The 57671-nt window shown below is 71.4% G+C and carries 41 protein-coding genes and 1 pseudogene (1 of these 42 running past the window's edge); 12 read left to right on the forward strand and 30 right to left on the reverse strand.

The window, feature by feature from the left end; all coding sequences use genetic code 11:
* On the reverse strand, positions 1 to 903 hold a 903-nt coding region (locus KVS71_RS00005; protein WP_254635337.1), incomplete at its 3' end, for a S8 family serine peptidase.
* A gap of 156 nt (positions 904 to 1059) precedes the next feature.
* Between KVS71_RS00005 and eccD the strand changes: the two genes are divergently transcribed.
* Genes eccD through KVS71_RS00020 form a run of 3 tightly spaced genes read left to right on the forward strand, consistent with a single transcriptional unit; the run spans position 1060 to position 5063 of the window.
* On the forward strand, positions 1060 to 2394 hold the full coding sequence (gene eccD, locus KVS71_RS00010; protein ID WP_217582741.1) for a type VII secretion integral membrane protein EccD: 1335 nt from the start codon (positions 1060 to 1062) through the stop codon (positions 2392 to 2394).
* A gap of 3 nt (positions 2395 to 2397) precedes the next feature.
* A complete protein-coding gene (eccB, locus tag KVS71_RS00015; RefSeq protein WP_060923225.1) occupies positions 2398 to 3753 on the forward strand; it encodes a type VII secretion protein EccB in 1356 nt (451 codons plus the stop codon).
* Positions 3753 to 5063, forward strand: a complete 1311-nt coding sequence (locus KVS71_RS00020; RefSeq protein ID WP_060923224.1) for a S8 family serine peptidase — start codon at positions 3753 to 3755, stop codon at positions 5061 to 5063. Before eccB ends, KVS71_RS00020 begins: the two co-directional genes overlap by 1 nt.
* A gap of 280 nt (positions 5064 to 5343) precedes the next feature.
* On the opposite strand, the gene KVS71_RS00025 is transcribed toward KVS71_RS00020, so the two are convergent.
* From KVS71_RS00025 to recQ, 16 genes and pseudogenes are all read right to left on the reverse strand, one after another.
* A complete protein-coding gene (locus tag KVS71_RS00025) occupies positions 5344 to 5757 on the reverse strand; it encodes a hypothetical protein (protein ID WP_144881419.1) in 414 nt (137 codons plus the stop codon).
* Entirely contained in the window at positions 5757 to 6452 is a 696-nt protein-coding gene (locus tag KVS71_RS00030) for a hypothetical protein (RefSeq protein WP_217582742.1), read from the reverse strand. Before KVS71_RS00030 ends, KVS71_RS00025 begins: the two co-directional genes overlap by 1 nt.
* A 20-nt stretch (positions 6453 to 6472) precedes the next feature.
* On the reverse strand, positions 6473 to 6790 hold the full coding sequence (locus KVS71_RS00035) for a hypothetical protein (RefSeq protein ID WP_060923221.1): 318 nt from the start codon (positions 6788 to 6790) through the stop codon (positions 6473 to 6475).
* Position 6791: 1 nt separating this feature from the next.
* Positions 6792 to 7541, reverse strand: coding sequence for a hypothetical protein (locus KVS71_RS00040; protein ID WP_105949199.1), 750 nt, complete (start codon positions 7539 to 7541; stop codon positions 6792 to 6794).
* Between the two features lie 66 nt (positions 7542 to 7607).
* Positions 7608 to 8279, reverse strand: a complete 672-nt coding sequence (locus tag KVS71_RS00045) for a hypothetical protein (protein ID WP_217582743.1) — start codon at positions 8277 to 8279, stop codon at positions 7608 to 7610.
* Positions 8276 to 9103: a PP2C family serine/threonine-protein phosphatase gene (locus KVS71_RS00050; RefSeq protein WP_060923218.1), complete on the reverse strand. Its 828-nt coding sequence runs from the start codon at positions 9101 to 9103 to the stop codon at positions 8276 to 8278. The genes KVS71_RS00045 and KVS71_RS00050 overlap by 4 nt, the downstream gene beginning before the upstream one ends.
* Complete coding sequence (locus KVS71_RS20195) at positions 9100 to 10659, reverse strand: DUF5684 domain-containing protein (protein ID WP_105949197.1); 1560 nt, start codon at positions 10657 to 10659, stop codon at positions 9100 to 9102. Before KVS71_RS20195 ends, KVS71_RS00050 begins: the two co-directional genes overlap by 4 nt.
* A complete protein-coding gene (locus tag KVS71_RS00060; protein WP_217582744.1) occupies positions 10656 to 13205 on the reverse strand; it encodes a transglutaminase domain-containing protein in 2550 nt (849 codons plus the stop codon). Before KVS71_RS00060 ends, KVS71_RS20195 begins: the two co-directional genes overlap by 4 nt.
* A complete protein-coding gene (locus KVS71_RS00065) occupies positions 13202 to 14572 on the reverse strand; it encodes a DUF58 domain-containing protein (protein WP_217582746.1) in 1371 nt (456 codons plus the stop codon). Before KVS71_RS00065 ends, KVS71_RS00060 begins: the two co-directional genes overlap by 4 nt.
* Positions 14569 to 15558 carry a MoxR family ATPase gene (locus tag KVS71_RS00070; RefSeq protein WP_060922371.1) on the reverse strand — a complete coding sequence of 330 codons (990 nt, stop codon included), beginning with the start codon at positions 15556 to 15558 and terminating at the stop codon, positions 14569 to 14571. The genes KVS71_RS00065 and KVS71_RS00070 overlap by 4 nt, the downstream gene beginning before the upstream one ends.
* Positions 15559 to 15592: 34 nt before the next feature.
* Positions 15593 to 21511: an Ig-like domain-containing protein gene (locus KVS71_RS00075; RefSeq protein ID WP_217582748.1), complete on the reverse strand. Its 5919-nt coding sequence runs from the start codon at positions 21509 to 21511 to the stop codon at positions 15593 to 15595.
* On the reverse strand, positions 21511 to 22644 hold the full coding sequence (locus tag KVS71_RS00080; protein WP_308208583.1) for a serine/threonine-protein kinase: 1134 nt from the start codon (positions 22642 to 22644) through the stop codon (positions 21511 to 21513). The genes KVS71_RS00075 and KVS71_RS00080 overlap by 1 nt, the downstream gene beginning before the upstream one ends.
* Positions 22645 to 22773: 129 nt before the next feature.
* Positions 22774 to 23343, reverse strand: coding sequence for a DNA-3-methyladenine glycosylase I (locus KVS71_RS00085; protein ID WP_217582749.1), 570 nt, complete (start codon positions 23341 to 23343; stop codon positions 22774 to 22776).
* A gap of 614 nt (positions 23344 to 23957) precedes the next feature.
* Positions 23958 to 25004: an NAD(P)-dependent alcohol dehydrogenase gene (locus KVS71_RS00090; protein WP_217582750.1), complete on the reverse strand. Its 1047-nt coding sequence runs from the start codon at positions 25002 to 25004 to the stop codon at positions 23958 to 23960.
* A 98-nt stretch (positions 25005 to 25102) separates the two neighbouring features.
* On the reverse strand, positions 25103 to 27166 hold the full coding sequence (locus tag KVS71_RS00095; protein ID WP_060922376.1) for an acyl-CoA dehydrogenase: 2064 nt from the start codon (positions 27164 to 27166) through the stop codon (positions 25103 to 25105).
* A 248-nt stretch (positions 27167 to 27414) separates the two neighbouring features.
* Positions 27415 to 29439 (reverse strand): annotated as a pseudogene (gene recQ, locus KVS71_RS00100) (DNA helicase RecQ); the annotation flags it as partial.
* 105 nt (positions 29440 to 29544) lie between these two features.
* Between recQ and KVS71_RS00105 the strand changes: the two are divergent.
* Together KVS71_RS00105 and KVS71_RS00110 are read left to right on the forward strand one after the other, a co-directional pair.
* The gene (locus KVS71_RS00105) at positions 29545 to 29913 is read left to right on the forward strand and encodes a GNAT family N-acetyltransferase (protein ID WP_060922378.1); all 369 of its coding nucleotides are present in this window, start codon (positions 29545 to 29547) and stop codon (positions 29911 to 29913) included.
* On the forward strand, positions 29910 to 30827 hold the full coding sequence (locus KVS71_RS00110; protein WP_060922379.1) for a pirin family protein: 918 nt from the start codon (positions 29910 to 29912) through the stop codon (positions 30825 to 30827). The genes KVS71_RS00105 and KVS71_RS00110 overlap by 4 nt, the downstream gene beginning before the upstream one ends.
* Before the next feature lie 578 nt (positions 30828 to 31405).
* Here the strand turns inward: KVS71_RS00110 and KVS71_RS00115 are convergent.
* From KVS71_RS00115 to KVS71_RS00145, 7 genes are all read right to left on the reverse strand, one after another.
* Positions 31406 to 32863 (reverse strand): cation acetate symporter, encoded by a 1458-nt coding sequence (locus tag KVS71_RS00115; RefSeq protein WP_217582751.1) that lies wholly within the window; start codon positions 32861 to 32863, stop codon positions 31406 to 31408.
* A complete protein-coding gene (locus KVS71_RS00120) occupies positions 32860 to 33234 on the reverse strand; it encodes a heavy metal transporter (RefSeq protein WP_217582752.1) in 375 nt (124 codons plus the stop codon). Before KVS71_RS00120 ends, KVS71_RS00115 begins: the two co-directional genes overlap by 4 nt.
* Entirely contained in the window at positions 33231 to 33950 is a 720-nt protein-coding gene (locus tag KVS71_RS00125) for a LytTR family DNA-binding domain-containing protein (protein ID WP_144881427.1), read from the reverse strand. Before KVS71_RS00125 ends, KVS71_RS00120 begins: the two co-directional genes overlap by 4 nt.
* 8 nt (positions 33951 to 33958) lie before the next feature.
* Positions 33959 to 35140 carry a histidine kinase gene (locus KVS71_RS00130; protein ID WP_217582755.1) on the reverse strand — a complete coding sequence of 394 codons (1182 nt, stop codon included), beginning with the start codon at positions 35138 to 35140 and terminating at the stop codon, positions 33959 to 33961.
* Positions 35141 to 35309: 169 nt separating this feature from the next.
* Entirely contained in the window at positions 35310 to 35555 is a 246-nt protein-coding gene (locus KVS71_RS00135; RefSeq protein ID WP_081811614.1) for a YbdD/YjiX family protein, read from the reverse strand.
* 1 nt (position 35556) lies between these two features.
* Positions 35557 to 37842: a carbon starvation CstA family protein gene (locus tag KVS71_RS00140; protein WP_060923062.1), complete on the reverse strand. Its 2286-nt coding sequence runs from the start codon at positions 37840 to 37842 to the stop codon at positions 35557 to 35559.
* Between the two features lie 191 nt (positions 37843 to 38033).
* Positions 38034 to 41219 carry a S8 family peptidase gene (locus tag KVS71_RS00145; RefSeq protein ID WP_217582756.1) on the reverse strand — a complete coding sequence of 1062 codons (3186 nt, stop codon included), beginning with the start codon at positions 41217 to 41219 and terminating at the stop codon, positions 38034 to 38036.
* A 175-nt stretch (positions 41220 to 41394) separates the two neighbouring features.
* Between KVS71_RS00145 and KVS71_RS00150 the strand changes: the two genes are divergently transcribed.
* The 4 genes from KVS71_RS00150 to KVS71_RS00165 all read left to right on the forward strand — a co-directional run bounded on the left by KVS71_RS00150 (position 41395) and on the right by KVS71_RS00165 (position 45389).
* The gene (locus tag KVS71_RS00150) at positions 41395 to 41940 is read left to right on the forward strand and encodes an ECF transporter S component (protein ID WP_060923064.1); all 546 of its coding nucleotides are present in this window, start codon (positions 41395 to 41397) and stop codon (positions 41938 to 41940) included.
* 79 nt (positions 41941 to 42019) lie between these two features.
* Positions 42020 to 43687 carry an ABC transporter ATP-binding protein gene (locus tag KVS71_RS00155; RefSeq protein WP_217582759.1) on the forward strand — a complete coding sequence of 556 codons (1668 nt, stop codon included), beginning with the start codon at positions 42020 to 42022 and terminating at the stop codon, positions 43685 to 43687.
* A complete protein-coding gene (locus KVS71_RS00160; protein ID WP_217582760.1) occupies positions 43684 to 44502 on the forward strand; it encodes an energy-coupling factor transporter transmembrane component T in 819 nt (272 codons plus the stop codon). Before KVS71_RS00155 ends, KVS71_RS00160 begins: the two co-directional genes overlap by 4 nt.
* 11 nt (positions 44503 to 44513) lie before the next feature.
* Entirely contained in the window at positions 44514 to 45389 is an 876-nt protein-coding gene (locus tag KVS71_RS00165; RefSeq protein ID WP_217582762.1) for a siderophore-interacting protein, read from the forward strand.
* A gap of 97 nt (positions 45390 to 45486) precedes the next feature.
* Here the strand turns inward: KVS71_RS00165 and KVS71_RS00170 are convergent, their stop codons facing one another.
* Positions 45487 to 46650, reverse strand: a complete 1164-nt coding sequence (locus tag KVS71_RS00170; RefSeq protein ID WP_060923068.1) for an acyl-CoA dehydrogenase family protein — start codon at positions 46648 to 46650, stop codon at positions 45487 to 45489.
* Positions 46651 to 46814: 164 nt separating this feature from the next.
* Entirely contained in the window at positions 46815 to 47744 is a 930-nt protein-coding gene (locus tag KVS71_RS00175; RefSeq protein ID WP_105949181.1) for a M15 family metallopeptidase, read from the reverse strand.
* Positions 47745 to 47818: 74 nt separating this feature from the next.
* Here KVS71_RS00175 and KVS71_RS00180 point away from each other — a divergent pair, with 74 nt between their 5' ends.
* Together KVS71_RS00180 and KVS71_RS00185 are read left to right on the forward strand one after the other, a co-directional pair.
* Complete coding sequence (locus KVS71_RS00180) at positions 47819 to 48910, forward strand: Rv2578c family radical SAM protein (RefSeq protein WP_217582764.1); 1092 nt, start codon at positions 47819 to 47821, stop codon at positions 48908 to 48910.
* Positions 48911 to 48953: 43 nt separating this feature from the next.
* The gene (locus KVS71_RS00185) at positions 48954 to 49493 is read left to right on the forward strand and encodes a YaeQ family protein (protein ID WP_060923581.1); all 540 of its coding nucleotides are present in this window, start codon (positions 48954 to 48956) and stop codon (positions 49491 to 49493) included.
* Positions 49494 to 49560: 67 nt separating this feature from the next.
* Here KVS71_RS00185 and KVS71_RS00190 read toward each other — a convergent pair whose 3' ends face one another.
* Positions 49561 to 51669 (reverse strand): DEAD/DEAH box helicase, encoded by a 2109-nt coding sequence (locus tag KVS71_RS00190; RefSeq protein WP_217582766.1) that lies wholly within the window; start codon positions 51667 to 51669, stop codon positions 49561 to 49563.
* A 273-nt stretch (positions 51670 to 51942) separates the two neighbouring features.
* On the opposite strand from KVS71_RS00190, the gene KVS71_RS00195 reads away from it, so the two are divergent.
* Positions 51943 to 52839, forward strand: coding sequence for an aldose 1-epimerase family protein (locus KVS71_RS00195; protein WP_217582767.1), 897 nt, complete (start codon positions 51943 to 51945; stop codon positions 52837 to 52839).
* 96 nt (positions 52840 to 52935) lie between these two features.
* On the opposite strand, the gene KVS71_RS00200 is transcribed toward KVS71_RS00195, so the two are convergent.
* From KVS71_RS00200 to KVS71_RS00210, 3 genes are all read right to left on the reverse strand, one after another.
* On the reverse strand, positions 52936 to 56076 hold the full coding sequence (locus KVS71_RS00200) for an efflux RND transporter permease subunit (protein WP_217582769.1): 3141 nt from the start codon (positions 56074 to 56076) through the stop codon (positions 52936 to 52938).
* 16 nt (positions 56077 to 56092) lie between these two features.
* Positions 56093 to 56680 carry a TetR family transcriptional regulator gene (locus KVS71_RS00205; RefSeq protein WP_217582771.1) on the reverse strand — a complete coding sequence of 196 codons (588 nt, stop codon included), beginning with the start codon at positions 56678 to 56680 and terminating at the stop codon, positions 56093 to 56095.
* 163 nt (positions 56681 to 56843) lie between these two features.
* Positions 56844 to 57671: the 3' portion of a Gfo/Idh/MocA family protein gene (locus tag KVS71_RS00210; protein ID WP_217582772.1), read on the reverse strand. 369 nt of this gene lie beyond the right edge of the window; 828 of the gene's 1197 nt are visible here — the last part of the coding sequence; the start codon falls outside the window, past its right edge — the gene reads right to left on this strand; the stop codon is at positions 56844 to 56846.

The following is a 57671-nucleotide window of genomic DNA, read 5'->3' on the forward strand; positions in this document are numbered from 1 at the left end:
CGGCGTCGCATACGACGTGCCGGTGAGGAGGACCTGCTCGTCCCAGGAGTTCTCGCTGCCCTGCCCGAGCACACCCATCCCCGGCGCAGCGACGATCACGTCGTCGCTCTGATTCGGCGAAGGCTCGCCCACGCCCTCGATGGTGGTGGAGCTCTGGATCTTCCCATCGGCACCGAACGACTGCACTGCGACGACGCCGTTGCCCGACGCAGGCTGCGAGGCCACCCCGGAGTTGTTCGGAAGAGCCGCCACCACGATCACGCCGGCGGCCTCCGCCTTGGCGAGGGCGTCGGTCAGATCGAAGCCCCCGAGGGAGATGGAGATGATGTCGGCGCCATCCTCTACCGCATCCTCGATCGCACGCGACACCCCGGTCGTCCCATCAGCCATGACCGTGCTGCCGTCTTCGAGCAGACACTGCTCGTCGAACTTCTCCCCCATCGCGGTGTCGAACACCCCATCGGTGACGATCGCCGGGTAGTAGAGGATCTTCGCACCAGGCGCGGCCCCGGTGACGGGAACGCCGCCTGCCGGGGCATCTCCGGTCCCCGCGATCATCGAGACGACGTGCGTCCCGTGCGATGCCGCCACATAATCGGTCGACGTTGCCGGCACCGGGTCTCCCGCGGCGTCGCGACAGTAGGAGTCCTTCACCTCGAGATCCGCGCCGCGGAGACCGACGATGTCGGGATTGATCTGACCGTCGATGACCGCGACGGTGACACCCGTCCCGTCGAAGCCCGCATCGTGCGCTGCCTGCACCTTGCCGCGATCGAACCACCACAGACCTGACTCCAGCGTCGCTGCGTGAGCTGCCGCGGGCGCGACCAATGCCATCACCGTTCCCAGCGTTCCCATCCACACGAGCAGCCGCCGCACGCCGCGGACACGTCCAACCTGCATGATCCCCTCCGTTACCCTCCGCCGCGCGAGACCGTCGCCCCTGCCCGCGCGTGCGCAACAGATAGTATCTGGCCTGTCAACTAGAGTGAGTCCGGGCCGGACCCCCGCAATGCCTGCGGCGGGAGAGCATCACACACGTGGGGGGACACCACCGATATGAGCCAGAGCGGCACCGTGGCAGGAACCGTGCTGCGGATCTCCGTGGTCAGCGACGACCGCAGGCTCGACGTGGGGGTGCCGTCGCAGGTCCCCCTGGTCGAGATCATCCCCGGCTTCGCCCGCAGTCTCGGCGTGCTGGACCCGACCCTCACGCACGGCGGATACGCGCTGCAGCGGGCGGACGGCACGCCCCTCGACCCCGCTCGTGGCGCCGCGGCCCAGGGCGTGCACGACGGCGAGCTGCTGACCCTGGTGCGCGGCGGACTCATGCGCGAGCCGCGCATCTACGACGACGTCGTGGAAGCCGTGATCGACGCGACCGCGGAGCAGCACAACTCCTGGACCCCCGCGGACAGCTCCCGCACCGCCCTCTTCGTCAGCCTCACCTTCCTCGCCCTCTGCGCCGTGCTCCTCGTCGCGACGCCGCCGACGTCTCTGCTCCCGGCGATCATCGCGGGATCGGGCGCGGTCGTGCTCAGCGTGGCCGCCGCCGTGCTGATGCGGCTGCGGCAGCCCGAGGCCGGTCATGCGCTCGGACTCACCGCCGCAGCGTACGGCGGGCTCGCGGGCTACCTCGCGGTCCCCGCGCAGAGCATCTGGGGCTGGCCGCTCGCGGCTCTCGGGCTCGGACTCGTCGTCGTCGGGGGCCTCAGCCTGGCCGTCACCCAGGACAAGCCCGAGATCCACCTCGTGCCCGTCGCCCTCGGCGCCTCGATCGGGATCACGGCCACGGCGGCCGCGGTCTTCGGCGACCCGCTCGCCTCCTACGCGCTGATGCTCGCGACCACGGCGCTGCTCGCGAACGGCATCCCCTGGCTGGCTCTGAGCTCCACCCGCATCCGGGTGATCTCGCCGCAGAGCGACGCGGACATGTTCTCCGCGCCGCAGCCCATCGACGCCGAGGAGGTGAAGCGTCGCGCCGCCGCCGGCACCCGCACGCTCATCGCGCTCCGTGCCGCGCTCGGCCTCGCCGCCCTCATCGCGACCCCGCTCGTCGCCGCCAGCGGCGTCACGGGCGCTGTGCTGTGCGTGCTCGCCTTCGTCGGCATGATGTTCCAGTCGCGGCAGATGCACGCCCGCCTCGGGGTGCTCGTGCTGATGGCGATCGGGGCGATCGGCCTCGCCGCGACCGGTGTGACCGTCGCGCTCGCCCTCCCCGACGTGCGCACCTGGATGCTGCTCATCCTCGTGGTCGCCACCGTGGTGCTCATCGGACTCACGCTGCTCACGCCAAAGGCCCGCCTCCGCCTCACGCGGCTCGGCGACACGGTCGAGGTCGTCGCGCTCGCCCTCCTGCTCCCGCTCGGGGTCATCACGGCGGGGCTCGTCTGACCGATGGCGACCAAGAAGGACCTGATCGAGGCCCAGGGCTTCAGCCGACGACGTCTCCTCTCCGCCTTCACCGGCGGCGCCCCCGGCGGCAAGGAGCTCGAACCGGCCAAGCCGCTGCGCGCCGTCATCGCGGGCATCGCCCTCACCGTCGGCGTGATCCTCGTCGGCGTGTTCTGGGGCATCATGCAGCCGGGCCTCCCCGGCGACTGGCAGAACAACCGCCTCATCGTCGCCACCGACACGGGCGCCCGTTACGTCTCGGTCGAGGGGACGCTGTACCCCGTCATCAACACCGCGAGCGCCCGCCTGCTCATCCCCGCCGGCGAGTTCAAGGTCGTGCGCACGGATCAGGCAGCCCTCGACGGCATCCCGGTCGGCGGTTCGATCGGCATCCTCGGCGCCCCTGACGACCTGCCCACCCCGAGCGCCCTCATCAACACGGCATGGACCGCGTGCATCGACGACTCCGCCGGGACCGCCGTCTCGCTGTCAGGGGCGCCGATCGCGGAGCCGTCGGCGGGTACCGGCGCCGTGGTGCAGCGCGGTGACGAGCTCTTCGTGATCGCCGACGGCCTCCGCTACGCCGTCCCCGCCGACGACGCCAACGCGGTGCTGCGCGCGGTCGGCCTCGGCACCAGCGACGTCATCGAGGTCGACGGACGCTGGCTCAACCTCTTCGAGAGCGGCGCCGACCTCGAGCCGATCCGTCTGAACGCCGTCGGCGCCCGGGTGCCGGGGACCGACCTGACGGCGGGCACGATCGTGCACGTGCAGGGCAGCCCCGCGGACGAGCGCTACGTGGCGCTCGCGACCGGGGAGCTCGCGCGCCTCAGCCCGCTCGCGTACCAGCTCTACCTGCTCGGCAGCGCGCAGGAGGCCGGCGCGGATGAGGAAGAGGTGTCTCCGGCGGAGGTGGCCGACGTTCCCACCGTTCCGAACGCCGGTGGCGACGACTGGCCCACGCTTCCGCTGACGCCGCTCGCCTCCGGCGAGACCCCGTGCGCGGTCCTGGGCGACGACGCCCGCACCGTCCTCGGGTCCACGAGCACCGAGCTGCCGGAGGACCGCGACCGTGTCGCCGTCACCGTCGGCGGTGGGGCCCTCGTGCAGACGAGCGGCCCGTCGGACGAGGCGGTGGGCATGGCCGTGCTCGTCGACGAGTCCGGTACCGCGTACGCCATCCCGGGCGCCGTGCCGGACGAGTCGGCGGAAGACGCCGCCAGCGGACCGCTCGCCCAGCTCGGTTACACCCCCGGCGACGTCGGGCGGGTGCCGAGCGCGTGGATCGACTTCTTCGCCGCCGGGCCGGCGCTGACCACAGAGGCCGCGAGAGAGTCGCCCGGCTCCGAGGACGAGTGATGCGCCGCCGCGCCGCTCTCGCCACCCTCGTGGTGGGTGCTGCCGTATGGGGGACGCCGGCCGCCGCGGTGGCCGCGCCGACCGCCCCCACGACGATCGTGTCGATGGCGACCGGCGCCTGCGAGCCCGGCACCGTGGTGTTCGCTCCCGAGGCGCCGTCGGCACTCGCGGCCCTCGGGGCGGAGGATGCGAACCGTCTCGCCACCGGGAAGGGCGTGGTCGTGGCGGTCGTCGACTCCGGGATCGACGCCGGCAACCCGCACCTCGCCGGCGTCGTCGTCGGGGGCGTGAACCTCGTCGGCGACGGCGAACGCGGCGACGGCCTGAGCGATCTGACCGGGCACGGCACCGCCATCGCCGGGCAGATCGCGGCGCAGCCCGTCTCCGGCTCCGGCGTGGTGGGGCTCGCCCCCGATGCGCGCCTGCTGTCGGTGCGCGCGTTCCGCAGCGACTCGCCGCAGGACATCGACAAGGGGTGGGGACCGAGCGCCCAGCGCCTCGCCGACGGCATCAACTGGGCGGCGGACAACGGCGCGGACATCATCAACGTCTCGTCGTCGCAGGAGACGGACTCGCCTGCGCTGCGCGCGGCGGTGGAGCACGCGGCCGCCGTCGGAGCGCTCGTCGTCGCCAGCGGCGGCAACAGGATCTCCGACCCCGAGGCGGAGGACGGAGCCCGGTATCCCGCCGCCTACGAACAGGCGCTCGGCGTCAGCGCGGCCGACGCGACGGGGCTCGCGACCGACAGCTCGATCCACGGTCCGCAGGTCGGGGTCACGGCCCCCGGCGCGAACGTGCTCACCGCGGCGACGGGCGGCGGGGACTGCCTGTTCGCCTCCGATGCCCCGGCATCGAGCTACGCGACGGGCTATGTGAGCGCGGCGGCGGCTCTGGTCGCCCAGGCGCACCCGGACGATCCCCCGGCGGGGTGGGCGTATCGGCTGACGGCCACGGCGCTCCGTGCGGATGCCGACAACCGCGATGACGTGAACGGCTGGGGCTTCATCCGGCCCTCCGCCGCTATTCAGCTCCTCCCCGACCCCACCACCCGCGGACCCGTCAGCCCCTTCTTCGACACGGCCGAGAGCGCCGTGCGGCCCCCGGCGGTGAGCGTCGAGCCCGACCACGGCGTGCCGCCGTTCGTCCTCACCCGCGAGGTGGCGTTGATCGCCGCGATCGCCGGCGCGAGCCTGCTCGGAGTCCTCGGCATCCTCATCGTCCTCCGGCGACGCCGGGAGACCCCCGCCGACGCGGCGGTCGAGGTCGAGCGACAGGGCGGCCTCCTCGACCGCCCCGAGCCCGAGGCGTGAGAACCGGAGACAGAAGATGACCCCCATGGCTTCGCCGTGGCCGCCATACGATCGTTCGGCCTCGCTCGTCGCGGCGGGCAGACGGAGCGGAGCGCAGCCACCGATCGGCTCCTCGCTCTCGCCGGTCTGCTCGTCGTCTTCGCCATGGTGTTCTCGGCGCTGACCGCCGCGGGTGCCGGATCATCGCCCGGAGGCTGCCGCCTGCCGCGCCCGGACGACGGCGCCCACGAGGGCCGCACCGGTGACCATGACATCTCCCGCCAACGGCAGCAGGGGCAACCTAATCCTGGCGAGACACCCGCACCAGTCGGAAGCCGACGATCGTCTCGATGAACGAGAGCACCAGGACGATGACCGCCACAGCCATCCCGTTCTGGCTTCCGCTCGCCGCGCTGAGCACGAAGACTCCCATGCTCCCGATCACGCCGACGACGGCCGTGAGGAGGGCGAGAAGGGTCAACGGTCCCGCCGCGGGCAGCTTCGCGGCAGCCGATCGTCCGAGCTGGAAGCCGTATCCGGCGAGCAGAAAGCTGAGGACGGCCACCACGGCTGCGACCAGGCCACCGCCGAGCAGAGCCCCTTCCGCCGAGGCGTTGGCGAGTGCCAGGAGCGCAGCGATTGTCGCGAACGCGCCGACGACAACGGAGACGATGGCGGGCACACGCGGGCGCGCCGTCCGGACTGCCCCGCTCATCAGGCGGTCGCGATCGACGGCCAGGTGGTGATGCCGGCCGACGTCGACGTCATGGTCGAACGCGCCTGCCCCGCCGACACGTACAGGATGGTGACGCCGGCACCGGCAGCGACGAGGAAGGTCGCGATGCCGAGACCGACGAGCACCGGAGCCGCCGGCAAGCCGATGATGGTTCCCGTCGCCACGGCCGCGCCGGCAAGAGCGCCGAGGAGCGTGAGGATGGCGACGGCGATGGCACCCCAGAAGGCGGCGATCGCCACCGCCAGCCCGCTCATGGCGTTGCCGATGTTCTCCGCGTAGTCGGACATGATCGATGTGTTGGCCCGGCGCTGCGGCTCGAGCGACTGCTGGTACTGGTCCGCGGCGCGCCCTGTCCACCGGTCGTCCACCGACAGGTTGGCGTCGACGATCGTGTCATTGATCCGCGACACCTGACCACCTACCCGCTTCCAGCCGTCGGCCGCGCCGTTGAGCACGAAGGGGTTGCCAAGATAGCTCAGCTTGTCCGCCAGCCAATCCCACATCTCCTGGATCTTGGTCAGCGTGGTGTCCCACGCGTCCTTGACCCGGTCGGCGACCCAGCTCAGGTACGCGGGGATGGTGCGGAGCGCCGCGTTGATCAGGCGCACGATCTCGTCGAGCTTCTGCTTGACCTTCGCCAGCAGTTCGAGCACTCGGTCAATGACGGGGTTCATCGTTGTCGTCTCGCCTTCGGTCAGACTGCCGGTTGCCAGATCCGATAGAGCTCGGACTGGGTGATGTCTTCGTAGCGCTCGAACTGATCGCGGACGGCGCGCAGCGCAGCCGCGCCCTCGCTCGTCCTGGTCGCACCGTCGGTGAGCAGTTGCTGCACGCGGGAATGCAGCTCCGCATAGAGGTCGGCCAGGTCGATCGCCGCGAACGAGAAAGCGCCGCGGTTCACCTCGATCCCCGCGATCTCCCCAGCGCTGGACTGCAGGGTTGCGGACGCCTCGTCCCACAGCGTGGCGTCTTTCGTCAGCGCTTCGAAACTGAGCGCGATCTCCGGATCCATCTCATTCCTTCCCACTGACGAACGCCACGAAAGCGTCCGGATCATCGACGAAACGGCCGTACTTCTCGAGCGGGCTGCCATCGAGCGCCCCCGCGTCCCGGGTCGCCCGGGTCTTCTCGAAAGCCTCGCGGAGTGTGTCGTTCAGCTCGCGCGAGATCTGGGCGCCGGAAGACCGCTCGGCCCAGTTCGGTGAGAGCGAGACCGCGACGAGGTGCCCGCCCGCGGACAGCTCCACGGTGAGGTGCCGGGAGAGCGGTGCGACCTCCTCGGTCTGTCGTCCCCGGCTGAGAGCGCCCGCGAAAGTCGCGTCGATGTTGGCGGAGACGTCGTCGAGGAAGGCGAGCATGTTCTCGAGAGCCCTCTCCACCGCGGGCGTGGTCTCCGGCTCCGCGAGGAGCGCCTCCTGCAGCCTCGCCGCCACCGAGTCGTGCGTCGAGGGGATCGGCGAGGGGCGATGATCCTGTTCGGCCGCGTCGCCGATGTTGGCCGCCCACGCCTCGACCCTGGCGGCGCTCAAGCCTTGGAAGGCGGCGACGATGCGGTCGCCGAGAGCCGACGGTTCGATGCCGTCACGCCAGCGGTCGGCGATCTCGACGGAGAGCACTCCGTCTTCGTCGATCTGCGCCGTCACCAGGCCTGCCTCATCGGTGAAGGAGGCGGGAACAGCCCGCGCGGACGCATCGGCGAACATCTTCGCCTGACTGTCCACCTCGTCGCGCAACTCGAAGAACCGTTCCGCATCGTCGCTCATCGACTATCCCCCCTCAAGGCGTTTCCTCGTCCACCATACAGAGCCTCCCGGCCGGCGTGGAGATCCTCAGCCGAAGACGACGAAGCCGAGCGCGACGAGCCCGACGACCGACACGACGCTCGCCCCGACGGTCGCAGCAAGGGTGATGATGCTCCACCGCTGCGCCTGCTTGGCGACGGACGGCAGCCCGGGCTCCACCACGCGCGTGGGAGCGGCCGCCCCGACGACGACGGGCGGAGCGACGGGATTGCGCGGTGCCGGCCGGGGCTTGTAGATCGCAGGAGCCGGTGCGCCATCCGGGGCGGCGAAGGAGTCGACGTGGAACCGCGGTTCGGCGGCCTGGGGTGCGGTGCCGTCGCCCTCTGCGGCGGCGCCCTTCTTCCGCCGCAGGCGTCGAGCCGGACGCGCGACCGCCACGGTGGCGTCCTCGGGGACGTCGGCCGCCGGAGGGGTGGAGCGATCGACGACCACGGTCGCGTCGTCGATGGCCTCGCCCGCGGCGTCCTCGGGCCCGGCATCGTCCGGCTCATCGGTGATGGCGCCCTCGGACGCGTCCTCCGCGGCATCGTCGGTTCGGTCGGGAGCCGGAGCCGTCTTCGCGCGATCCACCACGATGGTGGCCTCATCGACGGCGGCCGATGTGTCATCGGCCGCCGGGGGAACCGGGTCCGCCGCTCCGGCCCGCCGGCGGTCTCGGCGGGTCAGGATGACGGTCTCCTCGACCTCGTCGTCGCTCATCGCGCGCGCACCGGGACCGTCGTGCCCTCGAGCATCGAATCGGTGACGGCGGACACGGCGGCCCGTCCACCCGTCGCGTCGTCGGGACGCGTGCGTGCGCCGCCGGAGACGACGTCGATCACCAGGACGGAGACGTTGTCGCGCCCTCCGCTCTGCAGCGCGCGGCGGACGAGGGCCGCCGCCGCGGTCTCCGGGCGACCGTTCATGGTCAGCGTCGCGCGGATGGCCTCATCGCTCACCTCGCCGGTCAGCCCGTCGGAGCACAGCAGGAGCCGCTCGCCGTCGACGACGGGGAGCAGCCAGCTGTCCGCCGTGCTGTCCGGGGCCCCGACCGCGCGCGTGATGACGTTGCGGCGCGAGAACGAGGCCAGGTCTTCGGGGCGGAGCTCACCGGCATCGACGAGCTCCTGTCCGAGGGAGTGGTCGATCGTGAGCTGCGCCAGCTCGGTGCCGTGGTGCCGATACACCCGGGAGTCCCCGACGTTGAAGACGAGCCAGTGCGGCGCCCCCTCGTGCTCCACGAGGGCCACACCCGTCACGGTGCTGCCCGCCCCGCGCTTGTGCGCGGCGGCGATGTCCTCGACCACGGCTGCGGCTCGGCTCAGGGCGTCGCTGATGTCGCCGACATCGACCGGCAGTCCGCGCAGCGGCTCGAAGGCGGCGACGACAGCCGCGCTGGCGCGATCACCGGCGTCGTGCCCACCCATGCCGTCGGCGACCAGGAAGACCGGACGCGCGTCGAGCACCGCGTCCTCGTTGGCCGTCCGCGTGAGCCCGGTGTCGGTCAGCGCGGCGACCCGGAGGACGACGGATTCCACGGTCACGAATCGCGCTCCGCGACGACGTGCATGCCCACTTCGCCCAGGATGAACCGGCCGGTGCCGACCACGCTCTCCCCGGCGTCCAGGAGCGTCTCCGAGCCGTCGTCGGCCACCACGACGACGCCGTTGGTGGCGTGCAGGTCGGTCAGGCGCCACTCGTCCTCCTGCACCACCAGGCGGGCGTGGGTCTTCGAGAGCGTACGGGTGGTGTCCGGGATGGCCAGCCGCTGCTCGCCCGGTTCCCCGGTGGGGTTCCGGCCGATCACGACGCTCGCGCCGGACAGCGAGAACCGACGACCGTCGTCCAGCACGAGGACGCGCCGCACCCCGCGCTTGCGGGCGACGACCACCGTGGCGTCGAGGTCGTCGTCGGTCGGGCGCGGCGTCACCACGGTCTTGTCGACATCGGGGATGAGGCCTTCGGGAACAGCGGGAGCAGGTACCGGCACGCTCTGTCCTGCTGCGGGGGAATCGGTCGCAGACGGAACAGGGCGGATCATGGGCATCGGCGGGGCTTCGGGCTGACCGCCGTCGCGGAACGAGGGCGGCACGGGTCGGACGACACGGTTCGCCTCCGGAGCCGGCGCGGGGGCAGCGGGCTCCTCGCTCGGCGAGGAGTCCACGGAGGGAGCAGGGGCCGGCGCGGGCTGCGGGGCGGCCGGCGGTACGTCGCCCATCGCGGCCATGATGCCGGTCGTCGGCAGCGCGGGAGTGGAGGGCGTCGGCTGTGCGGCCGGGGACGGTGCTGTCGGAGCGGCCGCAGGCGGAAGCACGGGCGCCGCAGACAGAACCGGGGCAGCAGGCGGAATCGAGGCAGCCGGCGGAACGGGAGCAGCCGCGGGAGACGGCGCGGGCGGCGCCGGTGGTGCGAACGACGGAGACGGCGTCGCGGACGACGGAGCCGGCGGCGCGGCAGGCGGAGCGAAGGCCGGCGGAGCGAACGACCTCGGTGCCGGGGGCTCGCCCTGCGGCGCACCCGCGGTCGGCGGGGCACTCGCTGCAGGAGCGACCGCGGACGGCGCGGCGTAGTCCGGGAAGATCAGCGGCGGCGCCTCCGGCGATCCGTTGCCCGCGGGGGCGAGGGAGGGGATCGTGTACCCCGACGCGTCGCGCGCGGGAGCCGCGGAAGGCGGGGCGCTGCGCCGCGGACCCGGCTGGAGGGCCGCGAGACGGTCCCCCTCCGGGTAGGGCGCCGGGCCCCATGCGAGCACGGTCGCCCACACCGGCGGCAGGAGGATGGCGAGCACGGTCATGCCGGCGCCCCGCCCGAAGCGCCGGTTGATGCGATGAGTGGCGACGACCTTGAGGTAGATGCCGTAGATCTGCACGAGCGGGATGAAGTAGAACACCACCGACCAGGCGGGCACTCCCCCTCGCGCGAGGATCTCGGCCTCGTTGAGGACGGGCACCCAGCCCTTCCAGCCCTCCCCGTCGATGCGGGGGAACAGGCGCGACAGCGCGAGGGCGTACCAGACGTAGACGGCCAGGCCGACGAGCAGCCCGAGTCCGACGATGATGACGAGCATCGTGGCCAGACCGGAGTCCGCGGGCGCGGTCATGAGTCCCCCTTCTTCCGGTCATCCAGTGAACCGGTCCATCCGAGCGTACCGAGCGCGGGTCGCGCGCCGAAGCCGGGGAGGCGCAGGGAGCGCGTCCTGGCGACGAAAGACGTCGGCCGCACCCGGGTCCGAAGACGCTGCCATCGAGTCCCCGCCTTCGCCAGTTCCGCCCGCTCCGCATCCACGATCGCCCAGGCGGCCGTCGCTTCGTCGGAAGTGGGCGGGTGCTCGGCGAAGACAGCGCGGTCGACCAGAGCAGCCAGCCGCTGTGCTGCCACGCGACCGCTCGTCTGCGCGCGCTGCATCCTCGTGCCCTGCGCGTCCATGGGCACGTCATGGTCGGCGTATACATCGGCGAGCTCTTCCCAGGCTCCGGCCAGGCGCACCTCGGGGTCTGCGGCCGTGCGCCGCGCATGCCCGCGCCGGCTCTTCGCGCCCACGAGCACGAGGAACGGCAGAACGAGCAGCAGCAGGGCAAGAAGCCCGAGACCCACTCCACGGAGGATCGGCAGCAGGAAGGCGAGGACCTCCGAGGCGGGCTCCTCCAGCGGGGGCGCATCGTTGTTCGCGTCGCTCTGCGCCTGCGGGGGATCCAGAGCCTCGGACCGCGGCTGCTCCGGAACCGTGGGGTGCTCCGGGAGCTGCTCACCTTCGGTGATGGCGCTCGGCAGCATGGCATACTGCGGCGTCGCGTCGACGGGGATCCACTCGCCGCCCGAGGCGCGCACCTCGACCCAGGCGCTCATGTTCGCGCCGGTGCACACGTCGGTGCACGCCGGGATCCCGGGGACCTCTTCGGCCGCCGCGAGTCGCGCTCCCACCACCACACGGGATTCCAGGCCCCAGTGCTGCGCGAGGAGGGCCGCGGCCACGGAGAACTGCTCGTCGTCGCCGACCGCCGCCACCAGCAGCTCCGGGTCGGCGTCGGGACCCGCCCGACGCTCCTGCTCGGTGAGCTCGGTGAACAGCTCCTCGATGCGGGCTGCGGAGTGACCGGCATAGCTGGGAGCGAAAGCGTAGCCCTCGGACTCCTGGAGAGCCGCGATCCACCCCGTGGCAGCGGCGTCCTCGAGCAGCGCGTGGCTCAGGTAGCCCCGGGATCGGAGACGGTCGACCACCTCGAGGTAGCCGGCACCGGTGCGGGGCTGCTCCTGCATCTCCGCCCATTCGACCAGCGCGGGGTATCGATCGGCATCGAGGGTCGACCGGCCGCCCTGGAGAGCGGTCACCGCGTCCGGTGCACCGGGCGCATCGACCAGCACCGAGTAGCGATCACCGGGCACGAGACCCTCCCCGCCGCCGGGCGCCTCCGCGATCGTGATGGCGGTGTCACCGTCATCGTTCACATGGAACCCGTCGGCGAGCGCGTCCGCACGCTCGCCGGAGAACGCAGGTGCCTCGGCGAGACCGGCGGGCGACGGAACCCAGATGCCCCGGTAGGCCTCGCCGATCGTGATCTCCAGCGTGACCCGGCCGGAGCCCGGGAGCGCGGAGCGCGGCAGACGGCTGAAGCGGTCATCGGCGTCGATGTGGAAGTCCTCGCCGTCGTACGCGTCGAGGGTGACGAAGCGGATGCGGTCCACGGCGCCCGGGTCGCCCTCCAGCTCCACCACCGGAGTGTCCAGGGTGTCGCCGGAGAACCAGGAGCGGTAGGAACTGAGCGGACTCGGCTGCTCCTGCACCACGACCTGCGGCTCGATCTCGTCGCGCAGCACCGAGCGGTCGGACCAGCCGGCCGCCGCCGGGGTGATCGCGAAGCCGGCCCCCAGAGCGACGACCGCCAGCGCCCCGGCGAGCAGGTGCCGGCGGGCGGTGAGCCAGACGGGGGTCGCCCGCCGGGAGATGTTGGCCGCGGCCACGGTCCGCAGCGCGGCGGCGCGCTGCAGGCGCGTACGACCGACGAGCCACACCAGGGACACCACGAAGACCGCCACCCCGACCAGCCATTCCCGCGGTGCGGGAAGCTCGACGCCGGCCACCGAGGCCGGGGAGGACGTGCCGCTCACACCGAAGGCGACGCCGAAGACGCTCATGGCCACGACCACGGGGACCGCGGCCACCGCCCGCTTGCCGCCGCTCCAGACGAAGAGCGTGGCGAGGAACGCCCCGAACAGCATCACCACGAGGAAGGGGATGAGCACCGCCTGATACTCCCCCAACGGCGGGTTCAGAGTGAGCATCTGCTTCCAGCCCAGCACGACCCCGAGCACGGCATCCCGCACACCGCCGAAGAATGCGGGGACAGAGGTGAGAGCGGACGGGATGGCGAGCGGCACCGCGACCACCAGGTACACACCGACGGCGGCGAGCGCCCCGAGCAGAGTGCCCCAGCGCAGGACACGCGTGACGACGGCGACGGCCATGCCGAGGAGGCCGCCGATGATCCCCACCGCGAGGGCTCGGGATGACTCGTAGACCGGCCAGGCGGCCACCGTGGCGAGCAGGACGCCGACCAGGACGTACCCCAGCGACCAGAGGGTCAGGGCAGAGGGCGGGGAGCCCCGTCGTGATCCAGCGCGTCCGCGCTTCGGCCCGGCCGCGCTCATCGCAGCGCTCCTCGGGCGAGCATCTGCGGGAGATCGCCCAGCGCACCGAGGGTCATCACCGCGAGCTCCCTGGCCGTCCGCATCGTCGGCTGCGCGCCGAGTTCACTGCGCACCGCGACCGCCTCCACGGCAGCCGGGAGCTTCACCGCCGCGTGGCGCAGACGCTCGATCGGCAGGAGGGAACCGGTGAGCAGGAAGCCGATGGAGAGGTCGGGGTACGACTGCGCCGTGAGAGCGGTGACGGCCTCGAGCCTCATCACCCGCGCCGTCTGATCGATCGTGGAGGTCGCGTCGAGGAGCGCCTTGGGAGTCACCGTCGGCAGCGTGCGGATCGACAGCACCTCCGCACGGCCGTGCTCCGGGATCTCGTTGCTCACGGAGAACAGCACGTCCCTGCCGTCCCGCACACCCTGCAGCGCCAGCGAGGCGGCCGCGCTGACGGTGTTCTCGAACTCGTCGTCGTCGGCATACGACTCCGGATCGAGATCCAGGATGACGGCGATGCGCGCGTGCCGGGACTCCTCGTACTGCCGCACCATGAGGGTGCCCGTCTTCGCCGTGGACTTCCAGTGGATGTGGCGTGGCGAGTCGCCGACGACGTACTCGCGCACGGCATGGAAGGAGAGGTCGGCGTCCACCAGAGTGGTGCTCGGCGTGCCCTCGAGGTCGCGGATCAGTCCCGCACTGGTGCTGGGGAGCCGCACGGTCACCGGGTGCACGTGGATGCGCTGCACGTCCGGCCACCGGAGCTCGCGGCGGAGGATGCCGATCGGGTCGCCGCGAGTGATGGTCATCGGGCCGACGTCGATGACGCCGCGGCGGTGCGCGGCGATGGTCAGCTCTTCCCGATGATGCGCACCCGGCCGCAGCAGCGGCACGTGCGCCTCGACGAGGCCCTCACCGACCGGCACGTCCACGACGCCGGGGAGCGAGAGGCGCTCGCCGTTGTTGCGGACGTCCAGGGTCGCACCGATCTCCGCGCCCGCGACCACGCGGTCGCGGTCGAGCACGAGATCGATCCGGTAGTCGTGGGCGCCGAGGATGAACGGCACACAGGCCACCAGCAGCACGAGCGCGATCGTGGCGACCGCCCAGGCCTCCACCCAGCCGAACAGCGCCCCGGCGAGCACGCCGAGCACCACGGCCCCGGCGACGAGCATCCCCGCCGTGGTGACCGTCTCACGGACCCAGCCGACCGTGGCCTTGGTCGCGCGCCCCACGGAGCGGACCACCCGACGCGCGCCGAAGACCGCGCCGCGCACGGGACCGCGGCGCGTGCGGTCGTAACGCGTGACGGTGGACGTCCGCGTCGACGTGCTCGTGCCCGCGGTCGTGCGCGTCAGGCGGGATTCGGTGCTGAAGGTCACGCAGTGCCGTTCTCGCGTGGGGGTTCGACGTCGAGGAGGATCTGCCCGACGACGGCCACAGCCGTCACCCCGTCGAACTCGGCCTCCGGCTCGAGCACGAGGCGGTGCGCGAGGGCGACGACGGCGAGCTCGCGCACGTCGTCGGGCGTCACGAACGTGCGCCCGTTCTTGGCCGCCCACGTCATCACCAGCCGGGACAGCGCGAGGGCGCCGCGCACACTGGCGCCGAGACGGACCTCGGACGCCCGCCGCGTGGCGTCGACGATGCGCATGATGTAGTCCGACACCAGCGGGTTCACGTACACCCCGCGCGACATCTCCGCCATCGTCAGGATCGTGTCGGTGTCGACGATGCCGTCGAGCACCGTCTTCGGCCGGCCGGCGCCCTGCAGGATGCGCATCGTCGCCGCCTCGTCGGGGTAGCCGATCGAGGTCTTGATCATGAAGCGGTCGAGCTGCGCCTCCGGGAGCCGGTAGGTGCCGCCCTGCTCGATGGGGTTCTGCGTCGCCATCACGAGGAACGGGGAGCCGACGGACCGGGTGACGCCGTCGACCGTGACCGTGCCCTCCTCCATGACCTCGAGCAGCGCGGACTGGGTCTTCGGGCTCGCCCTGTTGATCTCGTCGGCGAGCACGATGTTCGCGAAGACGGGTCCCGCGTGGAACTCGAACGTGCCCTCCTTCTGGTCGTAGACGGTGATGCCGGTCACATCTCCCGGAAGGAGGTCGGGCGTGAACTGGATGCGGCTGCTGGTCCCGTTGACGGTCTGCGCGACGGCGCGGGCGAGGGCGGTCTTGCCGGTTCCCGGGTAGTCCTCCAGGAGGACGTGGCCTCCGCTGACGGCGGTGGCGAGCACGAGCTCGACCACGTGGCGCTTGCCGAGGATCGCCTGCTCGATGTTGCCGGTCAGGATCGAGAACGTCTCGGCGAACCAGGAGGCCTGCTCGGGAGCGATGGTGACGGGGGCTGCTGCGGTGGCTGGCATAGGGAAAGAGTATTCGTGTCGGTGTGCTCGGCGGTCAGGGGCACAGGCCCGTGATGCGATGCGTGATGGGGGTCAGGGTGGCGAAGGCTCCGGTCCACGTGATCTTCGCGTCGAAGGTGCCGGGGGTGTCGACCAGGGGCGTCACCTCGAGGATGTACGAGCCGCGTGCCGCGGCGGACACCGTCACGGCATCGCCCTCGACGACGGGCATGCAGGGCTGGAACACGGCGTTGACGACGGTCGGCGCGGTCGTCGCGGTGATGTTCACCTCTCCGGAGCACGAGCCGGTCTGCGTGGCATGGCAGGCGCGGGCGCGGACCTGCCCCGGGGACGAGTCCGGGGTGAGGGCGAAGTCGCCGACCCACTGCCCGTACATGTAGTACTGCGGCACGAAGCCGTTCTCGACGTCGATGCGCGGCGCCGACGCCAGACCGTAGTCATAGCGGTTCCCGTCGCGCCGGGGGTCCTTCGCGACCGTGTAGGTGGTGTCACCGCCGGGCCCGTCGACGAACGTGAACGTGAAGACGGTTGTCGTGGACGACTCGGCCACGCCGTAGCCGTTCGATGCGCACGCCTTGACGTAGTACAGCTGGTACGGCCGCAGCCCCTGCAGAGAGGGGGACTCGGACCGCACCTCGCCGCCGGAGACCGACAGCGTGCCGTCTCCGTTCGCCGTGCAGCTGACGCTGCCCGATCGCCACGCGACATAGGTGACCTGGACGCCCCTGGTGCTGCCGTTCGCCTGTGCCGCGATGCCGGAGACGTTCACCGCCGTGTTCGAGACCGCCGTCGCCTGCGTCGTCGCCGGGTCGAAGTACACGGAGCCGGCGACGGTCACGGCTGTACGGAACCCGCCGCCTTCGTTGCCGCCGCCGGTGGGCGGCTGGAACTGGCTGATCGGGACGATCGTGAGCGTCTGCGCCCCCGGCGACAGCGAGATATCGGCCGTGGTGGTCGCCCCCGTGCGATTGATGACCTCGCCCGTCTCCTCGATCCGGAAGGAGACAGCATCGTCGGCGGCATCGATCGATACCCGCACCGCCCCGCGCCCGCGGTCGGAGACCCCCGGTCGATACTCCGGCGTGGCCGTCGCGTTCGCCACGACCGGGGCGGCGTAGGCCCAGCTCGTGTGCGGCGAGGTGGACGCCGAGGTGCCGACGGCGTTGACCGCTGCAGCCGTGAAGGTGTGCGGCGCGCCGTTGGTCAGCCCATTCACCGTGCAGCGGTACACAGCACCGGCCGGACTGCAGGAGGCATTGGCCGCCGCCCCGTCCTGGAGGATGGTCACGCCCGACACCGCGGGGTGGGCGCGGCGCGCCTCGCCGAGCGGCACCTCCAGCACGACCGTCGAGCGGGTGAAACCCACGGTGGTCACGCTCGCCGGCGCCTGCGGGAATCCCTGCAGGTCGAGCGTGAGGGTGCCCGTGCCGGTTCGCCCCTGCGCGTCGGCCACGACGAACGAGACCACGCACTGCCCGCCCGGCGCCTGCCCGCCACCGGGCCAGCTCGCGGTGATCGTCTTGGAGCCCGCCGTCGAGAACGAGGCGACGTCGCAGCGCGATCCCGCCCCGAGCGACATCAGTCGCAGCCCGGATCCCGGCTTGCCGGCGAAGGGATCGTACTCGCCCGCCACATCGACGACGTCGATCGAGCAGCGGGCGCTGGTGACGACGCACTGCTTCGTGAAGGTCGCTCCCCGCGGGGCGTCCGGTGGGGCTGCGCCCACGACCAGACGCACGGAGGCTGAGGGCTGTCCGTACTGCGGCACCGTCACGCTGACGTTCTCGGTGTTGCCCGGTCGCGCGTCGGCGCGCGCCTCGATCGTCAGCTTCGCCCCGCTCTGCGTGACCACGAACGCCGAACCCGAGTACACGATCCGGTACTCGAGGGAGCCCGCGTTGCCCTCGCGCCCGCCTTCCCACGCGGCCATGTTGGCGTAGAGGTCGACGCTCTCCGTGGCTCCCGGCGCGATCGTGTGCGAGATCGAGGAGAGCAGCAGCTGCGGTTCGGACGGACGGATGCTGACCGGGACGTCGATGTAGGACCAGCGCTTCTGTCCGTCCAGACGCACCGGGATCAGGCAGGTGTCCGACCACGGCGCCTCACGACCGGCACGGTACTCCGCCTTGCGGGGGCCATCGGCCGCGCACGACGCCGCAGCCCGCTGCGCGGTGAACGCTCCGGAGCCGATCTCCACGGCATCCGATGACGGCAGATCGAGGTAGTCCGGCACCGCGAAGCTGACGGCCGCGTCCTCATCGACGACGACCGGCGTCGCGCCGGGGACGAGCTGGACCTGCATGTCGTCGAACGCCGGGATCCGCAGGAAGCCGTAGGCGGTCACGTCCCGTCCGCCGGCGGCGTTTCCGGTGAGCTGGAAGGGCACCAGTGCGCCCTCCTTCGGAGCGGGGCCGATGATCCGGTTCCCCTTCACCGTGTACCCGGCCTGATCGCCCCACAGGCTCAGACGGAGCGACGAGACGTCGCCGGACGGCCAGCGCACCCGGTCCGTGACGACGTCGAGGCCACCGTCCACGAGGTCGTCCCGGTCGCGCGCCGTGAGCACCGTGTCCGTCACGACCGGCTGATCGGCGACCGTGCCCTCGGTCACGGTCAGCACGATGAGGCCCTGCGCCGTGCTCCCGGTCCGCGTCGACTTCACCGTGTAGAAGTACGAGTTCGTCCCCGCCGTCTCCCCGGCGCGCAGCACGACGCGCCCGTCCTTCAGGGAGGTGTCGGAATCGATCAGTGCATTCAGCCGCTCGTACAGCGGGTTCCCCTTGACGGGGGGCGCGTTCGGGACGAGCGCGGTGATCTCGAGCTCGCTCTGCGCGGGGTCGAGGTCGTTCGACCGGGGGTCCAGCACGACCGGTGTGCGGGACCCCGCCTCGACCCGGACGTAGTCGCTGAACGTCACCGGAGCGGCGTCCTCGACATCCGCGTCCAGGACGCCGATGCGGACCGCGCCGCTGCCTTCCTCACCCTGCGGGTCGCGCACGGTGTACCGGAACGACACCTGTCCGCCGTCCACTCCCCCGGCCGGGGCCCGGTACACGATCGCCTCGCCGCTGGCCGAGATGGTCGCCGTGCCCCCGCCCTTCTTCGGCTGGTCGACGCCGGACAGCACCACCCGGTCCCCGTCTCCGTCCATCCCGGTCGTGGGTACCGGAATCGTCACGGTCTGCCCGCTGAGGACGCGACCGGTGAGAGCGATCGGCGTGGGAGCGCGGTTCGTCCCGGGCGGCACGACGGTGACCGTCACGACGCCGTCGTCGGAGAGGGAGGGGTTCCGTTCGAGCGAGACCGAGTACGTCAGCCGATAGGTGCCTGGCGTCTTCGGCGCCAGGTAGCGCAGCGCGTTGCGGTCGGCGAAGACGAGTTCGTCCGGTTCGCCCGACCCCGTCACCTCCGGGAGCACCAGGAGCGGCTCCCCGCGGGGGGCGACGTCATTGGCGGCGACCTCGATACGCGTGAGCGAGCCCGCCCGCACCGTCACCGCGTCCGGGAAGACGATCGGGCGGGTGACGGTGGACGGCGGGGTGAGGAACACGCTCACCGTGCCCTGGACGGCCCCGCCCGCGCCATCCGCGACCGTGACGGTGGCCTTGCCGATCAGGCCGGGCTCGCCGTCCTCCGTCGTCCCGTTCACCCGCAGGCTCTCGTTCCCGACCACGCGCACGTTGAGCTGCGGGGTGGAGCTCACGGCGTCGGACAGCAGCAGCACCCGTCCGCTGGTGTTCTGCACCGCGCGGAGCACATCGACGGTCGTGTCCTCGCCCTCGCGGACGAACGCCGTCAACGGCGCCATCGCGAGCGCTGCGGAGCCGTCGACCGCCGTGACGCGGATGACCGCCGACTGCTCCGCCTGGGTCGTGGCGTCCTGCGCGGTGTACGTGACCACGTACTGGCCCGGCTCCGCCGCGGTCAACTCCACGGTGCCCGCGGCCGCGTTGGGGGTGACCTCGAAGCCCTGCGCAGTCGCGGCGGTCTGGACGGCGTCGACGAGGCGATACGACCCGGAGCCCCCGGACAGATGGTCGGAGATGCGGATGGACTGCCGCTCGCCCACGCGCGCGGTCACCGCGACGGCCGATGCCTGGAGGGCAGGGCTGCCGCTGACCTGGACTTCGAGGGTCTTCTCTGCGGTCGCACCGTGCACGTCCTGCACCACCACCGTGACCGGGATCACGGCATCCGCGGCGTTCGGGTCGGTGTGCCGGATGGCGACGCGGCCGTCGTCCGTCGGCGCCACCATCACCGGTGCCGAGGGATCCGTCTCGTAGGCGTCGCTCAGGATGAAGGCATCACCCTCGGGGTCGACCCAGCCGGAGAGCGCTGAGACGATCGTGCTGCCGCCGGCGAGGATCTGCGGCGTCGGCCACTCCTGCTTGCAGGCGTCGACGCCGCACCACACCGGGGCGGAGTTGACTCCTGGATCGACGACCGTCAGCGTCACGGTCGCCGGCGGCGAGACGGCCGCGCCGTCCGTCACGGCGTACGTGAAGCTCGCCTGGCCGGAGCCCGCCTTCACATCGACGACCAGCGACTGGCCGTCCGCCACGAGCGCCAATTCCCCGAATGCCGGATCGCTCAGGCCTGCCGCGACGGACTCGGGATCGATCGTGAGGACGTCCTTCTTGTTCGGGTCGTGATCGTTCAGGAGGACCGGCAGGAGGACCTGCTCCCCCGCACGCACACCGAACGCGTCGTCGACGGCCACCGGCGGAAGCTGCTCCGCCACGTCCTCGACGACGATCGTGCCCTCCTGCTGCTCCGTGTCGTCCTCGATCTTCCACTGCTCGAGCGGGATCAGCACGCCGTCCGGCGCCGTCCAGATGAGGCCCGTCCCGGTCTCGACCAGCACCGCGCGATCGCCGTTGCCCTGGAAGACCGGGTCGATGGCTGCCGCGTCGAGCGTCTCGTCCGGGACCTGCAGCGGAGTGGTCTCCCCCGCGCTCCACAGGGTTCCGCCGCCGCTGTCGAGCCACGCCGCGTAGGTCTCCCCCCGGACCGTGACCGGTGCGGCGGGGACGCCGGAGGCCTCCGCCACCCGGTCGGCCTCTCCGGACGCGAGGTCGACGGAGACGAGGCCGTCCGAGTCCGCGACGAGCACCGCGTCGCCCTCGGCGGCTCCACGCTGCAGGCGTGCGTCCTCGGCGACGTCGAGCGTGACCGCCGCATCGCGACCGGAGAGCCACAGCTCGCCGGAGGTCGGCTGCAGCATCGCCCAGCGTTCCCCGACGACCGCGATCGCCAGGCCCTCCCCGGCTTCCGGCGCATCGGCCACGGGTGACTCATCCCCCAGGAACCGGTGCTCGTCGATGTCGAAGCGGCGCACGGCCCCCTCGTCCGCCGAGTAGAGGACGAGCAGGCCATCCGGCGACAGCCCGATGGCATCGGCGGTGTACGTCGGCGGGTCCTCCCCCTCCTCGACCTCGACCTCGGCGAAGGGGTCGACGAGGGCCGTGCCCGCCCCCGGTGCGAGGGTCGACACCGACACCTGCCCGGTGTCGGTGCGGTAGGCCACGTAGACCCCGGCGGAGAGGACGTCGCGGGTCCCGGCGGGGGTCGGCTGCGAAGCGAGCGGGGTCCCCTCTTCAGAGCTGTCGGAGAGCAGATCGGCGGGGCTGGCCGGATCGACGTCCCACCGCTGCCGGTTCCCCTGTGCGTAGAGCACAGTGCTGGAGCCGCTCTGCCAGACCGCCTCAGGGTCATCGACATCGCGGACGGTGTCGATCTCGGCGAGCTCGGTGTTGACGCGCGCATACTGTCCGCTGTCGCGCATGACCCAGACCGCCGGTTCGAGACGCGGCACCTCCCGCGACTGATACCCCTGTGCCGTCACCGCGAGCGCCACGACGACCACGAGCGCGATGATCCCCGAGATCAGCGCGATCAGCTTGCCCCTGGGCGGGGTCGCCGCCTCGGCGGCGGTGCGGTTGCCTGCCGCCATCAGAGGATCCCCGTGAGGAACAGGACCGCGGTTCCGAGACCCGCGATGACGGCGGCGCCGATCACGGCGCCGACGATACCGACGACAAGGGGGGACCGGCTTCGGCCTCGGGTGCTCGCGGGGATGTCGTCCCGCTCACGGCGTGCGGCCTGCGGACGGGCGGCGCGCGCTGCCCTCCGCGAGTCGGGCGCGACCGTCGTGATGACCGGCCCGCGGACGCTCGTATCCGAGAAGTTCACCGGCGCCGCCGCGGCCCACTCCGCCGACGCCGCCTCGAAGGCCGTCGGCGAGATGCCGAGCTCGTACTGCGCCCAGCGCAGCTTCTCCGCGAACTCCGCCATGCTCGCCGGCCGCTTCGCCGGGTCGCGGTGCATGGCGCTCGCGAAGATGTCGTCGATGATCGGCGGAATGCCGGGGACCGGCACCGCCGTGTACCGCGCCTTGATGATGCGGTCCGTGAGCTGATCGCGCGAGTTCGAGCCGCGGTCGCCGCGTTCGAACGGACTGCGGCCGGCGAGCAGCGTGTACAGCGTCGCGCCGAGGCTCCACACCTCGCTGGGGATGGATCCGGACACGCGCTCCTGCAGCACCTCGGGAGAGCTCCAGGGCACGGACATCGCGATCGTCTCGCCCTCGCCCTCCTCGATGACGGCAGCGGCGATGCCGAAGTCGGCCAGCACGGGCGCGCCGAGCGAGTTGATGAGCACATTCGAGGGCTTGATGTCGCGGTGCAGCAGACCGGCCCGGTGCACGGTCTCCAGAGCGCCGGCCATGCGGACGCCGATGTCGAGCACCTCCGCGAGTGGAAGCGGGGCCTTCTTGTAGCGCGCGCTCATCGTGTCGGGGCAGTACTCCATCGCGAAGTACGGCCGCCCATCCGCCGAGATGGACGCCTGGTAGATCGTGACGATCGAGGGGTGGGCACTCAGCCGCGCCGATATGTCGGCTTCCACGTTGAAGGTCTGCAGCACCTCGGGGTTCACGGCATCCGCGAGCAGGACCTTGACGGCGACGACGCGGCGCGGCATGTCCTGTTCGTAGAGGAACACATCGGCGAATCCACCGGACCCGAGCGGACGCACATAGCTGTACCCCGCCAGCGTCGGCGGTGTCGCTGCCATGCGCGTTGCCACACCTGCTCCTCACGGTCTGATGGGAGACCGCGCGCCTGCAGCCGCCCGGCGTCGTGCGCCGGGGGATCCCCCGATGTGGCGAGTATATCGGGCGAGGGAGTGTGGCCCCGCTCTCTTCTCGTCGGACCGTCAGACCTTCCAGCACCCCTCGATGTGGTCGTCCACCATGCCCGCCGACTGCATGAGTGCGTACATCGTCGTCGGCCCGACGAAGCAGAAGCCTCGCCGCCGCAGTTCCTTGCTCAACGCGGTCGACTCCGGAGTGACGGCGGGGACGTCGGCGAACTCCCGTGGCCGTGCTCCGGTCGCCGGCGGGGCGAACGACCACATCAGCGCGTCGAGCTCCCCGTCGGCCATCGACTCCACGATCCGGGCGTTGCCGATCGTCGCGAGGATCTTGGCGCGGTTGCGGATGATGCCGGTGTCGGCCATCAGCCGTTCCACGTCCGCCTCGTCGAACGCCGACACCGCCGCGGGCTCGAAGCCGGCGAACACCTCCCGGAACCGCGGGCGCTTGCGCAGGATCGTGATCCACGAGAGTCCCGCCTGGAACCCCTCCAGCGCCATCTTCTCGAACAGCGCACGGTCCCCGTGCAGCGGCGTCCCCCACTCCTCGTCGTGGTACCGCCGGTATTCTGCGTCGTCGCCGACCCACGCGCAGCGCGCACGGGAGTCGGGCCCCAGGAGGAGGGAGGTCATCCCCTCACCGTATCCGCCCCCACCGACGCCCCACCCGTCCCACGTCCCCTGGTCCCGCGTCCCCGGTGCGAGTTCACTTCCGCCCCTCCCCCCGCCTCCCCAGGCCCGTTTTCCATCCCGCCCCGACGCACACCTCCAACGGGGGATCGAAAGGGGCCCTTCGACACAAATCCGCGGCACCTTTTCGATCCCGCACCCGTACCTCCGACGCGAGATCAAAGCGGACCCTCCGACACGGAACTCCGGCACCTTTCCCATCCCGCACCGACCGCGGAGGCAGCGGACCGCCGTGGCACGGTGCACCCGGTTCCGCGCCCGCCGCTCGTCCTCCGCGCGCGCCCACCCAAGGCCAGCGCGGGATCAGAACCGCACCGACGCGGCCCTCGCCCGGAGACTTTTCCGTCCCGCCCCAGGGGCTCCACGGTCACGGGACGGAAATCGCTCCCAACGCGGGCACCGGAGGTGCGCTTTTGCTCCCGCACCGGACGGGAGCGGGAGCGAGACGGGAGCGGGAGCGGGACGGGAGCGAGACGGAGATCGCGCCTCGCGAGGGTGAAGGGGGTGCGCTTCTGATCCCGTACCGGATAGGACGAGGGACCGGGACGGGAGGGGGGTCAGTCGGCGAAGGTGGCGGCGTCGATGACGAAGCGGTAGCGGACGTCGGACGCGAGGACGCGCTCGTACGCCTCATTGATGGCCGAGGCGGGGATGACCTCGATCTGCGCGGTGATGCCGTGCTCCGCACAGAAGTCGAGCATCTCCTGGGTCTCCCGGATGCCGCCGATGTTCGACCCGGCGATGGAACGCCGCCCGGCGATCAGCGACCCCGCGTTCAGGGCGAGGGCCTCCGCGGGAGCACCGACGCACACGATGGTGCCGTCCACGTCGAGCAGCCCGAGGTAGGAGCGGAGGTCGATGACGGCGCTCACGGTGTTGAGGATCACATCGAAGGAGCCGCGCAGCTCGCGGAAGGTCTCCCGGTCGCCCGTCGCGAAGTAGTGGTCGGCGCCGAGCCGGAGACCGTCGTCCTGCTTCGCGAGCGTCTGGGACAGCACGGTCACCTCGGCGCCCAGGGCGTGCGCGATCTGCACGCCCATGTGGCCGAGCCCGCCGAGTCCGACCACCGCGACGCGCGTGCCGGGGCCGACCTTCCAGTGCCGCAGCGGCGAGTACGTGGTGATGCCCGCGCACAGCAGGGGAGCCGCCGCGTCCAGGGGCAGAGCGTCCGGGATCCGCAGCACGAAGTCCTCGGTGACGACGACCTGCTGGGAGTAGCCGCCCTGGGTGATCGTCCCGTCGCGGTCGACCGCCCCGTAGGTGCCGACGGCGCCCTGCGTGCAGAACTGCTCGTCGCCGCGGAGGCAGTACACGCACTCCCGGCACGAGTTCACGAGGCAGCCGACGCCGACGCGGTCGCCGAGGGCGTGCTTCGTGACCTCGGTCCCCACCGCGGCGACCGTTCCGGTGATCTCGTGTCCCGGGGCGAGCGGGTACTGCTGCGGGCCCCAGTCGCCGCGGACGGTGTGGATGTCGGAGTGGCAGATGCCGGCGAAGGCGATGTCGATGAGGATGTCGTGCGGGCCCAGCTCCCGGCGCTCGATGACGGTCTTCTCGAGCGGGGCGGCTTCGGCGGGGGCGGCGTAGGCGGTGACGGTCGACATGATGCTCCTCGGGTCGGTACTCGCCGAGACTATCCGCCGGCGTCGATGAATCCGCTGTCCGGAGGGCCCGGGCCGTCGGTACGGCCCGGGCCGACCGCTCAGCGCTTCTGCCGCTTGAGGGTCTTCTCCAGGACGGGAGCCTGACCGGTGGCCTCGAGGTCGGCGTAGTACGCACGGGCCTCGTCCTGCCGCTGCTTCTCCGCGCCGCTCGCGATGGGCGCCCGCACGTGCTCGGGCTCGTAGCCGAACGCGTCCACGAGGTCGAGCGCGTACGGACGCAGCCGCGCGCACAGCCGATCGATGTAGCTCGACACCGCCGCCGCCCGCTGGGTGGAGAGCCGCCCGTGGATGAGGTGCCAGGCGAGGTGCTTCTCGATGAGCTGCAGTCCGAAGAGGTCGCGGAGCCAGGTCATGACCTTCTTCGTCTCGGCGTCGTCCATCGCGTGGACGGCGTCGGTGAAGGCCTCCCACTGCAGCAGCTCGCCGTGCGCCCTGGCCGCCTCGATGAGCTCGGCCTGGTTCTCGTTGAACAGCCGCGCCCCGAGCACCTTGTCCTTGCCGGCGGCGCGCAGCCGGGTCGCGATGTCGGCGACCATCTGCTGCACACGCCCTGCGAGGAGGTCGTGCTGCTGCTCCTCGCGCAGTCCGCGCTCCACCGACCGGGCGACCTGACCGAAGTCGGTCACCGCCTGACCGAGCTGACGGAGGCCGGCGCCGTGGAACACCTTGCCGGCGGTCATCCCCACGGCGTAGCGCGCGAGGGCCGCGGCGTCCTTGCCCTGGAACTGCTTCGCGTAGTCGGTCAGCAGCCGCTTGCCGACGAGCTGGAGCAGGACGTTGTTGTCGCCCTCGAACGTGACGTAGATGTCGAGATCGGCGCGGAGCCCGACGAGCCGGTTCTCGAACATGAAGCCGGCGCCGCCGCACGCCTCGCGGGCATCCTGCAGGGTGTCGAGCGCATGCCAGGTCGACAGCGGCTTGAGCGCGGCCGCGAGCGTCTCCAGATCCTCGCGGTCGTCCGGGGTGTCGGAGCGGCCGGAGAAGACCCCGTCGAACTTCTGCAGGAACTCGTCGTGCGCGAAGATCTGCGCGTACGTGGTGGCCAGGCGCGGGAGCAGCCGGCGCTGGTGCTTGCCGTAGTCCATCAGCACGACCTCCTGCCCGTCCGCACCGTCGAACTGGCGACGCTGCGTGGCGTAGGTGATCGCGATGTGGAGGCCGAGCGCGGACGCCCAGGAAGCGGCGCCGTCGAGCGAGACGCGTCCCTGCACGAGGGTGCCGAGCATCGTGAAGAAGCGGCGGCCGGGGCTGTCGATCGCGCTGGAGTAGGTGCCGTCCGGGGCGACGTCGCCGTAGCGGTTCAGCAGGTTCGTGCGCGGGATGCGCACCTGGTCGAAGGAGAGACGGCCGTTGTCGATGCCGTTCAGTCCGCCCTTGAGACCGTCGTCCTCGCGACCGATGCCCGGCAGATCCACGCCGTCCTCGCCGCGCAGGGGCACGTAGAAGCAGTGCACGCCGTGGTTCACGCCGTTGGTGATGAGCTGCGCGAACACGGTCGCCGCGATGCCGTGCAGCGCCGCGTTGCCGAGGTACTCCTTCACAGCTCCCCGGAACGGCGTGTGGATGACGAACTCCTCCGTCTCCGGATCGTAGGTGGCGGTGGTACCGACAGCGGCGACGTCGGAGCCGTGCCCGATCTCGGTCATCGCGAACGCGCCGGGGATCGACAGGTCCATGACACCGGGGAGCCACCTGTCGTGGTGCTCCTTCGTGCCGAGCTGCAGGATCGCGGAGCCGAAGAGCCCCCACTGCACGCCCGACTTGATCTGCAGGCTCGGATCGGCGGCGACGAGCTCCTCGAACCCGGCGATGTTGCCGCCGTTGTTCTCCTCGCCGCCGAAGCGCTTCGGGAACGCCCGGTGCACGGCCTTGTTGTCTACGAGGAGGTGGAGCTGGCTGAGCACGCGCTCGCGGTGGTCGTCCTTGCCGAGCTCGTCCTTCCGCCAGAACGCGGAGTCCTTGATCATCTCGCGGGCCTGGCGGCGCACGTCGCCCCAGGTGCCCATGAGGGCGTCGTTCAGGCGGGCGACATCGATCCGCGGGGCGGTCGCGCTCTCGCGCGGGTCAGGTGTCGTCGAAGGGCGGACGGCGGCGTCGACCATGAGCGTTCCTCTCAGAGAGACGAAGGTGGATGCCTCTCATGGTAGGTGTGCGACAAAACCGCACGAAGTCCCCTGTCCGCATCCTCCAACGCCTGACCGCCCCGTGCGCGCCCGCCCTTGTCGGCTCGCGACAGGTTCCGCGTTCGTAGCCCCGTCGACCCACCCCGTTCCGTGCGTCCCGGCCCCCTGCGAGCGTCCGCAAAGGGGTGGCTCGCGCGGAAGGGGGTGGGCCGGCGCAGGAGGAGTCAGGAGGCAGCGATGACGGCGAGCACGCCGTCGCCATAGGCCTCGCGCTTCTTCGCACCGATGCCGGTGATGCCATCGAGGTCGGCGTGCGACGTGGGCCGATGCTCCGCGAGCGCACGGAGCGTGGCATCGCCGAAGACGATGTACGCCGGGACGCCCTGTTCTCTGGCGGTCTCGGCGCGCCAGGCCCGCAGCGCCTCGAACAGCTCCCGGTCTCCGGCGTCGAGGGCGTCGGCGGCACTCGCCTTCCGGGCGCGGGACGGCGAGGACGGGCGTCCGATCGTGTCTTTCCGGAGCGGCACAGCGGTCTCGCCGCGCAGCACCCCGGCCGCGGCCTCTCCGGGTGCGAGCGTGCCGTAGTCGCCCTGCGCGACGAGGATGCCCCGGGCGAGGAGCTGGCGCACCACGCTCCGCCAGTCCTGGTCGGAGAGGTCGGCGCCGATGCCGTAGGTCGCGAGGGCGTCGTGCCGCTGCTGGCGGATGCGCTCGGTCGAGGCCCCGCGGAGGATGTCGATGAGGTGGCCGGCACCGAAGGCCTGATTCCGCTCCCGCTTGAGCCGCACGATCGTGGACAGCAGCTTCTGTGCGGGGACGAGCCCGTCGAAGGTCGCCGTGTCGTCGAGGCACGTGTCGCAGTTGCCGCAGGGCTGCGACTCCTGACCGAAGTACCCGAGGAGGTTCTGCCGGCGGCACTCCACCGTCTCGCACAGCGCGAGCATCGCATCGAGGTGCTGCCCCATGCGCATCTTGAACGTGCGGTCGCCGGGACTCTGATCGATCAGCCGGCGCTGCTGCACGACGTCGCCGAGCCCGTACGCCATCCACGCCACGGACGGCTCGCCGTCGCGACCGGCGCGGCCGGTCTCCTGGTAGTACCCCTCGACCGACTTCGGCAGATCGATGTGGGCGACGAAGCGCACGTCGGGCTTGTCGATCCCCATGCCGAACGCGATGGTCGCCACCATCACCACGCCGTCTTCACGGAGGAAGCGTGACTGGTTCGCCGCCCGCACCTCGGCGGGCAGACCGGCGTGGTACGGCAGCGCGTCGAGACCCTGCGCGGCGAGATAGGTCGCCGTCTGCTCGACCGACTTGCGGCTGAGCGCGTAGACGATGCCCGCCGCCCCCTCGGGCTGCGACCGGATGAACTGCACGAGCTGCTTGCGGGGATCGACCTTCGGGACGATGCGGTACTGGATGTTGGGGCGGTCGAAGCTCGCCACGAAGTGCTTCGCCGCGTCGAGGTGCAGGCGCTCGGTGAGCTCCTTGTGCGTGGCCCGCGTCGCGGTGGCGGTCAGGGCCATCCGCGGGACGCCGGGGAACCGCTCGCCCAAGTCGCCGAGCGCGAGGTAGTCGGGCCGGAAGTCATGACCCCACTGCGACACGCAGTGGGCCTCGTCGATGGCGATGACACTGAGCGTGCCGCGCTGCAGGAGGGAGGTGGTCTGCGCGCTCGACAGTCGCTCCGGGGCGACGTAGATGAGGTCGAGCTCTCCGGCGACATAGGCGCGCTCGACCTCGCGGCGCTCCTCGATCGACTGGGTGGAGTTGAGGTACGCGGCCTTCACCCCGTTGGCGCGCAGCGCATCGACCTGGTCGTGCATGAGCGCGATGAGCGGGCTGATGACCAGTCCGGTGCCCTCCCGCACGAGAGCGGGCACCTGGTACGTGATGCTCTTGCCGCCGCCGGTGGGCATCAGGACGACGGCGTCGCCGCCGCCGATGACCTGCTCGACGATGGCCGCCTGGTCGCCGCGGAAGTCGTCGTAGCCGAACACCGTGTGCAGTGCCTCGCGGGCCGTCGCATACCGGCTGGGCGTGGCGCGGCGGACGGCCGGCGCGGTGGTCACCGCGGTCGTCGGACCCGGACCCCAGTCGAGGGGCGGCTCGAAGCCCGCGCCCTGCGGCTCCCAGTCCATCGGCTCCGGCGGCTCGGTCGGCTCCCACCCGTCGTCCCAGGGCTGGTCGGATGCCGCGTCCGGCTCGGGGATCCATCCGTCGTACGGATCGCGGGGAGTCTGCGGCATCCCTCCAGCGTAATCACCCCGACGGACAGCGGCACGGCGACGTCCACAGGCCCGCACCCTCGGTCCCGGGCGTAGGTTGGTTCCAGACGCCGGAAGGAGCATCCGATGACCGACATCACCGTGACCCGCAACGACGAGGCCTCCCGCTACGAGATCCGTTCCGATGACGTGCTGGCCGGGTTCGCCGAGTTCGACACCCGCCCCGGCGTGATCCGGTTCCTGCACACCGAGATCGACCCCGCGTTCCAGGGCCAGGGCCTGGCGGGAAAGCTCGCCGCGGCGGCACTGACCGACGTCGCGTCGACGGGCGACGCGATCGTGCCGCTCTGCCCGTACATCGCGAAGTACCTCAAGACGCGCGAGGTGCCCGGCGCCGAGATCCGCTGGCCGCAGCGCCCGGGCTCGACGGCGGACGCCCCGGTGCAGGAGGAGTCGGCCGGCGCGGATGAGGACCCCACGGGCAGGGCGGAATGATCGGGCAACGCCGCCTCGTCCTCGAGCCCCGGGCGGTGCCGCTCGGGGGCGTGCGCGGCATGGAGGTGCTGCGGGTGCTGCCGCATCGCAACCTCCCCACCATCGGCGCGTGGTGCTTCCTCGACCGGTTCGGCCCGGCCGAGACCCGGATGCGCGTCGAGCCGCACCCGCACATCGGTCTGCAGACGGTGACGTGGCCACTGGTCGGCGAGATCCGGCACCGCGATTCGCTGGGCAGCGACGCCGACCTCCGGCGCGGTCAGCTCAACCTCATGACCGCCGGCAACGGCATCTCGCACTCGGAGTACTCCGTGGGCGAGGGCCCCGTCCCGCTGGACGCGCTGCAGTTCTGGGTCGTTCTCCCCGAGTCCGCGCGCCACGGCGACGGCGGCTTCGAGCGGCACACCGACCTGCCGACGACGACCCTTTCGGCCGCGACCGGATCGGACGCCACGGCCACAGTCGTGCTCGGCGAGTTCGCGGGCGTGCACTCGCCGGCGACCGTGCACACGCCGATCGTCGGGGCGGAGATCGTCGTGCCGGCCGGAACCACGGTGCGCCTGCCGCTGCGGCCCGAGTGGGAGCACGCGCTGCTCCTCGTCGAGGGCGACGCCGCCGTCCCCGAGCACGCGATGACCCGCAACGACATGCTCTACCTCGGCGATTCCCGCGACGGCGTCGAGGTGACCAGCAGCGAGGGCGGGTTGCTGTTCCTGCTCGGGGGTGAGCCGTTCGAGGACGAGATCGTCATGTGGTGGAACTTCGCCGGGCGCTCCCACGACGAGATCGCCGCCGCCCGCGAGGACTGGGAGGCCGCATCCCCCCGGTTCGGCGTCGTCGAGGGGCACGACCAGCGCATCCCCGCGCCGCCACTCCCCCCGGTGCGCCTGATGCCACGCAGCCGCTCCCTCTGACCCCCGCACAGGCACTCCTGCACAGGCACTCCTGCACAGGCACTCCCGCTGATCCAGGCATTCCCGCTGATTCAGGCACTCCCGCTGATTCAGGCACCCAGGACTCTCCCTGCCTGCTCTCACGCCACTGCCTGCCCTCGCGCGCGACCTCGCTGTCGCGCCCGAACAGGCACCCACGCCAGTCCAGGCACTCCCGCCAGAACAGGCACTCCCTCCCTTCCCTGCCTGCTCTCACGCCACTGCCTGCCCTCGCGCGCGACCTCGCTGACGCGCCCGAACCGGCGCCCACGCCAGTTCAGGCACCCACGCGAGTTCAGGCACTCCAACCAGTTCAGGCACCCACGCGAGTTCAGGCACCCACGCGAGCTCAGGCACCCACGCGAGCTCAGGCACTCCTGGGTCTCCCTGCCTGTTCTCGCGCCAGGGCCTGCCAACGCGCTGGAGTCCCCTGACTCGACCGCACCGACCCTCCCCGCTCTTCAGGCACTCGCGCCGGCTCAGGCTCGATGGGCTTTCACCGGCCTGAACCCGCGCGATCGCCTGTTCCAGGAGGCAGAGTCCGGGAAGCAGAGGCAGACTCAGGCGCGGTCGGGGGTGTGCACGCGGGCGAGGAAGCGGTCCGTGCGGGGCGAGGGTCCTCGAGGGTCGAGCAGCGACACGGCGACCGTGACCCCGGTCGCCAGCGGGATCGTCCAGGCGGCGGGCTGCGCGAGGTAGGGCGCCGCGACGCCGACCCCGTCCACCGCGGCGTGCACGAGCAGGGCGAGCCCGGTCGCGACGCCGCCGCACACCATGCCCGCGACCGCCCCGCGCGCGGTGAGGCCGCGCCACCACACGCCCAGCAGCACCACGGGCGAGAGCGTCGACGCCGCCACGACGAACACCACCCCCACGCTCGACACGAGTCCCGCGGGAACCGTGAGCAGCGCGACCCCCAGCGGCACGAGCGCGCACAGCACTGCGGACAGGCGGAAGGAGCGCACGGAGCCGGAGAAGACGTCCTGGCTGATGACCCCCGCGAGCGAGACCACGAGCCCGGCCGAGGTCGCCAGGAACGCGGCGAAGGCCCCCGCGACGATGAGCGCCGTCAGCAGCTCACCCGCGAGTCCAGGGAACACCCGCGACGGGAGCTGCAGCACCACGGTGTCGGCGACCCCGGGCCGTGCGAGGTCGGGGGCGGCGATCCGCGCCAGGAGCCCCATCGCGCTCGACACGGCGTAGAACGCGCTCACCATGGCGATGACGATCACGGTGGTCCGCCGCGCGGAGGCTCCGGTCGGGCTCGTGTAGAACCGCACCAGGACGTGCGGCAGCCCCATCGTGCCGAGGAGCAGGGCGAGCAGCAGCGACGCGGTCTCGTAGGCGTCGAAGCCCGACGGCCCGGCCTCAGCGGGGAAGACGAGCGCGGGATCGAAGTCGTGCGGCCCGCCGCTCAGGGCGAAAGCGATGCACACCACCGGCACGAGGAGCGCCGTGAGCTTGAGCCAGTACTGGAAGGCCTGCACGAAGGTGATCGCGCGCATGCCGCCCGCGGCGACCGCCGCCGCCACGAGCACCGCGATCGTCACGGCCCCGACCCACTCCGGCAGCCCGGCCACCACGACGAGAGTGATGCCCGCGCCGTGCAGTTGCGGCACGATGTAGAGCCAGCCGATGATGAGGACCGCGAGGCTGGTGACACGGCGCGCGGCGGTCGAGTCGAGCCGGGCCTCGACGAAATCGGGGATCGTGTACGCCCCGCTGCGGCGCAGGGGCGCGGCCACGAAGACGAGCACGAGCAGGTACCCCGCGGCGTACCCGATGGGGAACCAGAAGCCGCGGGCGCCGTCCAGCAGCACCAGCCCGGAGAGGCCGAGGAAGGTGCCGGCCGAGAGGTACTCGCCGCTGATGGCCGAGGCGTTCCAGACCGGACGCACCGTCCGCGACGCCACGAAGAAGTCGCTCGTCGTGCGCGACACCCGCAGCCCGTACACGCCGATGAAGAGGGTGGCGATCACGACCAGGGCGACCCCGACGAGGTCGAGCACGGCGTTCACTCGCGGTCCCGCAGGGCGCGGTACCGCCGCTCGTTGCGGACCGCCGTGCGCACGTACAGCACCGCGAAGACGAGGATCACCGGGTAGAACGCGAAGGCCTGGAGGAGCCACGACAGCGGCAGCCCGCCGAGGACGACGGCGTCGATCTCGGGGATGAGCGCGATCCCGAGTGCCAGGGCGACGACGACCACCACGAAGCCGGCGACGGTGCCGAGGGCGAGCCGGAGCTGGCTGCGCATCAGGGCACGGGCGTAGACGGCATCGGCCTCCGCGACCGGGGCACCGGGCAGCGCGATCCCCCGGGTGGCGGCGGCGGAGCGGCGCGGCGGGGTGTCCGCCGTGACGCGCACCCGCTTCGGCGCCTCGGTCATCCGGCCCCCTCTCCGCGCACGAGGGCCTCCCGCACCGCCGCGACGAGCCTTCTGCTCACCGGCAGCACGGCCGTGCCGACGACCACGACGGGTTCCCCGCCCGACAGCCGCGCCTCGGTCACCGCGGCGATGCGGACGAGGGTGGAACGGTGGATGCGGAGGAATCCCGCCGGCGCCCACCGCGTCTCGAGCTCGGAGAGCGGGATGCGCACGAGATGGCCGGGCCCGTCGTCCTCGGTGTGCAGGCGCGCGTAGTCGCCCTGCGCCTGCACCCAGCGCACGTCGCTGCGCCGCACGAACCGCACGGACGCGCCCACGGTCACCGGCAGCACCTCGTCCTCGCCGCGCGGTGCGGCCTCCTGCTCGATCACCCGGTCCACGGCGTTTCGGAGCCGTTCCCGCCGGACCGGCTTGAGGAGGTAGTCCGCGGCGCGCAGTTCGAAAGCCTCGACCGCGCGGGCCTCGTCGGCGGTGACGAACACGACCGCGGGCGGTTCCGCGAGACCGAGGAGCGCGCGGGCGAGCTCGGTGCCGAGCAGGCCGGGCATGTGGATGTCGAGGAAGGCGATCCGCACCGCACGCGCGGAGAGGTGACGCAGCGCGTCGGCGCCGTTACTCGCGGTGAGGATCTCGCCGATGCGCGGGTCGGCGCGCAACAGGTGCACGAGCTCGTCGAGGGCCGGCTGCTCGTCGTCGGCGACGAGGACGTCGATCATGCCGCTCCTCAGTCGTCGTCCGGGTCGTGGAGGGGCTGCGATTTCGGGACTCGCATGCGCACCAGGGTACCCGCGCCGGCGTTGGTCTCGACGACCAGACCACCCCCGCTGCCGTAGACCTGGCGAAGCCGGGTGTCGACGTTCCGCAGGCCCACGTGACCGCCGTCCTCACGCGCCGTGAGCAGCGCGCGCAGACCCGCCGGGTCCATGCCGACCCCGTCGTCCTCGACGAGGATCTCGGTGTGCGTGCCGTCGTCGCGGGAGGTGATGCGGATCTCGCCCCCGCCCTCTCCCGGCTCCAGGCCGTGCCGCACGGCGTTCTCCACGAGCGGCTGCACCGAGAGGAAGGGGATGACCGTCGCGAGCGTCTCGGGCGCGATCTGCAGCGTCACCCGCAGGCGTTCGCCGAACCGCGCCCGCTCCAGTTCGAGGTACGAGTGGATGCTGCCCAGCTCCTCCGCGAGCGTGGTGAACTCCCCGTGCCGGCGGAAGGAGTAGCGCGTGAAGTCGGCGAACTCGAGCACGAGGTCGCGGGCCCGGTCGGGGTCGGTCGTGATGAACGAGGCGATCGCGGTGAGCGCGTTGTAGATGAAGTGCGGGGAGATCTGCGCACGCAGAGCCCGGAGCTCCGCCTCGGTGAGCTGGGTGCGGGAGGCCTCGAGTCCGCCGAGCTCGACCTGCGCCGCGCACCAGTCGGCGACCTCCTCCGCCGCCCGCACGAGCGCGGCCCGCACCGGGGACGCGAAGGCGACGACCACCCCGACCGGCACCCCGTCGACGAGGATGGGCGCGCCGACCGCCTCCAGGTCGTCCGTCCGCGAGGGCGCGGGGAACACCTGCCGCCGCCCGGACGCGCGCACCTGGGCGGCGATGCGCAGGGCGGCGGATTCGAGCCCGTCCGCGGCGCCGTCGAGGGTGACCGTGTCGTCCTCGCCGACGATGGCCACCGCGGCGCTGCCCAGCAGAGCCCGCAGGTGCCGGGCGGCCTTGACCGCATCCGGCCCGGTCAGTCCGCCGCGGAGGTGCGGAGCGGCGAGGCTCGCCTGGTGCAGCGCCCGCAGCGCCCCCTGCTCCGCCTCGCTGCCGAGGTCGGCCGAGCCGCGCGCGAACCGCCGGGCGAGCAGCAGCAGCGCCGTGAGGGCGATGCCGCCGAGCGCGCCGAGGATCGCGGCGAGGACGACGTCGTTCATGCGCTCAGCCTAGGGACGCGCCGTCAGGCTCAGCGACCCGCGCTTCGACAGGCTCAGCGACCCACCCTGGCGCTTCGACAGGCTCAGCGACCCACCTGGCGCTTCGACAGGCTCAGCGACCCACCCTGGGTCCCTGAGCCTGTCGAAGGGCCCTGAGCCTGTCGAAGGGTCAGCAGCAGCGGGCACCGGGATTGCGGTCCTGGTCGTCCATCCGCTGACGCCAGAACTGCCGCTCCGTCAGCGGCTCCTCGTCCGGATGATGCCGACGGTGATGGGCGACGTACGTGGCGTACGCGGTGTCGCCCATCAGCGTCGTCATGTACCAGCGGATGCCGCGGCCGACCCGGCCGAGGGCGCTCCACAGCGCCCGCAGCGGGGAGGTCGCGGCATCCGTCCGATCCACCGTGGAGGTCATCTCAGTGCCGTGCCGCCGCGCGCTCTTCGGCGAGGATCGGCTCCCACTGCTTCTCCAGCTCGCGCTCCTCCGCGTCGGGGAGGAACCCGGCCGGGGCGAAGCGGCGCGACGGGACGGGCGGGTCCTCGGTGTTCTCACCGCCGCCGTTGCGGATCGCCTTCACGGTCGCGATGACGGCCATGACGATGACGATGATCGCGAGCACCACGAAGATGATCGACAGCGTGCCCTGCACCGCGGTGTTGCGGATGACCGCCTGCAGCACCTCCGGCGCGCCGAGCGTGGTGTCACCGGAGTTCAGCGCCTCCAGGTACCGGAAGTGGTTCGCCCAGTATCCGATCGCCGGCACCGGCGAGAAGATCTTGTAGAGCGACGCCGTGATGGTGACGACCGCGGTGAACGCGAGCGGCAGCGCGATGATCCACAGCCACCGGAAGTAGCTGCGACCACGCTTGGCGACGATGGCCAGCACCACGGCGAGCGCGATCGCCGCGAGCAGCTGGTTCGCGATGCCGAACAGCGGGAAGAAGGTGTTGATGCCGCCGAGCGGGTCGGTGACGCCGAGGATGAGGATCGCTCCCCAGCCGGCCACCATGATCGCGGTGCAGATCCACACCCCGGGACGCCAGGAGACGTCGCGGAACTTCGGGAACCAGGCGCCGATCGAGTCCTGCAGCATGAAGCGGGCGACCCGGGTGCCGGCGTCCACCGCCGTGAGGATGAACAGGGCCTCGAACATGATCGCGAAGTGGTACCAGAACGCCATGAGCGCCTGTCCGCCGAGGGCCTGCTGCATGATGTGTGCGAGGCCGAGCGCGAGCGTCGGAGCACCACCGGTGCGCGAGACGATCGACTCCTCGCCGACCGCCGCCGCCGTGCCCGTGAGCATGTCGGGGGTGAGGTTCACCCCGGTCAGCCCGAGCGAGTTCACGAAGGCGACCGCTCCCTCCACGGTGCCCCCGGTCGCGGCGGCGGGGGCGTTCATGGCGAAGTAGATGCCCTGGTCGATCGAGATCGCGGCGACGAGGGCCATGATCGCGACGAACGACTCCATGAGCATGCCGCCGTAGCCGATGAACCGGGTCTGCCGCTCCTTCTCGACGAGCTTCGGTGTGGTGCCCGACGCGATCAGCGCATGGAATCCGGACAACGCGCCGCACGCGATCGTCACGAACAGGAAGGGGAACAGCGGCCCGGCGAACACCGGACCCATGCCGTTCTCACCGAAGATGCTGACCGCGGGGACCGAGATCTCCGGACGCACGAGGACGATTGCCCCGGCGAGCATCACGATGACGCCGATCTTCATGAAGGTGGAGAGGTAGTCACGCGGCGCGAGCAGCAGCCACACCGGCAGCACCGCGGCGATGAAGCCGTAGATGATGATGCCCCACGCGATCGTGGTGCGGTCGAGGTGGAAGAGCGCCTGACCCCACTCGGTGCCGGCGACCCAGCCGCCGCCGATGATCGCGGCCATGAGCAGCACGAAGCCGATGATCGAGACCTCGGTGACCTTGCCCGGGCGCAGGTAGCGGAGGTACACGCCCATGAAGAGAGCGATCGGGATGGTCATCGCGACGGAGAAGACGCCCCACGGGCTCTCCCCGAGGGCGTTCACGACGACGAGCGCGAGGATCGCGACGATGATGAGCATGATGAGCAGCGAGGCGATGATCGCCGCGGTGCCGCCGATCTTGCCGAGCTCCTGGCGCGCCATCTGGCCGATGGTCCTGCCGCCGCGCCGCATCGAGAAGAAGAGCACCGTGTAGTCCTGCACGGCTCCCGCGAGCACGACGCCCACAATGATCCAGATGGTGCCGGGGAGGTAGCCCATCTGCGCCGCGAGCACGGGGCCGACGAGCGGTCCGGCGCCGGCGATGGCGGCGAAGTGGTGACCGTAGAGCACCCGGCGGTCGGTGGGGACGTAGTCCTTGCCGTCCTGCTTCACCTCGGCGGGCGTGGCGCGGCGGTCGTCGGGGCGGGTGATGTACCGCTCGATGACCTTGGAGTAGAAGCGGTAGCCGATCAGGTAGGTGCAGACGGCGGCGAACACGAACCAGATCGCGTTCACGGTCTCCCCGCGCACGATGGCGAGCATCACCCAGGCGACGCCGCCGAGGAGGGCGATGGCCGTCCACAGCAGGATCTTCGGCAGGGTCCAGCGGCGGCTCTTCGCCTCGTGCTCCGCGGAGAGGGCGACGGGTGGGAGGTTCGGGTCGGTCTCGATGACGGGGTCGTCGTCGACGAGCCCGGCGCCGTCGCGGCGGCGCGACGAAGGTGCGGTCATGGGGTTCTCCTCTGGGGGCGCATCATTGCGTCTCCCCACGGTAGGGAGGGCGTCCCGCTGTCGCTTCCGGATCCGGGGACGCTGCGACGAGCGGCGGCGGCCGTGCGACGAACGGATGCCCGAATGCGACGGCACGGCCGCACGAGGGATTCCTCGTGCGGCCGTGCCGGTGTCGTGCAGACGATCCCGGATCACCCGGGGGCGTCGGTCTCCGGAGGCTCGGTCGGCTCCGGGGTCGGCCCCGGCGTCGGAGTCGGATCCGGGGTCGGCGTCGGCTCGGGAGTCGGCGACGGCTTCGGCGCGGGAGTCGGCGTCGGCGCGGCATCCGCGGGCGTCGTGACCGTCACCACGGTGCGCACGGCCGAGTCGCCGTACTGGACGAGTCCGAGGTAGCGGGTGCCGGCGGTGAGACCGCTCCAGCTCAGCTCGTAGCTCGTCTTCTCCCCGCGGACCGCGTCGATCGGGTTCGGCGTCGCGGTGAACGACCCCTCTCCGTCCGGCAGCACGGAGGCGTGGGTCATGTCCCACGTCATCGGCCCGGTGGTCGCGTACACGTTGGCGACGACGAGGTAGGTGCCCGCTGTCGGGGCGGGGATCGTCACCTGCTCGTCGGCCGAGCCCGTCGCCGACTGCCAGCGCTCGTAGTAGCGCAGGTCATCGGGGCTCACCACCCGGTAGACGGTGAGGTCGAGATCGCTGCCCTCGTCGTCGGACGAGTCGAGGTCGAACCGCGAGAGGGTGGCGCCCTCCGGCACGTCCACGATCCAGGACACGTCCTTGTTCGCGTCGCCCGACTTCTCGTTCCCGGAATGCCCCTCGACCGGGTTGTCCGGGTCGATGAGGAGCTGGAACGGCGTGAGACCCGAGACACCCAGCGCCAGATCACCGTCGAGGCCGGGGGTGATGTCCACCGTCGTGCTGCCGTCGACGCCGGTGCCGGTGACCTCGGCCGGGGCATCCGCCGTGACCGGGAACACCGCGATCGGCGAGCGCACCGTGTTCTTCTTGCTCGTCCAGGTGAGTGAACCCGTGGCCCACTGCTCGACCGGCGCGGTGGTGCTGTCGAACGTGACCGTGAAGGTCTTCGTCTGCCCCGGCTTGTCGAAGGAGAGCTGGGACGGCGTGACGGTGACGTTCACGCCGGGGACGGAGGCCTTCGCCGTGAACACGCCCTTCTCGGTCGAGGTGACCGAGCGGGTGACGGTCTGCGCGCTGGCCAGGGAGCCGATCGAGATCGATGCCTGGTTCAGATCGCTGCCGTCGATGGGGTCGATGCCGGGGAAGTCCGACAGCCCCTTCCCGTCGAGGAACGCCGCCCAGTCCTTGAAGCCGTTGAGGTAGAGCAGACCGGGGTTCAGGAACCGCGTCGCATCGACCTGTCCGGCTCCCTGCTCGAACGGGTTCGTGTTCTTCGATCCGTCGGGGAGCACGGTGTCGGAGGCCGTCGTCATCAGGGCCGAACGGATCTCGCCCGGGGTCGCCCGCGGGTGCTCCCCGAGGTAGAGCGCGCCGAGGCCGGCGATGTGCGGGGAGGCCATCGACGTCCCGGAGAGGATGCCGAAGGTCGGGTCCTCACCCGGGGCGTTGTGCGTGGCGGCGAGGATCGCCACTCCCGGAGCGGCGATGTCCGGCTTGAGGACATCGGTGCCGTCGGCGAGGACCGGTCCGCGGCTCGAGAAGCCCGCGATCTGCGGGGTCGGCGTGATCACACCGGTGGTGTTCTCGCCGACGAGGGTGATCGGCCGATCGACTCCGCCCTGCACGTAGGCGAGCACGGCCGCACGGTGCACGGCGTTCAGGTGCACCGTGGGCACGGCGTGGAAGTCGTTGTCGAGGGAGTCCGCACCACCGGGCACGTTCACCAGGACCATGCCGATGCCCCCGGCGTCCTTCACGACCTGCGACTTCTCCGCGCGGGCGTTGCCGCCGCGGTCGCAGACGACGATGTGTCCGGCGACCTTCGCCGGGTCGAGGGTGCCCGGCAGGCACAGCTGCGCATCCGCCGCACCGGACGCCGCGGCATCCACAGCGGCGATGGAGGGTCCGGAGACGCTCTCGCCGAACGGGACGGTCACCGAGGCCCCGGCCTGCTCGAAGCCGTCGAACTGCACGGTGCCCTCCCACGTCGGGATGGTGGAGGCGGCGACCGTCGTGTACCACGGCGAGGCGTGGTCGGCGGTGACCGGATCGGGGCCGTCGTTGCCCGCGCTGGTCGCGACGAAGACACCGGCGGCCGCGGCGTTGAGGAACGCGAGGTCTTCGGGAGCCATCACGGTGCTCGCGGCGCCGCCGCCGATCGAGTAGTTGATCACGTCGACACCGTCCGCCACGGCCTGATCGATGGCGGCGACGAGGTCGCTCAGCGCGCAGATGTCATCCGTGGTCACGGTCGTGTCCGGGCCGACGTAGCAGGCCTTGTAGGCCGCGACCTTCGCCCCGGGCGCGACACCGGAGACCGTTCCGAAGTCGACACCCTCGACCTCGGCGTCCACTCCGAAGTTGCCTGCGGCGGTGCTCGCCGTGTGCGAGCCGTGACCGTCGCCGTCGCGCGGGGAGAGGTAGTCGTACTGGAAGTCGAACCCGGCCGCCTGGGCTCCCGCGAAGAAGTACTGCCCGCCGATGAGCTTCGTCGAGTAGTCGCGCTCATCCCAGTCCTGACCATCGACCATCGCGCCGCGGAACTGTCCGCCGTCGGACTTGTCGAAGTAGACGTAGGTGCCGTCGGTGTACGGGTCCGTGCCCTTGTGCCGGCTGTTCTGCTTCTTCTGCTGCTTGAGCTTCTTGCCCTCGAACGAGGGGTGCTCGGGAGCGATGCCGGTGTCGATCACGCCGACCACGACGCCCTCGCCCGCCTTCTTCACGCCTCCGGTCTGCTGCCACACCCCACCGCGACCCTTGCGGTCGTCGCCGAGGCCGAGGTAGTCGGTGGAGGTCTGCGCATCGGGGTGACGGATCTCGTCGGGGTACACCCCGAGGACGTCCTTCGAGGCGCGGAGCTGGTCCACCTGCTCACCCGAGAGGTCGGCGCTGAAACCGTTGAGAACCACCTGGTAGGTCGTGTCCGGGGTGACGCCGACGTCGTTGATGAGGCTCTTCTGCTCCGACTCGAGGTGCTTGACGTAGCGCCGCGCGTCCTGCGACTGCGTCTCGAGCTGCTCGCCCTCGTCAGGCTTCGTCGCCTTCAGGCCCTTGACATCGCCTTCGTAGCTGGCGAGGGGATCGGCCTTCATGATCACGATGTAGTGCCCGGGGGTCCCCGCGACCGGAACGGGGTGCGTCACCTCCCCGGTCGCTGCGTGGCCTGCGGTTGCCGTCGATGCGATGAACAGCGTCGCCAGGGTGGTGGCTGCTGCGATCCGAAGGGGTGTTCGACCCATATCTCGCTCCTGATGATCCGATGATCCCGATGCCGCGTCGTCGCCGCACCGCGGCTCACGATAGCCCCGCCTTCCGGCGCCGGATCGAGAACTGAAAGATGGTCGCCCCCGATCGTGCCGATCGGTCAGGATGGACGGCGGCCGACTCTCCGAATGTCGCCAGTAGGCTGGAGACGTGGCCCGAACCTCCGTCCTGTCGACCAGAGTGCTGCTGATCTGCGCGGCGATCGGTGTCGCCACGGGCATCCTCGGCGGCATCGCCGGATGGGTCACTCCCCTCCTCCTGGCCAGCCCCCTGCTGTTCCTCTACGGGCTCGTGCTGGGCTCGCACGTGCTGCCGGGCATCATCGCGCAGGAGGTGCTGCGACTGCCGTTCGTGGCGCTCATCACGCACGTGTTCGCGGCGCTCATCGCGAGCGCCTTCAACCCGGCGTGGTCGCTGCGGTTCATCGGCACGGCGCTGCTCTTCGGCCTCATCCAGGAGGGTGTCGCCGCCCTCACCCGCTATCGCTCCTGGGGCGCCTGGCGGTTCTTCGTCTCGGCGGTCGTGATCGGCGTCGTCGTGGCGGTGGCGGTGTTCTTCGCGGCGAACCTCGCGGTCATGCCGCTGTGGGCCCAGCTGCTGTACCTGACGATCTCCGTGCTCGGTCCGGTGGCCTGGACGGCGATCGGCCTCGCCATCGGTTCGGCGCTGCGCACCGCCGGGGTCGCGCGCCGCTGATCGCGCACGGGCCCACTGGCAGCACAGGTAAGGCTCAGCTAAGTTAGAGGCACACCCTCCGTCGAACCAGGGACGTGCCGTGCGCCCATCCGCACCCCTCCTCCGCGTGCGCGAGCTGACCCTCACCCACGCGGACGCCGTGCACCCGTCGCCCCGTGACGTGACCTTCGACATCGATCCCGGCGAGGTCGTGCTGCTGCTCGGCCCGTCCGGTTCCGGGAAGTCGACGCTCACGCTCGCCCTCAACGGCCTCATCCCGCACGCGCTCCCCACGACGATGACCGGCGCGGTCGAGGCCGGAGGTATCGACACCACCACCGCGCACACCGCGACGCTCAGCACGCACGTCGCCATGGTCTTCCAGGATCCGGACGCGCAGATCGTCACGGGGACGGTGTACGACGAGGTGGCCTTCGGCCCGGAGAACCTCCTGCTCCCGGTGGAGGCCGTGCGCGCCCGCGTGGAGGAGGCGTTGCGGCGCGTCGGCTTGTGGGAGCGCCGCGACGACAACCCCGACCACCTGTCCGGCGGCGGGCGGCAGCGTCTCGCCATCGCCTGCGCCCTCGCGATGGGCTCTCCTCTCATCGTGCTGGACGAGCCGACCGCGAACCTCGACCCGCAGGGGATCGACGACGTGTACGCGGCGCTGACCGAGGTCGTCGCCGCCGGAGACCGGGCCATCCTCCTCGTCGAGCACAACCTCGATGCGGCGATGCGCTTCGTCACGCGCACCATCGTGCTCGACCGCGAGGGCCGGGTGGTCTTCGACGGTCCGGCGGCCGAGACCATCCGCGCGCACGCCGACGAGCTCCTGGCGATGGGGGTCTGGCTGCCCGCCGCGACGCTCGCCGCCCTCCGCCTCCGCGACCGGGGGATCGTCCTCGACCCGCTGCCGCTGACGCCCGAGGCGCTGGCCGCCGCACTGCCTCCCGGCCCCGGCGCCGCGTCCTCGGTGCCGGTCGACGGCCCTCGCCCCGCCGGACCAGAGCCGATCATCCGGGCCCGCGGCCTCACCGTCGCGCGGCGCCGCACCGAGATCCTGCACGGGGTCGACCTCGACATCGCCGCCGGGAGCCTCACCGCGATCGTCGGGGCGAACGGGGCGGGCAAGACGACGCTGATCCAGGCTCTCGCCGGAGTCGTGCCGCCGCCGAGGGGTCGGGTCTCCGCCGACGGCATCGATCCAGGGACGGCCTCCCCTCGGGAGCTCGCGGTCCGCATCGGCTTCGTGTTCCAGAACCCGGAGCACCAGTTCATCGCCGCCACCGTGTTCGACGAGCTCGCCCACGGTCTCCGCCTGCGCCACGTGCCGGACGACGAGGTCCGCACGCGTGTGGCGGAGATGCTGGAGCGGTTCGGACTGTCGCACAAGGCCGGGGTGCACCCGTTCCTCCTCTCCGGCGGTGAGAAGCGACGGCTCTCAGTCGGCACCGCCCTCATCAGCCGCCCCCGTGTCCTCGCCCTCGACGAGCCCACCTTCGGGCAGGACCGCGCCAGGGCGGCCGAGCTCCTGGCGCTGCTGGAGAGCCTCCGGGCGGACGGCACGACCGTGGTCATCGTCACCCACGACCTGCAGCTCGTCGCCGAGCACGCCACCGACACGGTCGTCCTCGCCGACGGGCGGGTCCGGGCCGCCGGTCCGACGGCGGAGCTGTTCGCCGATCCCGCGATCCTCCCCTCCGCGGGCTTGCGCGTCCCCGCCTTGCAGCGCGTGCTCACCGCGGCCGGGTGGGAGGTGTCGCCATGACGATGACCACGCTCGATCCGTATGCGCCGCTCACGGCCACGTCGCGGCGGCAGTTCCTCTACGGCCTCAACCCGCTGGCGAAGGTCGCCGGCTTCGCCCCCGCCATGCTGCTCCTCGTCTTCGTGCGAGATCTGGCCACCCCCGCTGCCTTCCTCGTGCTCGCCTACGTCCTCATCCTCGTCGGGGCGCGGGTGACGGGGCGCCTCCTCGCGCTGCTCCTGCTCGGTCTGCCCGTGGGCATGGTCGCGATCGGCGTCGGCTTCTCGCTGTGGGTCGACGCGGCCCTGGTCGCCGACACCACCCCCGTCGTGACGATCGGTGACTGGACCCTCTACGGCGGCGCCCTCCTCATCGGGTTCGCCACGGCGCTCCGACTCGGATCGATCGTCGCGCTCGCGCTCGTCGGCGGCCTCACCACCAGCGGCTCCGACCTCGTGCGTGCGAGCGTGCAGCAGCTGCGCGTGCCGTACCGCATCGGGTACACGGCCCTGGCCGCCTTCCGCTTCGTGCCCCGCTTCGGCCACGAGCTCGCCGTCATCCGTGCCGCGCACCGGGTGCGCGGCTCCCACGGCGGCCGCGGGCCCTTCGCCCGGATCGCGCGGGGCTGGGGGTACATCGTCCCGCTGCTCGCGGGTGCCATCCGGCATGCGGAGCGCGTCGCCCTCGCGATGGACTCCCGGGCGTTCGGCGCGCATCCGACCCGGACCGAGCGGCACCTCGTGCCGTTCCGCACGAGGGACACCGTCTTCACCGCGGCCATGCTCGCCGCCTCGGCGGCGATCTTCGTCGTCTTCTTCCCCTGGCAGCTCCCCTGAAAGGCGCCCGCATGGCATTCAGCAAGATGGTCAAGCCGGAGACGGCCGAGCTCCTGTACCTCACCGTGCTCCGTACCGAACGGCTCGCGCCGCACTGGGTGCGGGTGACCCTGGGCGGCGGCGAGATCGACCGCTTCCGTCCGATGGGCTACGACCAATGGTTCCGGCTGTTCCTGCCGATCGGCGGGGAGGCCGGACTGGAGCGCGTGCCCGCCAAGGCCAACCGGATGTTCGGGTATCTGAAGTTCCTCCGCATCCCCGACGGCGAGCGCCCCGTGATGCGCAACTACACCGTGCGCGCGTACCGCCCGGCCACGCCCGAGACCGGCGCCGAGCTCGACGTCGACTTCGTGCTGCACGGCTCGGCGGCCGACGGCACCGCCGGTCCGGCCTCCCGATGGGCGGAGACCTGCGCCCCCGGCGAGCACGTCCTCATCATCGACGAGGGCCTGACGTTCAACCCCGAGCGGGGCACCGACCGGGTGGTGCTCGTGGGCGACGAGACCGCCCTCCCCGCGATCGCGTCGATCAGCGCCTCCCTGCCGGCCGACGCCGCGGGCACGGCGATCATCGAGGTCCCGTCCGCGGAGGACGCCCTGGAGTTCCCGCATCCGTCGGGGCTCGACGTGGTGTGGATCGTGCGGCCTCACGAGATCCCGCCCGGGGTTCTCGCCCTGGACGCCCTCGCTCGCACCGCTCTGCCCGATGCTCCGTTCCACGCGTACGCGGCCGGCGAGCAGTCCCTGGCCTCCGGCGTCCGCAAGCAGCTCGTCGGCGAGCGCGGCGTCGACAAGAATGCCGTCAGCTTCTGCGGCTACTGGAAGATCGGCGCCGCCTCCCCCGCCTCGAAGGCCGCCCGCGAGGCCGCCGCCGAGCCTCTCGCCTGAGCCCGGGCACGACTTCGGAGCCACAGCACGACACGCCGGGGCGGACGAGGCCGCCCCGGCGTGTCGTCGGGGATCTCCGAAGCTGTGCCCGGAGACCTCAGCGCTTGCCGGCGATCTGACGCCCGACGATCTCGCGCATGATCTCGTTCGTGCCGCCGTAGATGCGGTGCACACGGGCGTCGAGGAAGGCGCGGGCGATCGGGTACTCCGTGATGTAGCCGTAGCCGCCGTGGAGCTGGACCCCGGCGTCGAGCACCTCCCACTCGCGCTCGGTGGCCCAGAACTTGACCTTCGCGGCCTCTTCGGCCGAGAGCCTGCCGTCCTTGTACGCCAGGAGCGCGCGGTCGATGAAGGCCCACAGCGCGTCGACCGTGGCGGACATGTCGGCGATGGTGAAGCGGCTGTTCTGGAAGTCGATGATGCGCTCCCCGAAGGCCTCGCGGTCCTTGGTGTACGCGACGGTCCAGTCGAACGCGGCCTGCGCGGCGGCGGCTCCGGCCACGCCGATCGAGAGGCGCTCGAGCGGGAGGTTCATCATGAGCTGGATGAAGCCCTTACCCTCGACGCCGCCGATGAGGTTCTCCTCGGGAACGAACACGTCGCTGAACGACAGCTCGGCGGTGTCGTGACCGTGGAAGCCCATCTTCGAGAGCTTCTTGCCGTTGTCGAACCCCTCCATGCCCTTCTCGATGAGGACGAGGCTGAACGCGTCGGGCCGGTTGCCCTCGCCCGTCTTGACGAAGGTCACGACGAGGTCGGCGGTCGCGCCCGACGAGATGAACGTCTTGGCGCCGTTGACGAGGTAGCCGCCGTCGACCTTCTTCGCCGTGGTCTTGATGCCGCGCAGGTCGGAGCCGGCACCGGGCTCGGTCATCGCGAGCGCGCCGACGACCTCGCCGGTGGCCATGCGGGGCAACCACTTCTCCTTCTGCTCCTGCGTGCCCATGTGCACGAGGTACGGCACGGCCAGGTCGTCCTGGATGCCGAAGGCCCCGGCGAGCGAGCCGGCTCCGGCCGCGATGACCTCTTCGTTCACGATCGCGCGGAAGCGGTAGTCCTGCAGCATCCCGGCGCCGCCGAACTCCTCGGGCACGGAGAGCCCGATGATGCCCGCCTCACCGGCGGCGCGCATCGTGGCGCGGTCCACCTCGCCGGCGGCGTCCCACTTCTCGATCGCCTCGTGCGTGACGTGGCGCTTGACGAAATCCTTGACGAGGTCGCGGAATGCCTCGTGATCCTCTTCGTAGATGTCGCGTTCCATGCCGTCCTCCCGAACGTGTCGTGCGTCGTTGCTCCGGCGAGTCTACGGCGGGAACACGGGGCAGGACAGGCGATTGTGAGAATGCATCCCATCCCGAGTGGGACTGGGTACCGCCTTTGTGGAAAGCCTCAGAGCACGCCGAGCGCCACCGCGGACCCGTCCGCTCAGTGCTCGTAGTCGGGAGCGGCGGGCAGGCCGAAGAACTCCTCGAGGGTGTGGAAGCCGCCCTCGTGATACGCCGCCGCGAGCTCCGTGCCGACGTAGCGCAGGTGCCAGGGCTCCGGCGCGTATCCGGTGACGGGGGTGCCGACCTGCTCGTAGCGCACGATGAACCCGTACTCCCAGGCGTGCGCGGCCACCCATTCGCTCTGCCGCGTCGCCCCGAAGCCGTCGAGACCGCCGCACCCGGCATCGCAGGCCACGACGTCGAGGGCGAGACCGGTCTGATGCTCGCTGTGACCCGGCCGCGCCGAGCCGGCGTCCGCGTCGGCCTGCCCCTGGTCCCGCACGTGCGCGCCGTAGGTCGCGACCTGCAGCCCATAGGACCGGTAGCCGTTGTTCGCGCCGAGGCGGCCGACGCCCGCGGCCTCGGCGGCCTCCGCCATGCGCCCGGCCGCGTCGGCGACCTCCGCGCGCACGCGGCCCGACGGCGTCGTCATCTGCAGCGGCACCTGGCCCAGCCCCTCGGGCTCGTAGGCGGCGGGGTCGAGCGGACGCCCCTTATTGACCACCACCCAGATCCGGGCGGGATCGCTGAGCGAGACGCAGGGCGCGTTCCCCGCGACCACCGCCTCACGGAAGCGCGCTCCGCCGCCGAACCCCGCGATGGCGGCGGCGTCGTCCCCCGCCGCGATCGCCTCCTGCACCCCGGGGTCGGCGCAAGGGTCCGCCGCCGGCGTCGCCGCGCTCTGCACCGACGGCACCTGCATCACCGCGACGGGGCGCGGGAGGGGCTCTGACGCCACGGGGGTCGCGGCCGCCCCGGTGAGGGAGAGCACCACGCCGAGCGCGGTCACCGCCAGCCCGACCGGGAGGGCGGGTCCGAGGATCGGGGAGCGCGGCGCCGCATGCTGAGCGTACGGCGAGGAGGGCATGGGTCCATTCTTCCATTCGAACATTCATGCCACACTCGCTTGACTTCGATTCGATTCTTTGTTCGACTAGGACGATGCGGTGGCAGGGACAGAAGCTCGCGGACAGCGACGAGGCGGCGCTGCCCGGTCTCGAGAACCGGTCCAGCGTCCTCCGCACGGTGACGACGCCCGAGTTCGCCGGGATGACGTTCCACGAAGTTCTGTCGAAGTCCGCCCTCAACCACGTCCCCGGGGCGTCGCGCATGCCCTTCGCCTGGACGATCAACCCCTACCGCGGCTGCTCCCACGCCTGCACCTACTGCTTCGCACGGGGCACGCACGAGTACCTCGACCTCGACGGCGGCGCCGACTTCGACACCCAGATCGTCGTCAAGGTCAACGTCGTGGAGGTGCTCGAACGGGAGCTGCGCCGCGGGAGCTGGCAGCACGAGACGGTCGCTCTCGGCACGAACACCGACCCGTACCAGCGGGCCGAAGGGCGCTACGCCCTCATGCCCGGCATCATCGAGGCGCTCGCGGCGTCGGGCGCTCCGATGTCGATCCTCACGAAGGGCACGCTGATCCGCCGCGACATCCCGCTGCTGAAGAAGGCGGCACAGCGCGTGCCGGTCGACGTGCAGATGTCGATCGCGATGTACGACGACGCGCTGCAGAAGGCGATCGAGCCCGGCGCTCCGACCACGCAGGCCCGCCTCGACACGGTACGCGCCCTCGCCGACGCCGGATTCCCGGTCACCGTCTTCCTCATGCCGATCCTGCCGCACCTCACCGATTCCCTCGCCGCGATCGACGACGCCCTGCGCCGCATCAAGGCCGCCGGAGCGCGGAGCGTGATCTACGGGGCCCTGCACCTGCGTCCGGGCGTCAAGCCGTGGTTCTTCCAGTGGCTCGACGAGAACCGCCCCGACCTCGTGTCGTCCTACCGGGGGCTCTATCCCGGAGCGTCCGTCGAGGCGCCGAAGCCGTACCGGCAGTGGCTCGCCAAGCGCGCTCGTCCCCTCATCCGGATGCACGGACTCGATGGGCGGCACGAAGACGACTATCCGCGGCGCGGGTTCCGCCCGGGCCAAGGCCACGTGCAGACGGAGACGCCGGCGGCCGGGCCGGTCCTGTTCACCCCGAGCGGCCGCGCCGCCGCAGCCCCTCCCCAGCCGATGCTGTTCTGAGCCGGTCGAGGAGGGGGCGCAGCTCCGCGTAGGCTCGAGGATCATGGCGATCGGTTCGACAGTCCACACGTTCGAGATGCAGCTGGCCGACACCGATCGCGGGGTCTACGAGGACGTCTCGCTCCGCGCCGCCCGGCATCCCTCCGAGACCGACGCGTACATGCTCACCCGGGTGCTCGCGTACGGACTCGAGTTCGCGGAGGGCATCGCGTTCGGCGGCAGCGTCTCCGACACCGAGGAGCCCGCCGTGCTCGTGCGCGACCTCACGGGCCGGGTGACCGTCTGGATCGAGGTGGGCGCTCCCGATGCCGCACGGTTGCACCATGCCTCCCGCCTCGCGGACCGGACGGTGGTCTACACGCACCGCGATCCGGCCAAGGTCATGGCGCCGTGGGCCGACAAGCGCATCCACCGGGCCGAGGACATCCGGGTCTACAGCTTCGATCCCGGGTTCGTCGACACCGCCACGCCTCACCTCGCCCGCCGCAACACCCTGACCCTCACGGTCACCGAGGGCGTCCTCTACCTCGACCTCAACGGCACCGCCCTCACGACATCCCTCCACGAGCACACGCTCCCCTGACCCCGGTGCAGAGTGCGAAAAGGCCCCGGAGACCGAAGTCTCCGGGGCCTTTCTGATCCCGAATGCGTCAGGAAGTGAGCTCGGCGGCGGACGGCACGCGCCCGGCGATCTCCTCGATCACGTCGTCGTCCAGGCGGGCCTGCTCGAACGGGGCCTCGATCTCGGCGCGACCGAGCAGCTCGGTCATCCGGCGCTGGCGCTGTCGCGTGATGAGCGTGACGACCCGGCCCGTGCGCCCCGCGCGACCCGTGCGACCGGAGCGGTGCAGGTACGTCTTGTACTCGTCCGGCGCGTCGGCCTGGACCACGAGGTCGATGTCGTCGACGTGGATGCCCCGCGCGGCCACATCGGTGGCGACGAGGACGTTCACCCGACCCGAGGTCAGCTTCTCCAGGTTCCGCGTGCGCTTGGCCTGGTTGAGATCGCCGTGCAGCGAGACGGCCGGGATCCCCGCGTCGTCGAACTGGTCGGCCAGCATCTCGGCGTAGGCGCGAGTGCGAGCGAAGACCAGCGTCTTGCCCTCGCGGTCGACGAGCGACGTGAGGATGTCCGCCTTGTCGCGGTGCTCGATGACGAGGACCCGGTGCTCGATGGTGCTGGAGCCCTGGTCTTCGCCCGCGACCTCGAACACGGCGGGGTCGACGAGGAACTCGTCCACCAGCGCCGCGACCTCGCGGTCGAGGGTCGCGGAGAACAGGAGCTTCTGGCTGCCCTCGGCCGTGCGGCGGAGGATGCGCTGCACGGGCTCGACGAATCCGAGCTCGCACATGTGGTCGGCCTCGTCGAGCACCGCGATCCGGCAGTCCGACAGGTCGAGCTTGCCCTGGTTCATCAGGTCCTCGATACGGCCCGGGGTGCCGATGACGATGTCGACGCCCTTCTTCAGCGCGCCCACCTGGCGGCCCTGGGGCACCCCGCCGTAGATCTGCGTCGTGAAGAGGCCGACGCTGCGGGCGATCGGCTGGATGGTCCGGTCGATCTGCAGCGCGAGCTCGCGCGTCGGGGCGAGGATGATCGCGCGCGGCGCCCGTCCGAACTCGCGGCGTTTGCCCGCCTGCGACTGCAGCACCCGCTCGACGAGCGGTGCCCCGAAGGCGATGGTCTTGCCAGAGCCGGTGCGTCCGCGGGCGAGTACGTCGCGCCCCTCGAGGACGGCGGGGATGCTCGCCGCCTGGATCGGGAACGGCGTCGCGGCGCCCATGTTGTTCAGGGTCTCGGTGATGTTGGAGCCCAGGCCGAGGTCGGCGAACGTGACGCCCTCGACCTCGACGGCCTGCACGGCCTGTGCCTCGAGGCGCTCGTGGACGACGTCGTCGGCCTGCTCGAACGCCGCCTTCGGCTTCGCGTTCCAGTCGCTCCGGGTCGGACGCTCGTCGCGACGAGGGCGCTCGTCCCGACGGGGCCGCTCGGTGCGGTAGGCCCCTCCGGTCGACGGCCGCTCGCGTCCGCCCTCGAAGGAGCGCTGCGTGCGGTCGCGGTCGAACGCGCGGCGCGCACGGGCGGCGTCGTACGAACGCTCGCCTCCCCGGTCCCCCGCACGGTCGCGATCGTCGCGGCGAGGACGCTCGTCGCGGTCGAAGCGGGGACGCTCCGTCCGGCGGTCATCGAAGCGCGGGCGGTCGTCGCGGTCGAAGCGCGGGCGCTCCGTCCGACGGTCGTCGAAGCGCGGACGTCCGCCGTCGCGGTGGTCGTTGTCGCGGAACCCCTGTCGCTGCGAGCCGCCGCGGTCGTCGCGCCGCGGACGGTCGTCGAACCGGCCAGCGCCGGACCGGTCGTTGTACCGCGGACGCTCGGCGCGGTCGTCGAACCGGCCGCCACCGGCGCGGTCGTCGCGGCGGTGCGGGGCCTCGCGACGCCCGGACTCCGCACGGGTGCGGATGCTGCGGGCCTCGTCGCGACCGGCGCGCTCCTGGGAGCTCCAGCGGCGCTTCGGAGCACCGGACTCGGTCTCCTCCGGGCGGTAGCCGCGGTGCCCGGGGCTGCGGCTGCCGGGGCGACGGTCGTACCCGCCGGCCGCGCGACCCTCGCGGTCGTCGCGCGCGGGACGCTCGTCGCGAGCCGTGTCCCGACCGCCGGCCGGACGGTGACGGTCGTGGAACGAGGTCTTCTTGGCGCCGTAGCGCGGCTCGAAGTTCGCAGCGGCGCGACCGCCGCGGGGCTTCTTGTTCTTGGGCATTCGGGTGTCCTTCTTGCGTTCTCGCACGAGAACAGCGCTGCGCGCACGCGCGAGCACTCCGATCCAGCGGAGTCCGGACGATCTGCGGCCGGGGCCATTCCTGTGATGGTTGATTCGCGTCGATCGACGCGCACCATCGGCCCCTGGACTCACACTTCACACACTGAAAAACGTCCGCGCCCTGCGCGGGTGTCCGAAGCCGACCGTCTCAGTCTACCCGGCATCCCTGGGAGACCCCCGCACTCCGGCGGCCTGCGGCACTACGATGTCGAGGTGAACTCCGTCTCTCCCACCGGCACCCAGGTGCACCTCCGCCTCGGCGACGTGACCGCGCAGATCGCCCAGGTCGGCGCCTCGCTGCGTGCCCTCCGGATCGGCGAGGTCGATCTCGTGTCGCCCTACCCGCTCGACATCCCGACCCCTTCCTGCTCCGGAGTGGTGCTGACGCCGTGGCCCAACCGGGTGCGCGACGGCCGCTGGGACGACGAGGGCACAGTCCGTCAGCTCGCCGTCACCGAGCCCAAGACGAACAACGCCAGTCACGGTCTGCTGCGCTTCACCGCCTATACGGTCGAGCAGACCGAGGGCGCCGCGACCCTGCGCGCGACCGTCTTCCCGCAGACCGGGTACCCGTACCTGATCGAGACGTCCGTCGCGTACGTCCTGACCGCGGACGGGATCGACGTGACGCACACGCTCACGAACTGGTCCGACTCCGCGGCGCCGGTCGCGCTCGGCACGCACCCGTTCCCGACGATCGGCGACGTCGATCCGCACGACCTCGTCCTCCGCGTCCCCGCCCGCACCGCCTTCGCGACGGACGACCGGATGCTGCCGGTCGGCACCCGTCCGGCCGAGTCCGCCCTGCGAGAGGGCGTCCGCGTCGGTGACGTCAGCCTCGACACCGGCTTCACCGACCTCGAACGCGACGCCGACGGCCGGGTGCGGCACACGCTGACCGCTCCCGACGGCCGCGCGATCACCCTCTGGCAGGGCGAGGGCTTCGACTTCGTGCAGGTGTACACGGCCACGAACTACCCCGATACCCCGCTCGCGGTCGCGATCGAGCCGATGACCGCGCCGGCCGACGCATTCAACAGCGGCCGGGGCCTGCGCCGTCTCGCTCCCGGCGAGACCTGGACCCTGGAGTGGGGCCTCACCTTCGCCTGACCGCGGTTCACAACTCCGGAGAACCGACGCCGAAAGGCCCCGATCCTCGTCCTACGGACGGGACCGGGGCCTTTCTCCTGAGTCGTGAACGCGCGGCTACTCGCCGTGGTTCTCGCGCAGCTCGCGCCGGCTGACCGGAGTGCCGTCCGCGTGCACCGGGACGGGTCCCGCGTCCGCCTGCGGGTCGTCCTTGCGCGCCCGGCGGCGCTCCCGCGCCCCCTCGACGAGGTTGTACAGGGTCGGCAGCACGATGAGCGTAAGCACGGTGGAGGAGACGAGCCCGCCGATCACCACGATCGCCAGCGGCTGCGAGATGAAGCCGCCGTGCCCGGTGATCCCGAGCGCCATCGGGGTGAGGGCGAGGATCGTGGCGAGCGCGGTCATGAGGATCGGACGCAGACGCTTCTCCCCTCCCGCCATCACTGCCTCCGCGGTCGACAGCCCCTTCTCCCGGTACTGGTTGACGAGGTCTACGAGCACGATCGCGTTCGTCACCACGATGCCGATGAGCATCAGCACGCCGATCAGCGAGGCCACGCCGAGCGGCACGCCCGTGATGATCTGCAGCAGGATGGCGCCGGTCGCCGCGAACGGCACCGAGATCAGCAGCAGCAGCGGCTGACGCAGCGACTTGAACGTCGCCACCATCACCACGTACACGATGAGGATCGCGGCGAGCATGGCCAGGCCGAGCTGCGCGAACGAATCGGCCTGCTGCGAGGCGACGCCGCCGACCTCGGCCGAGGCGCCGTCCGGCAGGTCCGCCGCGGCGAGCGCCTCGGTGACCGACTGGGTGGCGACCGCGAGGTTGTCCGAGTCGGGCGGCACGGTGACGGTCGCGGTGCGCCGTCCCTGCTCGGTGGTGATCGAGGTCGGACCGTTGCGCTGCTCGACGGTCGCGATGTCCTGCAGCGGCACGATGCCCGCCGCGGTGGGGATCGCGAGCTGCTGGAGGGCGGCGACGGTCGTCGGCGGCTCGGGATTGACGAGGTACACGGTGAGCGCGGTGTCGTCGATCTCGACCGAGCCGATCTGCTGCGGACGCATCGTGTTCGACACGATCGATCCGACGGCGACCTCGGACAGCCCGACCTGGGCGGCGGCCTCGCGGTCCACGACCACGGCGATGTACGGCAGCGCCTCGGCGAGGTTGTCCGTGACCTGCCCGATGCCCTCGCGGCCGTCGAGCTCGTCCACCACAGCGGAGGTGGCGGTGGCGAGGTCGTCACCGCTCGCGGCCGAGACGGTGATCTCGATGTCGCTGGAGCCGAAGCCGGCGGACGCCGCGACCGTGACCTCGCCGACCTCGTCGCCGAGGCCGTCGATCGCATCCTGCACCTCGGCGCGCAGCTTCTCCTGGTCGGCGTCGCCGTCGGTGAGCACGGAGTAGGTGATGCCCGCACCGCCGGAGAACGCGTCGCGCAGCGCGGAGCCGCTCGACCCGATGGAGGCCTGCACGTGCTCGATGCCGTCGATGTCGAGGAGGGCCTCCTCGACGGGGACGGCGGCGTCGGACTTCGCCTGCAGGCTCGCCGTCGGCCCGAGGTCCTGCGTCACGGTCATGGTGTTCTGACCGGAGTCGCTGAGGAAGTTCACCTTCATCAGCGGGGCGGCGGCGAGCGTCCCGGCGAGGACCACCACCGCGAGCGCGACCGTGATGCCCGAGTGCTTCAGCGTCCAGCCGAGGATGGGGCGGTAGCCGCGCTGCAGCCTCGTCGGCGGGGCGGCCGGGTCCTCCGGGTCGATCGCGTTCCCCTGGTCGTCGAGGAGCGGCTTGCCGGGCTTGAGGAACCAGTACGCGAGCACCGGGACGATCGTCAGCGCCACGAAGAGCGACGCGACCATGGCGATCGTGACCGTCATCGCGAACGGACGGAACAGCTCGCCCACCATGTCGCCGACGAACACGATCGGCAGGAACACCGCCACCGTCGTGATGGTCGAGGCGGTGATGGCGGCGGCGACCTCGCGCACGGCGAGACGGATCGCATCGCCCTTGTCCGCGTCGCCCACGTAGTGGCGCTTGATGTTCTCGATCACCACGATGGAGTCGTCGACCACGCGGCCGATCGCGATCGTGAGCGCCCCGAGGGTCAGCACGTTGAGGGAGTAGCCGAACGACTGCAGCCCGATGAACGTGATGAGGACCGAGGTCGGGATCGAGATCGCGGTGACCAGGGTCGAGCGCACCGACATGAGGAACACGAGGATCACGAGCACGGCCATCACGAGGCCGAGCAGACCCTCCGTGGCGAGGGTGTCGATGGACTGCACGATGAACGGCGCCTGGTCGAACACGACCGTGAACTCCGCGTCCGGAAGTGCCTCCCCGATCTCGTCGAGGGCCGCGATGACGCCCTGCGACACCTCGACCGTGTTGGCGGCGGGGAGCTTGGTGATGGAGATCGACAGGGCGTCCTCGCCGTCGACCCGGGAGATCGAGGTCACCGGGTCGGACACCTGCTCCACCGTCGCGACGTCGCCGATGGTGACCGCGGTGCCGACGAGCGGCAGGGCGGCTATCTCGTCGACGGAGGTGATCTTCGCTCCGGTCTGCACCGTGAGGGTCTCGTCGTCCTCGGTGATCTCACCGCCGGGGAAGAGGGTGCCGTTCTGCTGCAGCGCGGTGCTGATCGCCTCGCTGCTCTGCCCGGCCGCGGCGAGCTTCGCGAGGTCGGGGGTGATGGTGATGCGCTGCCCGACGCCGCCGACGATCTCCGCCGCGTTCACCCCGTCGACGTCCTCCAGATCGGGGATCGCGACGCTCTCGAGCTGGGCCTGGGCATTGTCCGCGTCGTCGAAGCCGGTGACCGCCACCTGGATCACCGGGAAGTCGTCGATCGAGACCGAGAGCACCTGCGGCGTGACGTCCTCCGGCAGCTGCGAGGAGATGCGGTTGATCGCCTGCTGGATCTTCTGCTCCGCGGTCGCGAGGTTCGTGCCGTACGAGAACATCGCCTGCACGATGGACGCATTGGTCGTGCTCGTCGCGGTGGTCGACTCCAGGTCGGGAACCCCCTGGATGGCCGACTCGATCGGCGTCGAGACGTCGTTCTCGACGACCTCGGGCGAGGCGCCGGGGTACGTGGTCATGACCACGAGCGCCGGCAGCTCGAGCGACGGGATGAGCTCCTGCTTGAGGTTGGTCAACGCGAGCCCGCCGAACACCGCGGCGACGATCGTCACGAGCGCGATGAGGGCGCGGTTCTTCAGGCTGAGGATGGCGAGTTTCGACAAGGCGGGGTCCTCGGTGTCAGGGGGTGGCGGTCGCTGCGGATGGGAGGGAGAGAGGTTCTCCGAGGATCCGCGCCAGTGCGGATTCGAGGAAGGACTGTTCGAGATCGACGTCGCGGATCTGCGTGCTCCACATGACGCCGTCGATGAAGATCATCGCCGCTCGGGCCCGGTCGGCGCCATAGGTCGGCTCCAGGAGGTCGACGAGGCGGTCGGACAGGTGGCGCGCGAGCTCGCGTAGACGCGGATCGTGGACGGCCGCCGTGACGACGGCGCGATCCGCCTGCACGGCGTGTCCATCGTGGATGCTGTCGTGGACGAGCGCGGCGATGACGTCTGCTCCGGCTCCGCGCTCGGCGAGGGTCTGCCGCACCCCGTCGAGGCGGCATTCGATCTCGTCCGCGAGGGCACGGAAGGCGGCGCTGCGCAGGTCGTCGAGGGTGTCGAAGTACTGGGTGGTCGCCCCGAGCGGCACTCCGGCGCGGGCGGCGACCATGCGGTGCGTGATGGCGTCGGCCCCGACCTCGACGATCAACTCGGCGGTGGCGGTGACGATCTCCCGGCGGCGCGCTTCGGGATCCCGCCGCCGACGCGCGCTCTCCGCCATCACTCACCCCCTGGACATCCGTACATGTACGTTTGTACATTCGCTCCGGTGTGAACTCCCTGAGAGCCCCCGCCCCTCTTCTCCTTCCCCGCCGCGCTGCGGGATCAGAAACGTGCCTGGGAGACGCGGTTCGGGTGCCCTATTGCACTCCCCTGCCGGTGGGTCAGGCGGCGGAGGAGGAAGGGGTGGAGGAGGGGGTCTGGCCGCGCTCGAAGTAGGCGACGAGCTCGGGGTCGAGCGGGGGGACGGAGATCGCGGAGCCGTCGCCCCGGAGGGACGCGGTCGCGAGGATCCCGGCAGCCACGGCCTCCCGCGCCGCGACGGGAGAGGTCGCCGTGAGACCACCGTGCCGCACGAACCGGAGGAACTCGGCCACGAGCAGCGCGTCAGCACCGTCGTGTCCCGCGTCCGGCACCTCGGGCACGATGAACACCTCGTCCGCGTCGGCCGCCCCGGCGTGCCGACGGTTCCACAACCTCACCTCGCTGCCGGCCACGTCGCCGAAGTTCTCGATGCGCCCCTCGGTGCCGATCACGGTGTAGTTCCGCCAGTAGTCCGGGGTGAAGTGGCACTGCTGGTACGACGCGAAGATCCCGCCCTCCAGCCTCAGGTTCACCATCGAGATGTCCTCGACGTCGACGATGGGGTGGAGTCCCGTGAGCGCGGTCGGCGGCCAGTTGTCCATGCTGAACCAGTCGGGCATCCGCTCCCCCGCGCGGTCCCGCCGGTCGGTGATGTCGCCGTAGACGCTCAGGCCGCCCATCGCCGCCACCTGCTCGGTGTACGCGCCGGCCAGCCAGTGGATGATGTCGAGGTCGTGCGCTCCCTTCTGCAGGAGGAGTCCGGTGGTGCGGCTCCGGTCGGCGTGCCAGTCCTTGAAGTAGAAGTCGCCGCCGTGCCCCACGAAGTGCCGCACCCACACGGCCTTCACCTGTCCGATGCGCCCCGCCTGGATGAGCCCGCGCATGAGGGTGATCACGGGCATGTGCCG

This window comes from Microbacterium sp. GbtcB4, from assembly GCF_019091465.1.
Lineage (GTDB): Bacteria > Actinomycetota > Actinomycetes > Actinomycetales > Microbacteriaceae > Microbacterium > Microbacterium paraoxydans.

Coding starts and splice junctions, on each gene's coding strand:
- eccD (WP_217582741.1), top strand. CDS start 1,060: ATGAGCCAGAGCGGCACCGTGGCAGGAACCGTGCTGCGGATCTCCGTG.
- eccB (WP_060923225.1), top strand. CDS start 2,398: ATGGCGACCAAGAAGGACCTGATCGAGGCCCAGGGCTTCAGCCGACGA.
- KVS71_RS00020 (WP_060923224.1), top strand. CDS start 3,753: ATGCGCCGCCGCGCCGCTCTCGCCACCCTCGTGGTGGGTGCTGCCGTA.
- KVS71_RS00025 (WP_144881419.1), bottom strand. CDS start 5,757: ATGAGCGGGGCAGTCCGGACGGCGCGCCCGCGTGTGCCCGCCATCGTC.
- KVS71_RS00030 (WP_217582742.1), bottom strand. CDS start 6,452: ATGAACCCCGTCATTGACCGAGTGCTCGAACTGCTGGCGAAGGTCAAG.
- KVS71_RS00035 (WP_060923221.1), bottom strand. CDS start 6,790: ATGGATCCGGAGATCGCGCTCAGTTTCGAAGCGCTGACGAAAGACGCC.
- KVS71_RS00040 (WP_105949199.1), bottom strand. CDS start 7,541: ATGAGCGACGATGCGGAACGGTTCTTCGAGTTGCGCGACGAGGTGGAC.
- KVS71_RS00045 (WP_217582743.1), bottom strand. CDS start 8,279: ATGAGCGACGACGAGGTCGAGGAGACCGTCATCCTGACCCGCCGAGAC.
- KVS71_RS20195 (WP_105949197.1), bottom strand. CDS start 10,659: ATGACCGCGCCCGCGGACTCCGGTCTGGCCACGATGCTCGTCATCATC.
- KVS71_RS00060 (WP_217582744.1), bottom strand. CDS start 13,205: ATGAGCGCGGCCGGGCCGAAGCGCGGACGCGCTGGATCACGACGGGGC.
- KVS71_RS00070 (WP_060922371.1), bottom strand. CDS start 15,558: ATGCCAGCCACCGCAGCAGCCCCCGTCACCATCGCTCCCGAGCAGGCC.
- KVS71_RS00075 (WP_217582748.1), bottom strand. CDS start 21,511: ATGGCGGCAGGCAACCGCACCGCCGCCGAGGCGGCGACCCCGCCCAGG.
- KVS71_RS00085 (WP_217582749.1), bottom strand. CDS start 23,343: ATGACCTCCCTCCTCCTGGGGCCCGACTCCCGTGCGCGCTGCGCGTGG.
- KVS71_RS00090 (WP_217582750.1), bottom strand. CDS start 25,004: ATGTCGACCGTCACCGCCTACGCCGCCCCCGCCGAAGCCGCCCCGCTC.
- KVS71_RS00095 (WP_060922376.1), bottom strand. CDS start 27,166: ATGGTCGACGCCGCCGTCCGCCCTTCGACGACACCTGACCCGCGCGAG.
- KVS71_RS00105 (WP_060922378.1), top strand. CDS start 29,545: ATGACCGACATCACCGTGACCCGCAACGACGAGGCCTCCCGCTACGAG.
- KVS71_RS00110 (WP_060922379.1), top strand. CDS start 29,910: ATGATCGGGCAACGCCGCCTCGTCCTCGAGCCCCGGGCGGTGCCGCTC.
- KVS71_RS00120 (WP_217582752.1), bottom strand. CDS start 33,234: ATGACCGAGGCGCCGAAGCGGGTGCGCGTCACGGCGGACACCCCGCCG.
- KVS71_RS00125 (WP_144881427.1), bottom strand. CDS start 33,950: ATGATCGACGTCCTCGTCGCCGACGACGAGCAGCCGGCCCTCGACGAG.
- KVS71_RS00130 (WP_217582755.1), bottom strand. CDS start 35,140: ATGAACGACGTCGTCCTCGCCGCGATCCTCGGCGCGCTCGGCGGCATC.
- KVS71_RS00135 (WP_081811614.1), bottom strand. CDS start 35,555: ATGACCTCCACGGTGGATCGGACGGATGCCGCGACCTCCCCGCTGCGG.
- KVS71_RS00140 (WP_060923062.1), bottom strand. CDS start 37,842: ATGACCGCACCTTCGTCGCGCCGCCGCGACGGCGCCGGGCTCGTCGAC.
- KVS71_RS00145 (WP_217582756.1), bottom strand. CDS start 41,219: ATGGGTCGAACACCCCTTCGGATCGCAGCAGCCACCACCCTGGCGACG.
- KVS71_RS00160 (WP_217582760.1), top strand. CDS start 43,684: ATGACGATGACCACGCTCGATCCGTATGCGCCGCTCACGGCCACGTCG.
- KVS71_RS00165 (WP_217582762.1), top strand. CDS start 44,514: ATGGCATTCAGCAAGATGGTCAAGCCGGAGACGGCCGAGCTCCTGTAC.
- KVS71_RS00170 (WP_060923068.1), bottom strand. CDS start 46,650: ATGGAACGCGACATCTACGAAGAGGATCACGAGGCATTCCGCGACCTC.
- KVS71_RS00175 (WP_105949181.1), bottom strand. CDS start 47,744: ATGCCCTCCTCGCCGTACGCTCAGCATGCGGCGCCGCGCTCCCCGATC.
- KVS71_RS00180 (WP_217582764.1), top strand. CDS start 47,819: ATGCGGTGGCAGGGACAGAAGCTCGCGGACAGCGACGAGGCGGCGCTG.
- KVS71_RS00185 (WP_060923581.1), top strand. CDS start 48,954: ATGGCGATCGGTTCGACAGTCCACACGTTCGAGATGCAGCTGGCCGAC.
- KVS71_RS00190 (WP_217582766.1), bottom strand. CDS start 51,669: ATGCCCAAGAACAAGAAGCCCCGCGGCGGTCGCGCCGCTGCGAACTTC.
- KVS71_RS00205 (WP_217582771.1), bottom strand. CDS start 56,680: ATGGCGGAGAGCGCGCGTCGGCGGCGGGATCCCGAAGCGCGCCGCCGG.